Raw genomic sequence first — 57671 nt, 5'->3', positions numbered from 1 at the left:
CCTGGTGAAAAACTTGGGATCAAAGCACTCCTTCGCTATAGAGTTTTTAGACAGCAGGTGACGAGGCTGAAAATAGCAGAAATTGGTGTGGTCCCCGAATACCAGGGAAGTGGTGTACTACTCGGTCTTTTCCATCACTGTTTCCGCCTTGCACGGGACAAATTTTCCACCTGCGAAACCGGCTGGATTTTCGATTCGAATGATAAGTCAAAAAACATCTGCCAGCGATGGCAACCAACGCCATCAAAAAATTACGCAGTCTTCTCCATGGATGTGTAATGGGTCTCTTCACTTGTGCGACGAACATCCGGCAACTACCAGAGGACTGGGACGCCATTTCTAGCGACCATCCGTTTCTCAGCCGCTCCTTTCTACAACACCTTGAGGTGGTCAATCCATGTGGCCAACAATATTATTATTCTATCGGTCCACAGGGTATTTCCCTGTTCGTAACGTATCAGCATCGTCTCAACATATTAACTTATGGGATTGGACACCTGGCACTTAATCTCACCGTTGTAGGCATACCCTGCTCCGTTTCCAGCCCTGGTTTCTTAATAAAAAACGACACATTGGAGGATTTTAAAAATGAATTAGGCAGAATTCAAGGTGGTGTATTGATTTTAAATTCCGGCTTTCATGATCTTGCCCCTCATTGTGTATGCGGTCAAACCTTACCAACATGTATTTTAAAAACGAATGGCCTGAATTTCCGTACATATCTTGATTCAATGAGGAGTCATTACCGCTACAAGATTATGAAATCTATGCAACGTTTTGCTGAAGTACAGATAACCAAGCTGGATGACAACTCGTGCTTTTCTCCTGATTTTTATCGTTTGTATGAACAAGTTTTCGACCGCTCCGATTTTAAATTGGAAAAACTGCCCATCTCTTTTTTTCAGCAATCCAAAAGCCAGCTAACTCTTTTCGAAAAAGATAATGAACCATTAGCCTTTTGCCAGACCAAACTTTCAGAGAGGAACTATTACTTTCTTTTCGGCGGGATCGATTACAACAATAATCATCGATTCGACACCTACTTCAACATGTTGATTCACATAGTCAAGAGTGGTTTTGAACATAGGGTTGAAACAATTGATCTCGGTCAAACTGCAGAGTGGGTCAAAATGCGGTTAGGCTGCACGCTTGATCCACGCTACCTTTTCGCCCGCCATTCAAATCCTCTTATACACTTTGGTATAAAGAAAGGTATTCACCTGCTGGGATATAGAAATCAACCTACCAAGCCCCACGTCTTTAAAGGGCGCCGGAAATGACGGATACGACTCCTTCCCGGGTGCTGCTCGTGCGCCCCAGATATCACTGCGTCGCTGAACGAATGGCCTTGTTGCCAACTGAACCCCTTGAACTCGAGTATCTGGCCAGGGCTGTTCGCGATTTTGGTGGATTGTATAAAATATGGGACGGCGGTTTTGATCAGGACCTTGGGGCAGCCTGCAAGGATTTTAAACCCACTCACGTGGCGCTGACCGGTTATTATGCCGCCCGCAATCAAATGCTTGACTATGCAAAGATCATCAAAGGATATTGCCCCCACGTCATTGTCATTGCAGGTGGAGTACACGCAGAGTTGAACCCTGCCGATTTTTGCCAGGAAAACATCGACCTTATTGTATCTTCTGGCGGATATTTTACATTCCTGAACATTCTTTCCTCAGGTGATCGACCGTACGATTCATTAAAAGGGATCTGGTATCGCCGTACTAACGGTGATTGGCACGAGAATGCCAGAGCACCGTTTCCGGTCGATGAACTTCCGGACCCAGATCGATCCTATTTCCTCGCCCATAAAGACCGATTCCATTATCTGCATCTTGGTACGGTGGCGCTGGTAAAAACCGGATTTGGTTGCCCTTTTGACTGCTCGTTCTGCTACTGCCGTCTGCTTAACGACGGGAACTATACTGCCCGACCGGTCCACCGGGTAGTGCAGGAAATAGCAGCCATAGACTGTGAACTCATCTGGCTCGTTGACGACACCTTTCTCCTTGATGAAGAGAGAATCAAGGAATTCGCATTCACCATTCATCAACAAGGTATAAAGAAAAATTTTATCATCTACGGTCGTGCCTCTTTCATCTGTGACCACAAAGACTTGTTACCCAAACTCAAGGAAATGGGGGTCATTGAGGTAATTGTCGGATTAGAGGCTATAGAAGAAGAAATGCTACACTCCTACAATAAACACGTTACGGCTTGGCAAAACAGCCGGTGTATCAAGCTATTGCATGAGCATGATATTAATTGTACCGGCCTTTTCATCATGACCCAGCAGGCTACGGCAGCTGATTTCCGCAACCTCGACAGGTGGATTGGCAGACATAAACTATCTAGCTACACCATATCTGTCTACACCCCCTTTCCTGGCACAAAAGAATTTGAACGGTATGCCAAACAGCTTCTTTCCGATGATCCCGTTAAATGGAATTTATTCTCACTGGTTTTAGCCCCAGAGCAGTTGAGCCGGTTTGGTTTTATGATCAGACTTTATTGGCTGCAGGCCAAAATACTTTTCCGGAACCAACGCCTTGCTGCTTATCTCGTAAAACGACTCCTGGTGTGGTCATGACCGTGTGGAATTTCTGGGCTCGCTATTATGACAGACTATGGGTTCAGCACGTCTCGCTCGCTCCCACCCGTGCCCTGATAACGGCACATATCGGTGACATTCTGTCTGGTAATGAAGGCCTTGCAATCCTGGACATGGGGTGTGGCACCGGTCAGCAGTATGGGGAAATATACTCTGAATTTGGCCCGAATCGGTCGCAGTATCTTGGCGTTGACCTGTCACCTCTCATGATAGCCAGAGCCGTGGAAAAATATCCCAATGTTCATTTCCAGATTGGTGATGCTTCTACTTTCCAAAGTGACTCTAACTTCGATGTTATCATCTGCAGCCATTCTTTTCCTTATTACAAAAACGCCAGGGAGACCCTTGCCATAATGGCAGACCTATTGAATCCAGGCGGGACATTGCTCCTGTCCCAGGCCTGCAGGAACAGTCTGTTTGACAAGATAGTATTGACCGGAGTGGGACTCACCACAGGCCCGGCAAATTACCGTACTGTCATCGAGATGCAAGAACTCGGCAACAACCTGTTTCAGACCTTAAAGACTACTCGAATCAGCAATCGTTTTTTCATGCCCTCCCTTTACCTTTTCAGGTGGCAACGATGAGGATACTCCTGGTACGCCCTCCATCCTCCCCTGAAACCATTGGGCTGCAACACGTGATGATCTGCGAGCCTCTTGAGCTCGAATACCTGGCCGCGATGATTCCGGAGCATCAGGTCACTATCATTGATCTCATTCTCGAAAAGAAATCATTTACAGATTTACTTGCAACATACAAACCCGAGCTGATCGGTTTCACAGGTTATATCACCCACGTAAACATAATAAAGAATCTCGCCTCCCAGGCAAAGAAATGGTCGGTGAACAGTTGCGTTACTGTTGTGGGCGGTGTCCACGCTGAGGTGGTTCCTGAAGATTTTACTGACATTAACCTCGATTATGTGGTCTGTGCCAATGGTCTGGAAACCTTCCAGGAGATTGTCAGGGCCGAATCACAAGGTGAACCACTCCCAACGGATACAGGCATTTACCGCAAAGGCAAACCAAAGCCTTTAAAAAAGAAGACATTTATCGCTCCCCATCCGGATCGAGACAAAGTTGCACGCTACAAGAAACACTATTACTATCTCTTTCATAATCCATGCACGTTATTGAAGACCTCTTTTGGCTGTCCTTTTGACTGTAGTTTCTGCTTTTGTCGTGAGATTACGGATCACGCATATTTTTGTCGCCCACTTGATGATGTGATGGTCGAGCTCGAAACAATATCCGACCAGGAGATCTACATTGTTGACGATAATTTTCTGGTAAATCGCGAGCGTGTCCTGTCCTTTTGTGACGAACTTGAACGACGAAACCTTAAAAAGCGCTTCCTCATCTACGGCAGAGCCGATTTTATTGCTCAAAACAGAGATGTAATTAAACGTTTCGCGACTCTTGGTCTGCGGGCAGTCATCGTTGGTCTCGAGTCCTGCCGGTCAAAAGATCTCAAACAGTATCATAAAGGGAACCTCCCCAGTATTAATGAAGAGGCAGTTGCAACTTTGGCAGATTGCGGGGTTGATTGTTACGCGACCCTCATTCTCGGCATTGACTGGGGAATCGCCGAGTTTAAAGAGCTGAAAAAATGGCTTCTGAACCTCAACCTTGTGTTTATTAATCTCCAGCCATTTACCCCTTTACCTGGCACATTGATGGGTACAATTCATAATGAGCAATTGCGGGTACCCCGAGCAGCATATGAGAAATGGGACCTGGCCCACCTGGTCATGCAACCGACCAGGCTGTCGGTTGCCAGCTATTATTGGCAGATTATTACACTCTATTATTCTATCACCCTCAGGCCATCTGCCATCTGGTCGCTGATTCGACGATTCGGTTTGTATGAAAACCTGCAACTGTCTGTGGGGTCGAGCCGGGTAACCTGGCAATACCTGAAAAAGGTGCTGCGTAATCTGGTGAAAACAGCATGAAGCTACTCCTCATCCAACCTTCTCCATATGGCTGTAAGGGCATGCCGATAAAGAAAAAGAAACTGTATTTTGTCGGTCTTGCCCTGCCCCTTCTGGCCGCACTGACCCCCAAGGAATGGGAGGTGGAAATATGTATCGAAACCCTGGAGGATGTGCCATTTGATACAGATGCTGATCTTATAGCTCTTTCAAGTATGGGTCATGGAGTACTCCGCTCCATTGATCTGGCTCAAAAATTCAAAAGTCTCGGTAAAACAGTTATCATGGGTGGGTATATGGTGAGCCTCATGCCGGAAGAAGCGTCATTATACTGTGACGCTCTTGTTGTCGGTGATGCGGAACCCGTATGGAGTAAACTCCTTGATGACTATAAAAATAACTGTCTACAACCTGTTTACCATGAAATGTTACAGGATTTAGACCCACCGCTGCCTCGCTATGATCTCCTGCTGTCTAAAAATATTGGGGATTTCCTGCCTGTGCAGGCAGGCCGAGGTTGCCCGAAGTCATGTTCTTTTTGCTCCGTCCACTGTTTATACAGGAATCGTTATTTCAGGCGGCCTGTCCAGTCAGTTATTCGGGATATTAAAGCCGTTAAGGATCTTGGTTTTACAAAATTCCTGCTGCTGGACGACAATATCCTGGCCAATACCTCGTATCTTTTCGAGCTTTGCAGCGAGATAAAAAAGCTCGACATGGTATGGTATTCCCAGTGTTCAATAGAGATAGCCAGACACAAAAAACTCCTTGCTGCAGTTGCTGATTCCGGTTGTCGAGTGCTCAGTTTCGGACTCGAATCCATCTCCCGGAAGAGCCTGGCGGCTATGGGCAAGGAATGGAGTAATCCTGTCGAATACCCTCAACTTATAAGGACAATACAAGATTCCGGCATCGACGTGTCCACCGAAATGGTGGTTGGCGCAGACGGTGACACCTTGTCCTCTATTGCCCACACTGCAGCGTTTATACGAGATAATAAGATTGTTGTACCAAGGTTTTATATACTCACTCCGATACCGGGTACCGATTTCTATAATCAACTCCTTCATGAAAGCAGGATCTGCAATGACGATATCTACTCTTACAATGGTGCGGAAGCCGTTCATATCCCTAAAAACATGACACCTCAAGAGCTGACGGACGCCTATTGGCAACTCTACAGGCGGGTGTTCAGTATTCCGTCAATTCTCGCCAGAACTCTTTTCCGAAAAGAATTCTGGAAACGACCAAAGGATTTTCTCCTCTACCTGGTGGTGAATCTCTATTACCGGCACCATATCAACAGGAAAATACCGCCGAATATTTACTAGGTTTTGGACAGATAGCATGGATATTCTTCTCATCAGACCACCAAGACCGCCGAAAGCTATTACCATCGGTGAATTCATGTTTTCGGAACCCCTTGGTCTTGAGGCTGTTTACAGAGTGCTCAAACAGGACCATGAACTTTTGCTGATCGACATGATGGTTGAGAGGTCTGATATTGAAAAGGTCCTCAAGAAATACCAGCCAAGATGTGTCGGGATCACTTCTCTTTGTATAGACGTCGAGACAATACTTACGCTAGCTTCACGCATAAAGGCGGTCAATCCAGGTATTCAGATAGTTGTTGGGGGGACACAGGCTCAGCTGAGACCGCACTCCTTTACTTCTCCAAACATAGACTATGTCATGACCCGATCAACCGCTGCAGGTATCAGTGAACTTTTTTCTGACCTGGTTGCCGGAAAAACACCAGGAGCCATCGATGGTGTACAGAGCAAAAAAGAGGGTTTTGCTGTCCCCAAACAATTACAATTTAACGAATACCTGATCCCCGACCGCAGTTCGACCCAAAGATATCGACATCACTACAGTTATTTCGGATACAAACCAAGTGCACTCCTGCAGACATCCCAGGGATGCAGTAAATGTTGCAGCTTTTGCCTACGCTGGCGCATTGAGGGAGCTGTGGAAAGGCATCAGGACATGTCCGCTATCTGTCGACAGATAGCGGACATCGATGAAGAAACGATCATGATTGTCGATAACGATTTCCTTTGTGACGGGGGAAGACTTGAGACGCTTTGCGATTACTTAAAGGAGAAGAGAATCCGTAAAAATTTCATCTGTTACAGCTCGGTGCATTCTGTACTGGCCAATAAGGACAGTGTAGAACGTTTCGCTCGTTACGGCTTAAAGGCAGCCTTAGTGGGGTACGAGTCACATAACTCCAAAGAGCTTTCTGCTTACAATAAAAAATGTACTGTAACTGACAGCAAGAGGGCCAGCGAGATTCTTCGTGGGTGCGGTATTGATGTGTGGGCCTCATTTATTATGCATCCGGACTGGAGTCATGAAGACTTTCATTCCTTAAGAAAATATATTCGCATATTGCAACCTGAAGTTTCATCACTCACCCCCTTGACCCCGTTTCCCGGCCTCCCATATTTTGATACCTTCAGGGACAGGCTGCTGGTTGATGAGCAGGAGTATACAAAATGGAGTTTCGGCCAGGTTACGATCCGGCCTGGCAAGATGACCCTGCAGGCTTATTACCTCGAGATACTGAAAACGAACCTGTATATCAATTTGTTCATGAATAATGCAATGTACCTTGTTCGCAAATTCGGCTGGAAAGCCCTCTTCCGTATAGCCCATGGTTCATTGAAGCTAACCTATCGCTACCTCACACTGCTTATAGAAGAAAAGGGAACGGGCTGATGAGATAAGTAAAAAAAACCGATCAGACCTGGTAAAGCGTTCCCATTTATACTGCTTGATACTACTCATTGGAAAACCTTCTTAATCTGAACGGAAATGAAATCACTGACCATAACCAGCCTGGTTATAGGAGGTACCGGTCGAGGCGGCAATGTCACGGATGACCTTCCAGTCTTTAAGGTAGGTCACAGGAAAAAAACCTGTCTGCTTTGCCGAATGTTTCCTGCATATCCGCGGTACATCGATACTCGTAAAAAGCATCGACTATTTTCTTGACCAGATCGGGATGAAGATTATGCGCATAACCAAACGAAGAGGTGGGGAATTTCGGGCTGGTAAACACGATGTTGAAATCATCGGCGTTGATCCTTCCCGCTTCCGCCATCCTGTTGAAAACATCTGAGGCGACCGGTGCTGCATCATAGTCACCATGAGCTACACCAAGGATAGACTGATCGTTCTTACCGGAATACACAACGGTATAGTCCTTATCGGGAACGATACCATGTTGCTCTGGGAGCCAGGTTGCCGGAATTTGAAGAGGCTGATGTGTGGGCAATCTTCTTTCCCTTGATATCTTCTAATGACTTAATACCGCTATCTTTTTTGGTGACCAGGATAAGGTTATACCCCTGGAAGCTATCCGGGTATCCCTTTACAGCGATGGGTGCATAACCTGCGAGATTCACAGCAAAGCCGGTCGGGCCGGTTGAAAAACCAGCAATATGGAGTCTGCCTGAGCGCATAGCCTCAACCTCGGCAGCATTTGACTGGACAGTATAGTAAATAACTTTCTTGCCTGTAGCCTTTTCCAGGTATTTCTGGAAATCAGCGAAGGCATCTTTGTAAACGGCAGGATCTTCAATAGGTGTGTAGGTGAATACAAGAGTATTGGGATCTTTCCAATCCTTAGGATCTTTCGGGGGGGGGCACAAGATCCATATTCTCACAATACATCAAAACACACATCTCCAACGCTACCTTTTACGCAAAAGCAAATCCGTGAATAAGTCCTCCTTCAATCACCAGAGTCACTGCTCAAAACAAAACCCGTTCATTTCCACTTACCCGACGATCCTCTGTTAACGATATCGAAGCTGATCTTTTATGTTTTTTCAACGTGTTAGCCATGTGTCAACCACCTCTTCAAGCTGGTCCGGCAGAACTCCCGTCAGCATGGCAAGATCAAGGATGGTAAACCGCGACCTCATCTGATTGGCGTTTATGACCACATTGATAAAATCCTTTCTGGAAAGCGGCTGACCGTTTGCCCGTATCTGTTGATAGCAATGAGCTCCCCCCGCCTTGGCCAAACAGTTTTTCAACTGGCTTGCGGCTACCAGACCAGGCTGTATATCTTCTCTAAGAGTTTGCCACTTGGCAGGATCTTCGATAAACGTGGCCACCTCCACCACCCGTTCCAGTTTCTTTCCATACTCCCCTTCAACAACAGGCGACAGGGAACCCCAGAAACCTGAATTGATCGTTGTGGGAAGAGCCCGAAAGACAGGTTTGTCCAGTTCCAGCACTTTTTCATAAAGAGCTGCGCACAATATAGAACCTACCCCAACCTGCCTGCCGTGGAAATCGTGACTCCTCCCGTCCCGGTTGGCAATCATGTCCAGAGTGTGTGAGATAAGATGTTCCCCTCCTGAAGCGGGCGATGAGGTTCCGGTTATGGTCATGGCGATACTGGAATAGAGCAGCGCCTCAAACAGGGCCTTCAGTGCCTCTGGATCCTTCCGTCTGACCCCTCCAGGATTATTGAGGTAGACGGGTTCGAGATCCTTCAGCAGGTCAACCGAGTACTGGCAGTAATAATCGTCAAACAGAATCTTGTTGAGTTTCCAGTCCGCTGAGCTGACCGACTTGGCGAGCACATCACCAAGTCCGGAGGCGGTCAGCTCCTCCGGGGCGTTGTTAATTATGGTAGGAACCGCAAAAAGAGCCTGGCAGGCATCAGCATGAAACAACACCTTCAGACCATCGACAGTTGCAGCCACATTGGCAGACCCATAGCCATTCATCGATGCCGCGGTCGGTATGGTGAAATACGGTTTTTTTCTTAAATAGGAGACCCACTTGACAAGGTCGTTGATAACACCACTGCCTACAGCCAGGTAGATATCGGCCTGGGGCGCTCTTCGGAGGAGATCTTCCTTGGTTATATCATCGGCGACGGGCGACTCCCCATCCCTGTCTTCAAGGATAAACCCAGTTACATCGACTCCAGCTGACTCAAGTAATTGAAAGACCTTCTCTCCGGCAGCCTCCCAGGTTCTGGTATCAGCAATGAGCAGACAGTTTTTGCCCGAACTCAGCTCGGCAGTAACCTCAGCCAGTTTGACCAGGGCATTTTCTCCATAATGGAGATACCTGGTAGGGATATGATGACTCTTGCCACATTCACACTCAAAGGTTGTACCGAGAAGTGGTGTCAGATCCATTGTGAAGTCTGAAAGATAGAATTTTTCATTTTTATCCTGCTTCGTTTGACAGGCAGATGAGTAAAGAGAAATATCAAAAGGTAACATTCAACTCCAGTAGAGATTATGTATCAAGATATTTCCGATAATTCCGATCTTCTTTCAGGGTATGGTTCACAAGCCAATCTAGCAGGAAAATCTGAGCCTTGAACATTCTGAATGTTTTACTGAGGGAGGGATTGTTAAGTTCTTCAATGATAGATGAAAATGAGGCAAGAAAGGCCTCATGCTGCATTTTGTGATAATCAAACAAAGGATAATCTGTGGAATCGAGAATTTCCTCTTCGGTCATAAAATGTATTCGAGCGCTCTCTTCAATTTCCCGGATCAAACCGTTAATCTCAAATGATTCCTTTTCATTCTCAATATATTCAATAAGTTTTATAGATGCATCTACCAGTTCCTGGTGTTGGGAATCAATAATATCATGGTTGAGGATGAATCGATCTCCCCAGGTTATCCGATCCGACAATTCACTTGAACCTTCGTACGTGCCATTTTCCAGATAGTTCTCACACCTCTCTAAATAAATACGGGCCGGCAGATCCTCTTTGTTGGCAGCCAGGCAGGTGGTGAGAAGTATTCGGGCCGTTTCGATGTTCTTGTAATGGAAATGAGCCAGCGCTTCTTCAAACTTTCCCTTGGTTTTCAACTTACCCTTTCTGACAGACTCCTTGTCACCGGCAAAAACCTCGTAAATCGATTGTGGTTTGTATTTCCCCTTTACCAACACCCTGTCAATAAAACGTGCATATTTTTTATACTCATCGCTTAAGCTGTGATAGGTTGATTCACCGATCATCAGCTTCAATCCATATACCTTGGTCAGTGATTCGATCCGGGCACAGAGGTTCACCGAATCACTGATGACCGTCCCGTCCATCCGGTTGTAGCCACCCACCGTGCCGATCATGGCAAGACCGGTATTGAGGCCTATACCTATATCAATCTGCTGATACCCCGCCCTCGCCCGGCCCTCATTATAATGTTGGAGTTGTTTAAGCATCTGCAGTGAACATGCCAGGGCACTATCAGGTGATTCCGGAAAAATCGCCATGATGGCATCGCCGATATATTTGTCAATAATACCATCGTTCACACTGATTATCGGCTCCATCTGGCTCAGGTACGAGTTGATGAAATTAAAATTCTCCTGAGGCGTAAGTTCTTCCGACAAAGTCGTGAACCCACGGATATCCGTAAACAGGATGGTCAACATCTGCTCAACCTGATCCCCGAGTTTGATCTCGGTTATATCCTTTTTATTTAGAAGATCGAGTAACTTATGAGGAACAAATCGATCATATGAACTGATTAGTTTTCTGATATCTCTCATCTCTGGCGGGTAACCCCTCTCTGAGCTTTTTAATAACCTCTCTTTTTTCACCACAGCACAAGTCTATATTTTCCTCACCCATTGTTCAAGGATGAGCAATCCTCCCGCTCTATTAACCTATTAAATTCAACATGCCTGTCGAACTATTTGCATGAGTCTTTTGAATTGCCCCAGGCAAAATGATAGTATTCACATGCACCAGTATTCATTATTCATTCTCAGGAGCCTGCTCGAGAATGGTTTTTTCTCAAACTCTTCGGAATTTTCAAATAATAATGCTTGCAATATCGGTTACATGGCTGTGCTAAATTTTTGAAAATGTCTCGATTTTGACCAAAACCATTCCCGGACAGCCTCCTAACATATAGCAATAACAGGGGGAAAAACGTGCGGCCTTGGTTCACATTAATAAACACCGGTACCTATCTTACTGTTTTCATGACTTTAGTCATTTTCACTGCATGCTCAGATACAGAACCATATAAAATAGGCTTTATCGGCAGCTTCACAGGTCAGTTTGCCGATATTGGGATTGCCGGGCGTGACGGCGTCATCCTGGGTATTGAAGAGTTCAATAAAAACGGCGGGATTAAAGGCAAACAGGTCCACCTCATCATTAAAAACCACCACCATGACCCCAAAACTGCCGTGCAGGCAATGCAGGAATTTGCCCAGGAAGGTGTCAGCGGTATTATAGGCCCAATGACCAGCACCATGGCGCTGATACTTGCTCCCCTGGCTGATGAGCTTGCTATACCGATGATCAGCCCGACAGCCTCATCCTCAGAATTGTCAGGTAAAAAAGATTTTTTCCTCCGGGTATACCCTTCAAACGCCCATGTTGCGAAAAACGTTGCTGAATATGCCGCAACCCTTAAAGGATATACCAGGATTGCCGTAATTTATGACACCAGCAATGCCGGCTACTCAGCGACCCTCTCCAGACACTTTGAAACGTTTTTTACCGGTTACGGAGGCACAATATCTGTCTTAACATCCTATAGCACGAAGGATCATCCGGATTTCCTGCAACTTACCGACCAACTCCTGGCATCTGCCCCGGACGCCATATATATCATAGCCGGTGCCCGGGATACGGCCATGATCTGCCAACAACTTGCCAAAAGGAATGAAAGGATTCCGGTACTGACAAGTGAATGGTCGATTACTCCTGAAATTTTTAATTACGGGGGGGACACAATCAACGGAGTCGAGTTTTTCCAACTCTTCAACCCTCAGGATAACTCACCGAAATATATTGATTTTAAGAAAAATTACACACACAGGTTTTCTCATGATCCCGGTTTTGCTCCGATCCACTCCTATGAAGCCACCCAGGTCCTTCTTGCGGCGCTCAGGAAAAGTACCGACCCAAGCACCATACCCGAGACTATCACCGGGATTGGCACCTTCCACGGACTGCAAAATGACTTCATCATTAATGCATTTGGTGATGCCCTGAGGCCTTACTATTTGAAAGCTATCTCAGACGGGACCGTTATAACCCTGAAACGATGAAAGCCTATTTCTCCTCATACGCCGGGTTTCTCATTGTACGGTCAATTGCTCTGGCAATACTACCCTTAATAATTCTCAGCAGTTTTACCTACTGGTATCTCTCCCACAGTTTTGTGCTGTCCCTCTCGGCCAGGAACGAGCTCCTGGCCCAGCGGTTAGCCGGTGAGATCTCAGCTCTTATCGGACAACACCTCGTCATCCTGCAACAGATAAAATATTTTATAGAAACCGATGTGACTGACAACTCGAAAATCACAGCTCACATGGAAACAATTGTTCGGAATTCAGAAACCTTCGAGACCATTTATCTCCTTGATGCAGAAAACAGGATAGACGCTATAGGCCTACCGGCAGAACTGACTAATCATAACGTGGAGTACCTCGACCTGGACATGTCCGGGATGGCCCGGCTGGAACTCGATAAAGGGCAGACAGACACCCACTGGTCGGATCTGTTCCTTTCCAGATTTTCCGGAGTACAGTCCATGTTTATCGCTTTGGACACCGGGCAGGGAAAACTTATCGGCGTTTTCACCATCGCTCACATTCGTGATCTTATCCGCACTATACAAACTACACAAGGCATCTCCCTGATGGTGACAGACCATCGTGGTGATTTGATCTTTGCCGATAAGGAATCCCTTGTTGAAGAGCATTACAATTTCTCACATATCGAACCTGTACGGCAGGCTACATCTGGTGTATTTGGTACATTTCAATACCGTCACCCGAAACATGAGCCACAGATCGGTTCCACGGCCGGTCTTCCTCATACCAAATGGGTTGTAGTTGTTTCCCAGAACCAGCTGGAGGCTCAACGTTCCGTTGCAGAAATGAGCCGACTTATCCTGCTTATAGCCCTGTTGCTGGTCCCGCTTATAATTTTCCTCGCTGTTTTGACAGCCAGAAAACTGCACCGCCCCCTCAAGCTGTTTGAAACAAAGGTAAAAGCTATTGCCTCAGGTGATTACACCAGGGATCTCGAGCACCAGAGTTTTCCCGAGGTCGAGTCGCTGGCCAGCCACATCAGGGTTATGGCCTCCGCTATCTCTCAGAGAGAGCAAGACCTTGTTGAAAGCGAAGAGAGATATCGGCTGATGGCGGAACGTACCGGACAGGTTATATACGATTATGATGTTCAGACCGGAAACATTGACTGGTATGGTTCAATCTTTGAAGTTACAGGCTACACAGCCAATGAGATGGGGAAATATGGTATCCAGGACTGGAGGAAGTTTATCCACAAGGACGATGCTGAACATACCTCAACCCTGTTGGCCCTATCACTGAAAGATGGGACACCCTTCAAGTCAGAATACAGGTACCGGCGAAAAAACGGTTCTTTTGCCTATCTTGAGGACCATGGCACCTGTTTAACCGATGATGCCGGGAAGGTCTTTCGCATGCTCGGGAACATGAAGGATATTTCAGAGAGAAAACAAATTGAAGAAGCACTTCTTGAGAGCGAAGAACGTTTCCGCATGATGATGCACCAGGCACCCTCGGTCATAGAACTCTATGACGCTGACGGGTTGCTGGTTGATGTAAACCAGGCCTATGAGGAGTTATGGGGATTTCCGGCAGAAACAACTGTCAACACATTCAACATCCTCAAGAGTAAGGAAATTGAGGAAATCGGTCTGGCTCCATTTGTTAAAAAGGCATACGAAGGAGAAATTGCCTGGGTACCGGAATACAGATTTGATCCAAGGGGACACACCGAGGCCCGGGGAGCAGGACGGGTCCGGTGGTTAAGTAGCCGCATCTACCCCCTCAAAAACAGTGGTGGCGAGGTAAAGCATATCGTCATCACCCACGAAGATATCACCGAGGTACGGTTGGCAGCCGAAGAACGAAAAATGCTGGAAACACAGATGCGCCAGACCCAGAAAATGGAGGCGATTGGTACCCTCGCTGGCGGAATCGCCCATGACTTCAATAACATTCTGTCGGCCATATTCGGCTATACTCAGCTGGCCCGCATGACCAAGGAAAAACCGGATAGACTGGACAAGGCACTCGACGGAATTTATCTGGCAACCGATCGTGCCAAAAAACTAGTCAAGCAAATCCTGGCATTCAGCCGGCAGGATACAAAGAGCAAAAACAATATATCGCTCTCCCCTCTTGGCAAAGAAGTCGCCAAGCTGGTTCGACAGGCCATCCCCTCTACCATCGATATTCATTGTGAGACAACCAGCGTTTTAACAGTTCATTGCGACCCGACCCAGTTACACCAGGTGATTATGAATCTGTGCACCAATGCCTATCAGGCGATGAGGGATTCGAAAGGCATACTGGAATTGAAAATTGAGGATACGGAACTGACCCAGCCGTTAACCAATCAGGACATCATTGTCGTGCCGGTCGGGACATACGTGGCCATCACCGTCCGCGACACCGGCTACGGCATGGATAAGGATATGATAAAAAAGATATTTGAACCGTATTTCACTACCAAGGAGATTGGTGAAGGAACCGGACTCGGCCTCGCAGTTGTACATGGGATAGTTAATGACCATAACGGATATGTTAACGTCTCGAGCATACCCGGTAAAGGGAGTGAGTTCACTGTCTACCTTCCGGCATCAAAATCTGCGCCAACAGAAATCAGGAGGGTGACAACCAAACCATCAAATTTGGCGGGTACAGAAAACGTCCTGTTCATAGATGATGAGTCCCCCATTACCAGTATCGTCGGCAAAGTTCTTCCTCGATATGGATACCGTGTCACCACGTATGAAGATCCTCAGGAGGCGCTCGATCATTTCCTGAGCTTTTCTGCAAACTATGATATCCTGATAACGGATATGACCATGCCCAAACTGACTGGAATGGAAATCATCAACTCGATTCGTAAAAAAAGGCCGGAATTGCCGGTTATTCTCTGTACAGGCTACAGCGAAAAAATCAGTGAGAACGAGGCCAGATATCTCGGGGTAGACGAATACCTTGAAAAACCATTTCCCATGACGGTATTGCTTAAAGCAATCAGGAACATACTCGATTCAACCACCCAATAAAATACATGAAATCCATTCTCTGTATAGATGACGACCCAATGATCCTCGATGTGCTCCGTGAATATTTTGAGGAAAAAGGAAACACGGTTTTAGTAGCTGAAAATGGTAAAGAAGGCTTAAAAGCATATTATCACTTTCAACCCAATGTTGTTCTGGTCGACCTTAAAATGCCGGTTATGGACGGTTTTCAGGTTCTTCAGGAGGTGACGACTGATAATCCCGATACACCCATTATCGTGATCTCGGGTGAGGGTGAAATGGCCGATGTCATCCAGGCCCTGCATCTGGGTGCATGGCATTACATGACGAAACCGGTTGAGAATTATGACATTCTTCATCACGCCGTAGAACAGGCCTTGGAAAAAGCGGAACTCATCAAACAAAACAAATCCTACCAGGCGGGACTGGAGCAAAAACTCGGAGGTGTAATTGCCCAGTATCCAGGATTTATTTTCGCCTGCGATAAGAATTTCATCATCACCCAGGTCAATAATCAGTTACAGGAGCATTTCAGCAGTTCCCTGCTGGGGGAGTATTGTTATACAGCAATTTTCGGTAAAAAATCAGCCGAAGAATGGTGTGCAAGACCCATCTCCGACTTCTCTCAGCCTTTCACGCATGAGTTATTCAACCCCATGGACCAGCGGTGGTATGACATGACCGTGCTCCCAATCCTCGATCAGGGTCAGGAAATTACCGAGTACCAGATTGTGCTTCATGACATCACGAAACAAAAACAGGAACTCCTTGAGGCCGAGGAACGTGAAAACCAGCTTCGTGAAGAAAACAGACTCTTACTTTCATCACTCAAGGATCGCTTCAGGTTCGGTAACATTATCGGAAAAAGCAAACCCATGCAGGAGGTCTATCGAACCATTATTGATGCCGCCGCATCGGATGCCAGTGTTATTATTTACGGGGAATCAGGCACCGGTAAGGAACTTGTTGCTCAAGCGATCCACGAGAACAGTCCACGAAACGGTCCATTTATCTGTGTTAACTGCGGGGCAATCCCTGAAAATCTGATTGAAAGTGAATTCTTCGGCTACAAACAGGGTGCATTTTCCGGAGCCGTCAGAGACAAACATGGTTTTCTTGATATCGCAGATGGAGGCACCCTCTTTCTCGATGAAATCGGGGATATTCCCCTGCAGATGCAGGTCAAGTTTCTACGGGCCATCGAAGGGGGCGGCTTCACACCTCTTGGTGGAACGGAGAGTAAGAATCCTGATGTGAGAATAATCGCCGCGACCAATAAAGAACTGACTGAACTTGTTAAAAAGGGGGAAATGAGACAGGATTTTCTCTACCGCATCCACGTCATACCAATCAACCTGCCACCGTTAAGAGAACGGCAGGACGACATACGACTGCTCATTGATCACTTCTTCGAGATGTATGATCAGGATGGTACGAAAGAACTACCAACGCAGATACGAAAAATGCTTCATACTCACAGCTGGCCTGGCAACGTCAGGGAATTACAAAACACCATCCAGCGTTATATAACTTTAGGCAAACTTGACTTTATCGACATCTCATCTGAGGAAAATCGGGGCGGAAATCTGCTCGACCTGGTCGATGTTCCCGAGGAGATCAGTTCTCTGTCTGCTCTGCTCGAAGAAGTAGAACGGCAAATCCTGACCAGAAGTTTCGAGTTGTATGAGTGGCACCAGGGAAAAACTGCCCAGGCCCTGAAGATTGATCGCAAAACATTGTACCGAAAAATGAAGAGTCTTGACATCGTCAAACCCTAGGAATAGGGCAGGAATGCCCCATCCTGTCGCATTTGTGCCCCACACATCATTTTCCATTTAATTTTAGATCACTACACACACTCCTCTCAACCCAGAGGGCAATTCTGTCCCAAAGATGCCCTCCCCATCACTCGTTCCATGCAGGCCTTACCAGTCTCATTTATTGCATAATAGTAAGCTCTTGCCAACTACTCTTCGTCTTGGCACCTAACTTGCTCTATCATTCATGTAAAGTGATGATGACAGTTCACACCGATTTCAGCCAGGTTTAACATAATTCGATGGAGGTATTATGAAGGTACCCATCTCACAACACAGACCGAACCATCAACTTCCGGATCAAGGATTCCGGATTCTGGTTATAGAAGACGACGAGCAGATTGCCCAATTGATAATCCTGGCACTCAAACAGATACAACTGAGTGCAGATCATGCAGCCAACAGAGAAGAAGCACTGGCACTGGTGCAGCAAAACAACTACCAACTCGCACTTCTCGACATTCACCTGGGTAATGATAACGGACTGGATCTCCTGGAGATTATCAGACTCCACCTGCCCTCCATCGAATTCATTACCATGACCGGAGACAACCCCCGTACGGTCGAAACAAAAGTCCGTGAGCTAAAGGTCCTCTACCATCTCGTCAAGCCATTCAGCATCCGCGAACTCAACCAGTTGCTCGAGCACATCGTTCATCGTCATACGACTTTGCCACAAGAAAACAGCTCATCAGTTTACATATAAATTTACAGGCCCATCCAGACCTATCCTGAGGAGGAGAACATAATGAAAATGGCAACATACACATCAGCAGGGGAACTTAATGTAGAATCATCAGAGCTCAGAGATTCAAGTATGCGGCAGAACACCAGCATTGCAGAAAGAGCAACAGTCCAAACCCAGCAACAAAGGAAAAAAGGAATCACAATCAAGGCCAAGCTGATACTTATCGGCACTCTTTTCCTCATCAGTATGTTGGCCAGTGAAATCTTCTCAACGTATTCAGACCACAATGTTGGTGTGGCTGTTGACAAAGTGGACCTGCGTGATGAACAAGTTACGCTACTGGCTGAGATGGAAGTATCACTGGTTGAATTCATTCTGGCCGGCATGGATGCAATCATTGACAAGGAAGACGGACAGATCGCCCCAGAAATCATGGAGGAAATGAAAAGTGCTGCTGCCTTCTGGCAGAAAAACCTCCACCAACTGGAAGGACTTACTGATACTGCTGAGGAGAAGCAAATGGCCGCTGAGGTTTTATCTTTATATCCTCAACTGGAGTCAGCTCTACTGACCGACCTGCCAAAACTTATCATCACACGCGCCGACACGGCAGGCTTTGATGAAATCGATGATCGTATCGATAACCTGGGAGGACGTATCGATCGACCGCTGATGGCACTCATCTCATCTGTTGAAGCCGAAAGTCATGAGGCTATTGAGAGTATGCATCAACAGCTGGCACAATCCAAACTCATCCGACGGATCTTTTCAGCAATCATGCTCACCATAATCGGTGTATTCATCTTCTTTGTCGGACGCTCCATTCTCATCCCGGTCCTGTCAGCCAAGGCGATGATCCAGGACGTGGCAGAAGGTGAGGGTGACCTGACCAAGCGTCTTGAGGTCAGCAGTGACGAGGTGGGTGAACTCGCCCAGTGGTTCAATATATTTATGGACAAACTGCATGCAATCATCTGTAATGTGAACACAAATGTGGACTCATTGTCCAGTTCATCAACCAATCTTTCCACCCTTTCCGGTACCCTTGCAGACGGTTCAGAGGAAGTATCCTCCCAATCCAATACAGTTGCTGCAGCAGCCGAGCAGATGAGTTCCAACATGAACGCCGTCGCAGCGGCCAGCGAACAGGCTTCTGTTAATGTAAACATGGTTGCCTCCGCAGCCGAGGAATTGAACGCCACCGTTAATGAAATAGCAGGTAATACCGCAAGAGCACGTCAAATCACCGAACAGGCAGTTGAAAAAACCGGCCATGCTTCACAGCGTGTAAACGAGTTGGGCGGTGCTGCAAACGAAATCAGTAAAGTTACCGAAGTTATAACTGAAATATCTGAACAGACCAACCTGTTAGCACTCAATGCCACTATTGAGGCAGCGCGTGCCGGCGACGCTGGAAAAGGATTTGCGGTTGTGGCCAATGAAATCAAGGAACTTGCCAAACAAACCGCAGAAGCGACACTTGAAATCAAACAGAAGATTGAGGCAATCCAGTCGTCTACAGGAATGACCGTAACCGAGATCAGTGAAATCAACAGAACCATAAACGATGTCAGCGACATCGTATCCACCATCGCCACGGCAGTTGAGGAACAATCCGCATCCACCAATGAAATTGCCTCAAATGTATCCCAGGCAGCTCTTGGCATTAACGAAGTAAATGAGAATGTGACGCAGAGTTCCACCGTCTCGGCAGAGATCTCCGACTCTATCCGTGGGGTCAGTCGGATTTCAGAGCAGCTTGGCGGTGACAGCAATAATGTCAACAAACAGTCCCTCGACCTGAAGGCACTGTCAGACCAACTGGCCGGTATTGTCAATCAGTTCAAATTATAACCAGAGTTGAACGGCATAAGGGATTCCGGCATCCCCACCCAACCAGGGAGGCATTCATGAATGAATGTAAAACTACTGGTAAAGTAACCGACGATGCCTCCATGAGTGTAAGTGTCAGGTTGCTTGTTTCCCTTATGCACCATGCGGGAGAGCTGTTTTTGGATCGAGAAATGCCTCTTCAACCATCAGCTCAAAGCATTTTCCCACCATAGACGGTGTTGCCCAGCAGATAGACAGGAAGCCAGTCCTGCGATAACTGATAATGCTGCCTGTCACGGAAATTTATTCCAACAATTTTTCTGTAACGTGAAAGCCTCCTCTCTTCATTCAGTTCCCCTCACAATTTCATTATCTTACCACCACCAGCAACCTGTTTTTATCACCAGCCTAAAAGAAAGTTTACAGATTATCTCTCGAGATGATTATTTTGTATCGTGTATTCTTTTGAGCTTCTGACCTCATTTATAAACAGTCGTCCCTCTATCTTGACATGCAAAACTTTCTTGATGACATACGTTACAATTGCGATATCTCAGATGCACGGGACCATGGTGTCTACTCGATGTGTACCATGGTGCTCAAGCTCAGGAATTTCTACAAATGGGAGAAAGGTATTGAGCCCTGGGATGAACCTGAACCGGCAGAATTGCTCGACTGGATTGAGGCCAAAGAAAATTACTGGGAGACACTTGCAGGTGGAGAGTATCGTGAACTTCGAGTTGGTGAAACATCAATCGAGCCCTTTGAGCTGGAAAAAGTAAACACATTTTTTCAGGAAGAAGGTTGGTACTACGGGGCAGGATTTGGCAGATCCATGAAGACGATCTTTTTCCTGGCTGAAATTATCGAACACCGTGAAGTAGAGGGATGCCCCGTTATCATACTGGGAAAGGAGCATGTGCGTGAGATGGCAGCACCTCCGGCTATGGTGCAGGACCAGATGATTATCATTAAAAGAGACGCCATTCGTTTTTTCTTCTGGGACCAGATTGAGGAATTCCGCTCCAGCTGCCGAAACCCGCTCCAACGTGCCCTGGAAACATACGGACTCTATAGAAAGAACAAACTCGACCGAGATCTTCTGTGCGGGCAACTCGAAACCATCGTTGACCACGAGCTGAATCTCTTTGTCTATCATGAAGTCGGCGAGATTTTACAGAAGGGTATAAGCTCATCAACACTCCAGAAAATAACCGGGCATTTTCCCGGCTCGATCCCGGAATTTATCTGCAGGGGCATAAAAGATCTGCTGGCGGATACCCACCCTCAAGGTCCTCTCGCATACGCAATACGAGAACAGCGCCTCTCCACCCTCGGTTTCTATCTCACCTTTCTTGACGGTTTGCGCGAAAAGATCTTTCCCGAACTGGCAGAAGGCTGGAAGCGGTTTAACAACGACCATGACTGGTCGACCATTGAATCGGCCCGTGGGCAATGCTACGAAAAGATGCTATCGATTGCCTCAAAAATTGAATCAATAGCAGAGGAAATCGGTCACAAAAGTGATGCAGATCTCTTGAAAATGTTTGAAAACCACATTCTCCAACCTCTTTATATACCTGGCAGGTAGATATTTTTTTACCTTCTTTTTCAGCTTTCCTCGTATCCGCTCCTCTATCACTTGCAGTTATCCGACTATTTTCGTATATTTTTTTGATTCCCATCTGCAATGTGTTTTTAATCACTTTGAATCCCAACCAGACTTTACATCATTTACAATATCATGAACCACGCAACTCCACTCTCCGTAGTTATCCTTGCCGCCGGCAAGGGAACCAGGATGAAATCCGGCAAGGCCAAGGTCCTGCACGAAGTGTTTTATTCTCCCATGGTCCACCACGTTATCTGGAGCGTCCTGCCGCTTGAGCCGACCAGAATTGCTGTTATTATCGGCCACCAAAAGGAAGCGGTTCAACAGTCCCTGAAATCGTTCGATGTGGAATTTGTTGTTCAGAAGGAACAACTGGGCACCGGCCATGCGGTCCTTACCGCCGAAAGGGCGATTGAACAGGGTTCCGGCACAGTTATGATTCTTTGTGGCGACACTCCTTTACTGCAATCAGCAACACTGCAAGAGATGTACAACGCACACCATGCAAGCGGTGCAGACCTGACGCTGATGACAACTACTCTTGACAATCCAACCAATTACGGTCGTATCCTCACGGCAAACGACGGTTCACTTCGAGGTATCGTTGAGCAAAAAGATGCCAGTAAAGAAGAACTAGCTATCTGTGAAATCAATGCCGGAATTTATTGTGTGGAACGCGATTTTCTCTTTTCCGCACTCAAGCAAGTCGGCACGAACAACAGTCAGGGAGAGGTCTACCTGACGGATATTGTATCCATCGCCGTCGAGCAAGGAAAATCAGCGCAGAAGTATATCACTCCCCACTCCATGGATGTGCTCGGCGTCAACTCCCGCCTCGAACTCTCCCTGGCTCACAGCGAACTTCAAAAAAGACGGAACGAAGAGTTAATGTTTTGCGGTATCACCATGCACAATCCCGAGACCATCTCCGTTTCTTCAGGGGTCACGCTTGGCAAAGACTGTTTGCTCAAAAGCGGTGTCTCTATTGGCGGCATAAGCATGCTCGGGGAGAATTGCATTGTAGGAAACGGTTCCGTTATAGAGGACTGCAATATCGGTGATAATGTCGAAATCGGCCCATACTGTGTGCTAAAGGGTTTGACAATCCCTGAAAATTCTGTGTTGCCGCCACACCAGACAACATTTTGAAAAGTAGCACTTGTGGCCGACAACCAGATACCTATACAATAACAGCAGCCATAAACCATCCAGGACCTACGACCATCCCATTACAAAAAACATTAAGTTCAACCGGAGCAACCTATGAGCGACCTAAAAAAAATGTACAGTACAATTCTCGGTGACCAGTTCCCCATGGACATGACTATATCGTTTGGCGACCAGAAACTCGTTTACAGAAAGAGGACATGGAGCATTGTCCAGGATGATGGGTCTGCCGATGAACGAGGAATACGTTACGGCGAAAATCCTGACCAGGAGGCGGCACTCTATGAACTGGTCAACGGTAACCTGACTCTAGGCGATTGCAAATATATTGAACCAGGCAATGGACTTGTGTCAGGGATCGATGTTTCCGACATGCTGCAGGTAGGAAAACATCCCGGTAAAATTAACCTCACTGATATCGACAACGGCCTGAACATTCTCAAATACCTTGTTGACCGGCCCGCCGCCGTCATCCTTAAACACAACAACCCCTGTGGTGCCGCATATGGATCTACGCTTGCGGATGCATTCAATAAAGCCAACCGAGCCGACCGTATCGCTGCCTTCGGAGGAGCTGTTGTTATGAGCAGAAGCTGTGATGTCGATACTGCCAGCCTCCTTGCCGATAACTACCTTGAAGTTGTCTGCGCTCCTGATTTTGAGGATGGCACACTGGATATACTCAGTAAACGCAAGAACCTGCGCATTATCAGAATAAACCGCATAGATCGGCTGGCCGAGTTTGAAAAATTTCGTTTTGTAGATTTCAAGAGCCTTATTGACGGTGGCATTATTGCCCAACAGTCCGCTGTTAACTCCATCCGCTCCATAGATGACCTGCAACCTGCAGTTTCAACCTGGAAGGAGAAGGAATACCGATGCGATCGTCAACCGACTGAACAGGAAATCGACGACATGATTTTTGGCTGGGCCATAGAGCACGGAGTCACTTCCAACTCAGTGCTTTACGTAAAGGACGGATGTACCGTCGGGATCGGAACTGGTGAGCAGGATCGTGTAGGTGTTGCGGAAATTGCAGTCCACAAGGCGTATATCAAATACGCCGATATCCTTTGCTACGATAAGCACAAACTCCCCTATGCGGACCTGGAACTGGCTATTGCCAAAGGTGAGAGGGATAAGAGCGAAATAGAGGAAATCGATAATCAGGTTCAACAGGACCGGGGCAACCTGCCAGGCTGCACCATGATCTCCGATGCCTTCTTCCCATTCAGGGATGGTGCCGACGTAGGAATTCGTCAGGGTATTACCGCCATTTTACAGGCCGGAGGATCCATGCGGGATTTCGAGACAATCGAAGCATGCAACGAGGCCGATCCCAAAGTGGCCATGATGTATACAGGTCAGAGATCATTCAAACACTGATCCGGTTTTCCCTTGAAACAATGAGAAACCAGCGTTAAAAAACACCTATCGGCAATAAGTACTTACAAGGCGGATTTACCTGAAAATGTAAATCCGCCCTTTTCTCTTAAGGGAATACAGGAACAGCAATGAAGCCAGCAAAACGGGGTATATCCCGCATAATTGCAGCATTTTTCTATTCACTTCAGGGAATCAAATCATGCCTGAAGCATGAGGAGGCATTCCGGCAGGAGGCGGCTCTTGTCCTGCTGCTGCTGCCAGTCATCCTCTTCCTGCCGGTTGCAACAACTACGAAGCTGTCACTTTTCCTGGTCAATATGCTGATCCTTATTGTCGAGATGCTCAACTCGGCTATTGAGGCAATTGTCGATATGACGTCTCCAGAGTATCACGACCTGGCCAAGCGGGCCAAGGATGTGGGAAGCGGTGCTGTCTTTCTTGCCATTCTCACAGCCTCAGTCTTCTGGCTGCACGCTCTCTTTGGTATTTATTCCAAATAGTACTGAAGGTTCCAGGTTAAACTGGAATTTTCATATTACACTTCTACCCATTCCCCTGCCTCCGCCGATTGCAGTGCCGCAGAGCAGACCTGTACGGCATACAGTCCCTCCCGACTACATATCGGATTTTCACCAGAACCGTCGAGAAAGGCAAGCCAGTCAGTAAGCAACGGCAGTATCGTTGGAAACGGCTCAAAATCACGATGGTCTGTCACCCTGTTCTGCTCGACGATTTCTAAAAAGCCATGAATCTGCTCACCTACCAGTTGACCTTTCTGGCAAATAAACTCGAACCTGCCGCTCCTGGCGTGTCCGACTTTGCTGACATCCACCGTGCCGAATACGTTGTTTTCACATTCGACCAGCATGACGACAAGATCTTCCAGTCTGCTCGAGTGTACACATTTCATAGTCGCCATGACACGTAGTATACGCAGGCCGGTTATAACCTTTAAGGCATCGAACACATGAACAGCGGTATGCATCATCACACCGGCACCCGCCGCTTCAGGGTCGTCATGCCAAGCCAGTGTCGACGGTTCGATCCGCTGGTCGACAGCAAATGAGTGAAGCCGACCCATCTCCGGCAGTCTCTCGCCCAAGGCAGCTATGACAGGGTTATATCTCAGAGTCTGTCCGACAGTAAGCGGACAGTTGGCGCTCTCCATAGTAGAAACAAGAGCAGATGCTTCCCTGCTGTCACGCGCCAATGGCTTTTCTATAAGCAGGGGCTTGCTGTGGGCAGCACAGAGTTGTGCTATTTCCAGGTTTAAACCAGGAGGAGTGACAGCGATGAGGGCATCGACCTGCGGGTCGGCAATCAACGCCTGCCAATCTTTAAAATAGTTACAGCCCCACACCTTGGCCTGTTCGATACCGTCGGGTGAACGTCGGCTTATGCCAGCCAACTTTGCTCCGGCAAGATCGTTGACAACATGATTGGCATACCTGCTGCCGTGTTTCCCGGTTCCGATAATGCCAATACGTCTCATGGACTCACCTCATCGGGTTTAAGATTCGAGCAATGCTTATCCTGCCAGCCGCTATTTGCCAGATTAGACGAGTACCGTCCTGAAAAATATCACATAACCAACAGCACCAATTGACACGGCCAGCAACAGGAATAAACTGATAACAGTCACCAGTTTTGCAACATTTATCGTACGCTTCTTTCTGGCGGGCCTTTTCTTGCGCTGGCTTGTCTTTTTCTTCGCTGCAGTCTTTCGGGTTGTCGCTCGTACCATTCCTGTCTACTTCTCCCTCTCGAGCACATACCCCGCCAATCCGGTCAGAATCTCCTTTGCCTCAAAACCTTCCGGTGCTGAAAACGTTTCGAGCTGCAGTAACGCCTCAGTCACATGCTGCCGCGCCCTGGCCCGCGTTTCCGTAAAGGCCCCATATTTGTCAAGGATACCATATACCGTGCTGAATTCACTTTTACGCAATGATTCATCTGACAGGATCTGCTCCAAACAAGCACGATCAGTTGAATCAGCCTGCTCCCAACCGAGAATCAACGGCAATGTCATCTTGCCCTCAATCAGATCATTGCCTACCGCTTTACCTGTTTTTTGTTCATCCCCAGTATAATCAAGCAGATCATCAATCATCTGGAAAGCACATCCCAACCCGACACCGTATTGATGAAGGCGTTCCTGTTGTTCCGGATTCCCGCCGCCATATAAAGCACCTACCCGGCAGGCAGCTGCTATGAGCAAACCGGTCTTACCCATAATTGTCTCATAATACCCAGATTCCGATGTAGAAAAGCTGTCACTGTTTCTCAGCTGCATGAACTCGCCATCCACCATCCCGGCGGTTGCCATACAAAAAATGGCCAGCCCTTCCTTACCCGCAATATTACCAACAATATGCATAGACCTGGCGTGCAGGTAATCTCCAGCCAGGATGGCAGCAATGAGACCGAACTTGATATTAACAGCAGGCTTTCCCCGCCTTGACATTGCCCCGTCTATCACATCATCATGAAACAGGGTGGCGGCATGAAGGTATTCAAAAGCCGTGGCCAGTTGATACACGCGCTGATCATTGCTGCCGCACAGTCGTGAGGAGAGGACAACCAGTAAAGGGCGGATCCGTTTCCCCCCATTGAATAAACCGTAATCCAATACCTCCAGGAGGAGATCATCCACTTTGCCCCGGATCGCATCAAGATCCTCATGCATGTATCTATCAACCAGAACGGCACGATCGATAATCGCATTTTTCAATTTATGCTGGTCAGTCATCTCCACCTTTCGTCATCAATCTTTTAATGGGTGCCTTTTAAATTCAGGCTAAATCTCTCAAATAGTTCTTCAACCGGCTCAAGTGTACGAACGATCGGCGAAGGAGGCAAACTTTTTCTGAAAATCGAGCCATATCCCTTCTTAAATAGACGGACGTCCAACACAGCGATAACCCCCCAATCAGTAGTGGTCCGCATCAACCGACCGACGCCCTGACGCAGGCTGAGTATGGCCCGGGGTACCTGGAAATCGAAAAACGGGTTTCCGCCTCTATCCGTAATTGCCTTGACCCTCGCCTGAATCACCGGATCTGAAGGAACCTCAAAAGGGAGTTTATCGATGATAACACAGCTCAACGATTCTCCCGGCACATCGACCCCCTCCCAGAAACTGGCAACAGCCACCAAGACGGTCTCTCTGGAAGTCCGAAATTTTTCCAGCAACGCATTTCGGGAACCATCTCCCTGTACCAATAGCGGATATGGGAGATGCTCACTGAGATATTCCGCCATATTCTCCATCCCCCTGAAACTTGTACATAAAACCAGGCCCCTGCCCTTACTGGCCACAAGCAGTTCACATGCAAGTCTGCTGGCCTGCTCCGCATGAGCAGGAGATGAAGGTTCGGGGAAACTGTTCCCGGGAATATAAAGAAGTGTTCTATTCTTATAATCAAAAGGAGACTGCAGTCGTAATGTGTCGACATCCGCATCCAGCCCCAGTCGTTCCCGTACGTACCCGAAATCACCACCACTGGTCAGGGTCGCAGAGGTCATAACACACCAGCTAACTGCACTATACAGGGTATCCTGCAGGTGATGAGCAATATCCACAGGGGTTGCAGACAAGCTGACCGATCGTTCACGCCGCTCATACCAGTGGACAAATGAGCCGTTTGCAACACCTTCACCTGGCAGACTAATTTCAAACAGATGCTCCCGAAGCTCCCTCGTGCGGCTCTCCAGGCTGTTCCAGCCATCCCCATACGCCAGGCATCCCTGCAACTCATCTGCCAGACGCTTCAGCCCAGTTGCCATATGCTCTATCTCGGTCTGCCAGACAGCCGGAGTCATGTCCTGTATCAGCCCATCAAGATGATATTTTCCGTACCGGGCAGGAAACAGTGAAGCAAACTCCTCGGCCCTCTGCCGCACACCTTGTGCAGCGCCGATAATCCGGTCATACATATCCGGATCGAGTTCAGCCTCAGCCTGGCGACGAATATCGGAAAAGAGATCCAGGAGTTGATATTGACTAAACGTTCTACCGAAAAAAGTCGTCGCCACATTCTCAAGATGGTGGGCCTCATCGAAAACCACTCCCTCATAACGAGGAAGTACCTCTCCATACCCTCCTCTCCTGACAGCAAGGTCTGAAAAAAAGAGATGGTGGTTGACCACTATGATAGAGGCACGGGCAGCTTTCTTCCTGGCAGCGTTAACAAAACAGTCGGCAGACTCCGGACAATCACCTCCAAGACACTGGTTTGATTTTGCCGATATTTTGTACCAAAGCGATGATTGATCTGACAGCCATTCCAATTCGGCACGATCCCCTATCTCGGTCTCCTGCAACCACTCTCCGATACGGCTACAGTCATCATCTTCAACCAGGGACATCTGGGCGGCGGAATGGTGTTGATACCACCGATACCTGCATAAGTAATTTTGCCTACCTTTCAGACAGACAACGTTTAATTCGCTGCCGAATACTTTTGTGAGAAGCGGCACCTCCTTGTTCATGATCTGATCCTGGAGGTTCAGTGTTGCCGTCGACACCACCACCCGCCTGCCGGAGAGAAGGACAGGAACAAGATACGCCAGGGTCTTCCCGATGCCTGTCTCAGCCTCAACCAGCAGGAGATTTGCCCGCAGGCACTCCCCATCAGGTTCAGCATGCTCTATAACCTGACAAACCGCTTCGGCCATGGTGCGTTGCACGTCCCTCGGCTCGAACCCTGGAATATATTGTGATAGTAAGCCGTTTTCGGAAAAAAATTCTTCTGGTTGCATCAGCTACAGGTGAAAGGTAAAAATAAAGTGAGGAAGATATTTAAAAAAATCGTATGTGAGTATACAATAGAAATGTGTATACGAGTACACGTTTCTGACTATTCCTTTTTACTTCTTCAGCTATGGATACCTTGCCGACATAACTATGGTAGAACTCCTTAGAGGATACGAAGAGCATTACGAACTTGATCTTTCCCAACTACTGAATCATGGCGAATCGGTGGTTATAGTAGACGACTCACCTGAGATCGTCCTGATCCTCAAACATTACCTCGACAAGCAGGGACTGCCTGTTCTCCAGGCAGGGTCGGCAGCTGAATTCTACCAGTTACTTCAATCAAGTCCCATTGCCCTGATCCTTCTTGATATTGGCCTGCCTGATAAAAGCGGTATCGAGATACTACAGGATATCGTCCCCAAGTATCCTGATCTTGGAATAGTGATGGTAACCGGAACGACCAATCTCGATACCGCACTTGAATGCCTGCGTCTGGGAGCTGACGATTACCTGACCAAACCTGTCGGTGGTGAAAAACTTACACATACGTTGGTGTCAACGCTGAAAAAACGCAAACTGGCCATCGAAAACCGTCACATCCAGCAGGAACTTGAAGCCGCCCACAACAGGACCAGGTTCCTGCATCAGTTGAACCTGCAGATGAACAGTGTCTACTTGAGCAATGTGGAACTCAAGGCGATACTCAGGGCTATTCTGGTCGGAATCACCTCAGAGGAAGGACTGAAATTTAACAGGGCCTTTCTGGCCCTCTTTTCCGATGACGGACAAATTCTTGAAGGAAAGCTGGCTATCGGCACCACTTGTCGGGCCGAAGCGGGAAGGGTCTGGGACTCGATAAAGCAAAAAAACCTTCAGTTACAGGATATTATTACTGACGATAACGGTGGGAACGAAGAAGGCGATGTGGAGGTAAACAGAATCATCAGCCAGTTACGTGTCCCTGTTACAGATTTGTCACATATACTTATAAGTGCTGCAATCAATCGTCAGACCATTGTGGTTACTAATGGTTCAGCTATCGGCTGCAATGTCCCGTATGAACTTCTGCATATTCTTGATCACAGCTCTTTTGTGGTTGTTCCTCTCTATTCACCTTCCAAATCACTTGGCGTACTTATTGTCGACAACTTCGTGACCCACAAGCAAATTACCCTGGAGGAAATACATTCCCTCGAGATCTTCGCCAGTCAGGCCAGTCTTGCGATTGAGCATAGTCATCTATACGAAGATATGCGAATTAAAATTGAGGAGCTTGAAATGGTCAACCAGGAACTCGACAAGAGCAAAGATCTTCTCGTCGCGGCTGAACGATATTCTGCAGTGGGACATATGTCGGCCCAGTTGGTCCATGTCATCCGTAATCCTATTACCTCAATAGGTGGAACGGCCCGCCTCCTTGTCAAAAGGACCGAAGACCCTTACATTGCGAAGTTCCTCAAGGTTATTTCAAAAGAAGCGGCAAAGATTGAGGCAACCCTTGAAGATCTTTTTAATTTTGTTGAGGAACGCCAACTTCAATTGGCACCGCATCAACTGTATTCCTTGTTGCGCCGATGCGTCATGGTTTTTTATACTACTATGAAAAACGGAAATATTACGTATCAATTCGACTTACCGGGTATAAGCCCTGTTGTGCAGGTTGACGGCGATCGTTTCAGGCAGGTATTCCTGCATTTGATAAAAAACGGGATAGAGGCAATGACGGGTGGAGGGGTTTTATTCGTTGGCTGTACATATACCGAAAATAGGGAAGATGGTATCGAGGTTATTATACGCGACAGCGGTACCGGGATCGCAGATAACCATTTGCAACTCGTTACTGATCCATTTTTCACCACAAAAACATATGGAACGGGGATGGGTCTAACCCTGGTAGAAAAAATCACAGCCATGCATGGGGCAACATTTCATCTCAAGCAACATGAAAAAGGAGGTATGGTAGCAAAAGTACACCTGCCGGCGAAGATGATCGTGTAAATGAAATAGGGAGCCGAATCACATCTGCACATTTTCCATGAGTATCCCCGCTAAACCTGCTCTTGGCGCATGATCGACAATCCACACCCGATGGCAAGAAGCAGCAGAGCGACAATAAAGAGAAAATGTGTCGCACCGATAAAATTCTCTGGCTGCACATCAACAGCTGAATATTCTTTACCATGCCCGATAGTACGATAGGCCAGTGTAAAGCCAGCCCCGGCAATTGCCGCCCCACTCATCATCCCGAAATTCCTCGCCGTAGCCAAAATTCCTGCGCTGATCCCTGCAAATCTTTGCTGTACCCGAGTCAGAACCGAAGCACTGTTTGGCGTGAGAAATATAGAAACCCCGCATCCAAGCAGGCCGAGGCAAAAAGCAATGTAGGCTTGAGACGTCTGGTCACCAAAACGAAGCATCATGCAGACAGCAATTGCTCCGAGGAATAAACCTGTAGAAGAAACATACCTGGCAGACCCGGTAGTATCAAATATCCAACCGGACAACGGTGAAAACAGAACAAGACTTACCGGCAGGGCCATCATAGTGAGTCCTATGGCATCCGGTGTATAGTTGAGAATTATTTTCAGAAAAAACGGGAGCAGGATAATAACAATAAAAAGTGCCGAAAAGGCAAGGGATGCAGCAATTGTTGCCGTCCAGAAATACCGGTTTGATACCAACTGCAAAGGCAGAATTGGCCTGTCAGCATGTCTTTCAACCCTGATAAAAACAACGACCAGCACAGCAATAAGAAGGGTAACCAGCAGGGTTCCAATAATGCTTATTCCCACCACTTTAAAAAAACAAACAGAACAGATAACCAATAACATCCAGACTATTCCCCCTTTCCAGTCAAACGGAAAAGGATGACGTTTCTCAAAAGCGGTCAGTTTCGGTAACACCCCAAAAATCGCCAATAAGGCAAGCAACAAACTTACCGGCAATGATACAAAAAAAATGGCCCGCCAACTATAATGTGTCAATAAATAGCCACTGATAACAGGACCGCAAGTCAACCCAGCGGACGTGGCAATACCTACCAGGCCAAGCATTTTACCCAGGTTTTCAACAGGGGTGACAAGTTTTATCAAGGCAGGTCCGGTTGCCATCATCATGCCAGCCCCACATGCCTGTATCGACCGAGTCAATACCAACTGCCAGAGGTTCTGAGACAGGCTGCATAATAGAGCTCCCATCCCAAACAAACATATCCCGCCTGCGTAAATTTTACCCTTCCCAACGGTATCCCCAAGTCTTCCCCAAAAAACCAGTGTAATACTGATGACCATCAGGTACGCGACAACAATGAGATCGACCCTCTTCAACTCCTCCTGAAAATCATGCATGATTTCGGGTAGAGCAACATTAATCATGCTGCTGTCCAGAGTGGAAAGAAATACACCAAACGCAACCATCAGGAAACATTGCAAACTGTTGCGATCAGAAAAATGAGCCATACATATTTTACAAGGCAAAGAAAAAGGCGGGTTCCCGCAGAGGGAACCCGCCTTCATAAAGACTCTGCTAATTGATTAAATAATCAAATTAGTAGGAGATCTCCAGAGACAGACCGAAACCAAGTGGATTATTATCAGCTTCGTCGAAATCAACATAACCGAAGATAGCATTCAGAGACGCGCCATCGGTAACTGCGTAGCTAGCGTCGAGACCAATCTCAAAAGCTGAATCTACATCGCCATCATAGTAACCCAGGTTTGCACCGAGGGTCAGGCTCTCAGTAGCTTTGAACTTCGGAGCTACAACAACCCAGGTGGTATCGCCAAAATCGGATCCACCGATGGCGAAGGATGAAATCTGGGAGAAGTTACCCATTACGTTACCCTGTCCGGCGAAGTCATCATCAACCACAAAACCGTCCTGAGCAACACCGACAATACCATAAATGGATGCAGGTCCTACAGGAACGGTAGCCTCAATGTAAGCGCCTATACCATCGTCATCGCTACCAAGAAGGTCAGATTCTTGGTAAGCAACCTCAGCAGCCGTGGTAATACCACCAAATGCACCGCTTACCTTCAAACCAGCCAGGGTACCGCTTTCGTCTGTAAACTGCTGGTCATCCTGATATGCTGCGTATGCAACCAGACCCCAACCGCCTGCGAACTTCTGGTCGAGCCGAACACCGTACATCATGATGTCGTTATCATTATCGGCATCGTTGGCTGCTTGAACGACGTTACCGTCTGCATCTACAACATCTTCCTCGTATTCATCTTCTACCTGGATGAAAGCACGAACGTTGGTGTTCTCACCTTTGTAGATGAAATCAACAGCGTCAGCACCACGCCATGCAAATGCGAAATCGGTCAGGTTACGATAGGTCAGACCAGCTTCAACGGTGATCGGTCCAAAAGGAACACCGATGTACGCTTTATCAACCCAGAGGTTACCAGCGTCAGAACCTTTACGGTTAGACTGGGTACCATTCCAGGTAGCATCCGCCAGACGAAAACGACCTACTGCGTACGCACCACCTTTAGAGGTAGCAGTCCACTGCAGACGTACACGGGAGTTCCAGTGGGTATCCTCGGAATCAGAACTCGCGTACTCATTCTGCAGGTAGTAACGGGCACGGGCATCACCTTTAAATTTAACACCAGCCTCAGCGGCAACCGCAGCAGAAGCCAGGGTGCCAGCCAGCATAAGGCCGGCAGCGGCAGCAATTACTTTTTTCATCTCATTTCTCCTTAGTAACTAAATTGTCCCCACTTCGGGGTGTCTGTAACTCCCTTTCGTCTCAAGATGAAAAGGAATATTAGAATCTAAAAGACACTTTATACTACATAACTACTGCACTTTTATACCCGGACACTCCCAATGTCAAGTATTTTTTACCTTGGTTTAAATTTTTATACTAGCTTGCAACCCTGTGATTACAGGTAGAAACAACAAGCAGAAATGAATATATTTGGAATCCTCCAAATCTAATCAGCAGCCTCAACAACCAGATCATAGCGTAACAATTTGCTTTCACTACTCATTAAGAATCCAAAAAACATTTTCTCAGGAATCTGTGCCACGTAAAGACCTGCACTTGCATCCTCTTCACTGCCCAGTGAACGGCCGTTTTGTACATAATTGTAATCTGCAATATAACCGTTTATTTTATTGGTCTTCCACAACTGGCGTAACCCATTTTCCTGCCAGCCAAGGCAAACAACAGCCCCCCCGTCATACTCCCGACTATTGCTCAGCCACTTACCAAACAACCTTTTGTTCTGGCCTATGACAATCTCCTGCCTGCCATCCCCGTCCACATCTACCGGCAGAATCCTGGTCGGCAGAAAAACCATCTCACGCTCAAATTCACTGTCATCATCGAAGGCCATCAAGCTCCTGACCCTTGAACTCTTGGGAGGTCCAAAAAAGTTCCGGCTGCCGCCATAATCCTCTTCGCTTACCCACATAAGACTGTTCTGGCTGTCATATATCAGGAGCTTTTCACGATGGTCCACCGCGATCAACTCATATTTGTTATCATTATCCAGGTCTACCCATTCGAAATCAAACAACCGTACGTTCCTGGGAAGGGGTAATTTTTTATCCTCTCTTACACCATTGAAATTCGCGTAGAGTTTAAGTTGGGATACTCCCTGGCGAACATACCCATCTTTTGGGTCCTGGCTCGCACGTTGTCCGGCAAGGATAACACCTTCTCCAGGCTTATTCAGGGGTCGTATATACCATTCAATCTCTTCAAGTACTGGTACAAGCGACGAGCCATCCAGTTTAACAATAGCCGAAGCTGCCCTTCCGTCACGGTCGGCGCTGACAAATATTTCCTGACGCCCGTCACGGTCAACATCCGCGATGTTCACAGCATGGATTTTGAACGCACCGGAGAATCTATGCTCAGCTACTGCCTCGAAACGTGTTTCATTAAACCTATATATAGATAAGGTTGATCTGGAAGCCGAGGCGATTTCCAGCCTCCCATCACCATTAAGGTCTCCTGTCGCCATGGTTACGAGCATGGACGGAATAACCGAACTCCGTCGTACCGCAGTAGACGCCACCTTCACGCCGCCACCTTCTTCTACCACGATAGAGCCACTGAAAATGCCCTTCTTGTACACCTTTTCCGGATGTTCAGTGGCAAATCCGGCAAGCCCTTCCTCTGCACCCTCAGCTTTTCCCGCCACAGAGGCAGGGCCTGCAGTTTGGAGCCCCATTCCCTTTCCGGCGATATCCCCTGCCAACATTTCAACCTGGGGTATAATTGCATCTTCATTTACAGCCAAGACCTGAAGACGTACCGGCGGTGCCTCCTCATCCTTGCCTTTTACTGAAACCTGGATTTTCAATCCAGTCTGCAAGGCGTAAAGACCACCGGTTACAACATAGTCCGTCTGGAACCTGGTAAAGAGTGACTCACCATCCTCAAGTGTAGCCGCACCATTATTGAGCATCCTGATTTCGTCCTGCTGCACTGCATAATCCACAAGTTCAACATCCTTGTTGGCAGCAAGACGGCTTAAAACCATAGCCCGTATAGAATCTGTCAAATAGGCAAAATCGCCACTGGCCGTACCATCAAAAGGAAGAACCATGACCCGTGCAGTTTTCTCCTCGCCAGCGACCCCATTTTGAACGGGGCAAGCGAAAAGAAACAGGCAACACATGATTACTAATGTCCTGTACATCATAACCACTCCTGTAACTGATTTATTTGTATATGCAGCACTTGAATTTTACAGAAACTCAGCAGCTACCTATATCCCACTTTCCAGACCGCTGCAAGGTTCCTATTCGTTAGAACCAATATCGTTTTTTGTACCAGACAGCTCCAGAAGCCACTCCATATGCCCGTTATATACTGTAAGGATTGCACGCATCTGGATGAAATTACCCCTTGACTTTTCAACAATAAAAACACATCATGTCATAAAGGGTTTAATTTTTTGTACCAGCCTGCCAAGCACAGGATGAAAGCCCGGATAAATTTATTATGTTCTAACTATATGATGAAAAAGATATTTTTATACCTTACGCCACTGCTGGTCATGTACGGTGCTGTACAGAATGCTACAGCCGAAGAGTTTGAGAGACTCAGTGCTTACAAGGTGACAACCTATAACCTGGGCGCCCTTATGGATTTCCAGGAAACAGCTGATATCCGGTTGCAGAATTACGAGCCACTCCTGATTACCTCAACTAAGGCTGATATCCTCAACCATCAGTCCTTTACTGAGTCATCCCTGAGGACTACTCCCGATCTGGGGACGTCAACCGGGTTCGCCATCTCAGCAGAATACAAACCCACAGAGCAGTTCTCTGTACAGGGAACATTTGGTATGGCCCAAAACAACTGGGATCCCAGCCTTGATGAACACGAGTCCAGTTGGGAGGCCAATCTGGGACTTGTCTATAAATTACTGGACAACCTGAATTACGAGGTACATTTCGGCTACATGGAAACGGGAGATGTCTTCAAGGAGCGGAGCACCTACAGTGATGTTGAATCCATTATAATGGTGAGCAACAAACTCTCCATGAGTTTCTGATCACCCTCTCGACTCCTTCGATAATACAAATTCACAAAAGGCCTTCATTCTCAAATGGATGAAGGCCTTTTTATTTGAACCCACGTCATCCGCTTGACATTACCTTTCCTGTAGAATAAACCTTTTCTTGAATTATGATTTGCCTGTATTTTAAACATCGACACAAGTGCATTATCTCATCAGAACATCACCAGATACTACAATGAGCGTCTCACCCAACTACAACATTCTCATGTACTCGCATGACACCTATGGCCTGGGACATATCAGACGCTCAATGGCCATTGCCAACCATCTGCGTGATGCAAACACAAATGTCCTGATCATTACCGGATCACCCATCGCAGGCCGGTTTCCTTTTCCGGAACAAGTCGATTTCGTCCGAATCCCGGGCATGATCAAGAAAACCAATGAGGATTACCAGTCTCTTTCAATGCGTATCGGCCAGGAACATGCCCTCAGCATCCGCACCAATATTATCCTTGCCACTGCCCAGGAATTGAAACCGGATCTCTTTATCGTCGACAAGGAACCCCATGGCCTTAAAAGAGAAGTTTTACCAACCCTTGAGTGGTTAAAAGAGAATAGCCCTCAAACGACTTCAGTTCTGGGATTACGTGACATACTCGACGAAAGCACCGTCATACAAAAAGACTGGCAGGAAAAAGGAGTGTACCAATCCCTGGACAACCTCTATGACGAGATCTGGGTGTACGGCGAGCAGAGTATCTATGACCCCACCGTGCACTATTCCTTTCCAGTACCAGCCAGGCAAAAAACTACATTTACCGGGTACATTCCCAGAAAAACTTTGTCACCCCGTATCCGTAACAAGGTAAGGAATCAATACCGGATCCTTGATGACGATATTTTTGTACTCGTGACTACAGGCGGGGGGGGAGACGGTTGCGAGGTCGTCGAGCAGTATCTTGCCATGCACGAGTACTATCCCACCTCACTCCCCATCAAATCAGTAATTATTACCGGTCCGTTTATGCCCAAACGCAAAAGGGAGAGGTTGAAAAAGAGGGCCAAACTGCACGGTATAAAAACGCTTCCGTTCCACCCCAGACTGGAAGAGTTGATGAAAGGAGCCGACCTGGTAATCTCAATGGGCGGGTATAACACTATTTGCGAGATCCTCACCCAGGAGACGCCGGCACTCATCATTCCAAGAGAAACCCCACGTAGGGAACAACTTATCCGGGCAATCTGTTTGAAAGAACGAGGACTCCTTGATTACATTTCCTGGACTGATGTCACGCCCCAATTGTTACGGGAAAAGATTTTCACCATGATACGCGAACGGGACAAATACGTTGACACCATACGTTCTTTTGAATTAACCGGCCTCGACGTCATGCTGCAACAATTACAGAATCTTAAGAGCAATAAGCATACTCCTGCCCCGGTAGCATTAGCCGCTGGCCACCCATAAAAACCAAGACCGCCATGTCCCCACGCACGACTATCGGGTATATCCTGAAGGGGTATCCCCGAATCTCGGAAACATTTATTTCTAATGAAATCCTGCTGCTCGAAGAGCTCGGTTTCTCAATACGTCTCTTCTCCATGCGCCACCCACGTGAGACGTTTTGCCACGATTCAGTTAAACAGATCCGGGCCGCCGTTGACTATTTGCCGACAGAACTCCTGCTGGAGTTTCACAGACTGCTTCTCCCCAACCTCTTCCTGGCGGCCAAGAATCCGCCACGATACAGGAAAGCTATGGCACTTGCCGGAGAGCGTTTTCGTCGCAACAGAAAACTTGCGACCCTTAAACACCTCTTGCAGGCCGGATATATGACCAACCGTTTCCTGCTCAACGAGCCGGATATCGGACACCTTCACGGCCACTTTGCTCACTCACCAACTTCAGTGACGATGTTTGCCTCAATGCTTTCTGGTCTGCCCTTTAGTTTTACCGCCCACGCCAAGGATATCTACACTTCAAATCCTGCCCAGCTAAAAGAGAAGATAGAAAAAGCAGGTTTTGTCGTCACCTGTACCCGTCACAACAGTGAATTCCTCGAACAACTTGCCGGTTCTCATTCAACTCCAATCCATTGCGTCTACCACGGTATTGATCTGCAACTCTTTAACCAGCAGGTACGCAGCACCAGGTCACAGCCCCCATACAAGCTCCTGACAATAGCCAGAATGACGGAAAAGAAAGGGTTGCCCGATCTGTATCGGGCACTTTCCCTGCTAAAGAAGAGGGGCCTCGAATTCAAACATACCCTCATTGGTGATGGTGACGACCGGGAAAAGATACTTGCATTGATTGAAGAGTTAGATCTTCAAAACGAGTGCATATGCCTTGGCACCAGGACCCACACCGAGGTTCTCGACCAGTTCCGGCAAACTGACCTTTTTGTGCTCGCCTGCAGAATTGCCAAGAGCGGAGACCGTGACGGAATCCCCAATGTGTTAGTAGAAAGCCTGGCCATGGGTGTTCCCGCACTCTCAACCAATGTTTCCGCCATTCCTGAAATCCTGAAACACGGAGAGACAGGTTACACCATCGAACCTGACAACCCGGAACTTATGGCTGAATCGATAGAAAAAATACTACTGGACAATGACCTTCGCAATCGAATTTCTGAACAAGGCAGGGACTGGGTTCATAATCAATTTGATAATCGCCGCTGGGTCCGTAACCTGGCTGACATCTTCCAGGCCCAACCCCACCTCCAGCTGGCGTAACGCTTGATAACAACTCAACCGAGGGTACATATGGATACGACAGCAACATGTGCACCAACCACCTTTGGGCTGTTACGTCATGGAAAAACCGTCTGGAATGAGGAAAAACGAGTTCAGGGGCGAGGCAATTCTCCATTGACAGAAGAAGGCATCAGCCAAACGGAGCAATGGGCAAAAAGGTGCCACGTGATGGCGTGGGACCGGATTATTGCCAGCGACCTGGGACGAGTTCAACAGACCGTCACCCTGCTCAATGAACAGCTCAGGCTGCCGGTCACTTTTGACCACAGGTTGCGTGAACAGGATTGGGGAACCTGGGAAGGAATGAGGGTCACCGATGTTCGCCAGCAATACCCAGAGGTTCTGGCCGAACAAATTGCAGCCGGCTGGGATTTCACACCGCCAGATGGAGAGAGTCGCGCACAAGCCAGGGCCAGGGCCTTTGAGGCTCTTAACGATGCTCATGCCACCCACGCCGGACAAAACATCCTGATCGTATGTCATCTCGGTATCATAAAATGCCTGGTATATGCCGTCGCAGGGCGTTCATTTTTGCCACACGAGCCCTCTCTTCTTGAAAAGGACCGATTACATCGTATCAGTTGCAACGATAATGGATACGCTATTACAGAACTCAACATTCATCCTAGCGAAGAGACAGGAAACAGCCGGTGAAAATTGCGTATTACTGCCAGCACGTCCTGGGGATAGGGCATTTCCACCGAAGCCTTGAGATCTGCAGGGTGTTGGCAGAATTCCATCAGGTCACACTCATCCTGGGTGGCCCGGAAGTGTCCGTTGACAATCCGGACATCTCGATCTGCCAACTTCCCGGCCTGAAGATGGATGCCCGGTTCAACAATCTCTCCCCCTGCGACGCTACACTCTCCCTTGAGGAAGTTAAAGCACAACGGGCTGAGCTTCTTCTCACCTGGTTTCAACAAAATAGTCCGGATGTTTTTCTGGTCGAACTTTACCCGTTTGGGCGCAAGGCTTTTCGATTTGAACTCGACCCGGTTCTAAAAGGCATAAACGAACGAACTATTCCACCATGCCGCTGTTTCGTCAGCCTGCGTGATATCCTGGTCGAACGCCCGAACGACCAGGAGAAATTTGAAGCACGGATCATCAAGACCCTGAACAACTATTTTGATGGCCTCCTGCTTCATGCGGATGAAAAGGTGATAACTTTAGGCGAAACATTCTCCAGGATAAACGATATCAACATCCCTACCGTCTATACCGGCTTTATCACCAGAGAAAGCAGTAAGAAAGACCGCCACGAGCTGCGGCAAAGTCTGGCGGTTCAGGATGATGACAAGCTCATCGTCGTCAGCATTGGGGGGGGGAACGTCGGCCACGAACTCGTCAAAGCAGCTATTCAGGCGTTTACCCTCCTGACTGATATCCGATGCCGCATGCAACTTTTTACCGGCCCATACTTCCCTGAAGAAACATTTACCAACCTGCAGGTCTCTTTGCCAGAGAATGTTTGTCTCAGCAGGTTTACCGACCATTTCCCCGACTGGCTTCTGGCTGCAGACCTTTCAATATCAATGGCCGGTTACAACACCTGTATGAATCTGCTTGCTGCCGGTATCCCCGCGTTGGTGTATCCATTTTCCCAAAACAGGGAACAGCGTTACCGGGTCAAAAAACTTCAACAATTCGGCACATTCAGGATACTTGAGGAGCATGACCTTACCGCCGCCCTGCTTGCAAAGACAATTGAACAGCACGTATCCATGCCTAGATATCGGTGTACTATCAAGCTGGATGGTGCCCAACAGACCAGAACCTGGATAGAAAATATCTTTCACGACCAACCCACCGCGACAATATGAATTATCGCCCCTCCACACTCTACAGGCAGAAACTCCCAAACACTATTAAAGAGCAAATTTACGATGCCATTGGAAAAGGTATCGCCAGCGCAGGCAACACCCCCATACAGCTCTTTTTCAGGGCGGATGATATTGGGGTTCCCTCCGCTTCTTTTACAGAAATGATACACCTTTTCCAAAAGCACCAAACACCTCTTTGCCTCGCAACGGTCCCATCCTGGCTCACCTCTTCACGTTTCAGACAGTTAGAAGCCATAACCGGTCATGAACCAAACCAATGGTGCTGGCACCAACATGGCCGGCTGCACAAAAATTTTGAACCCGAAGGAAAAAAACAGGAGTTCGGTCCCGCCAGGGATTATCAACAACTGATGGAACAGCTGGATAAAGGAAAAACACGACTCCAATCGATCCTGGATGATCGGTTTATACCCTTCTTCACCCCACCGTGGAACAGGTGCAGTGAGGATACCATCCGGGCCCTTAAACGTCTTGAGTTTAAGGGGTTATCCAGGAGTGCCGGGGCACAACCTGACTCAACCCCCCTCCTGCCTGATATTCAGGTCAACGTGGATTTACATACCCGTAAGGAGACAGACCCGGCAAAAGTGCTGAACGATATCCTTAATGAACTCGAACAGACTCTGGCCAACGGCCGCACCGGTATCATGCTGCATCACCAGCGAATGAATACAACGGCTCTTCTCTTTCTCGATCTCATCCTGGCTTGTCTGACACAATATACAAACATCCGCCCCATGCTCCTTCAGGATTTCATCCAACCATGAAATAATTGCCACTCATACTTTGGAGCATTGACAAGAGCAGCCTGTAAAATTAAGCTATTAATAATAGATCTCAGATTTTCTTATAAACCTCGCCTATTAACCCGGGTTATTCATGAGACGTCTAGTTGCTCTGCCGTTGCGCAAGTCCATAGAGATGGCATACCAGTCCATCAGGGTGCGTTTCTTCCGTTCCCTGGTCACGACCATGAGCCTGGTACTTGCCGTTGCCTTCCTCTGCTACATCCGAGTGGGTAACGATCTGGCGCAAGGATTGCTGCTCTCTGGCGAACCCGTCCTTGAACAAAAACTGGTCCATGCCGGATTTGATATTATCCCCGGTTCAGACCATATTGGTGCGTCTGCCAAACAGCGGTGGATAGTTTTTCTGTCACTGCTGGTATGTGTGGTTGGTATTATCAATGCCCAGTTGATGTCCGTCACAGAACGTTTCAGGGAAATCGGGACCCTGAAATGCCTGGGTGCACTCGATCGCTATATTGTCCGGCTCTTCGTACTCGAAGCGACGATGCAGGGGCTGGCAGGTTCGTTGGCTGGAGCGATGCTAGGTGTGATTACCGCAACCATGACCTCGTTGCTTCGATTTGGTTTTTCGGCCCTGGCCTACTACCCGTTTACAGAGATACTCTACTCCGGGGGAATAGCCATTCTGACCGGCACGGTCCTCAGTTTCCTGGGTGTTCTTTATCCGGCCCTGCTGGCGGCTCGTATGCAACCTGTCGAGGCCATGCGGGTAGAACAATAAACAAACAATCAGTCAACACCCTCTGCGAGGAGATGCTTGATGAGTGATACAAAAAGTATAGTCAGGGTTTCTGAGGTCACCAAGAATTTCGACCTGGGAAAGCTTGTAGTTGAAGTCCTTAAAGGTATCGATCTTGAAATTGAGACCGGTAAATATGTTTCAATAATGGGGCCTTCCGGCTCGGGAAAATCGACCCTTTTCAATATGATCGGCGGGCTTGATAAACCTACCTCCGGCAAGGTTTTTATTGACGAAGTCGACATCGCCCAGCTCGACGCTTATGAACTCGCCTGGCTTCGATGCAGAAAAATTGGCTACATATTCCAAACATTCAACCTTATCCCGGTGATGACGGCTCTTGAAAATGTCACTATACCTATGACATTTGCCGGCATGTCAGGCGACGACTCTCTGGAAAGGGGAATGGAGTTACTTGAACTGGTAGGTTTGGAAGGGCGGCATTCGCACCGGCCTTCTGAACTCTCTGGTGGCCAGCAACAACGAGTGGCTGTTGCCAGGGCACTTGCCAATAACCCCTCAATTATCCTGGCAGACGAACCCACTGGCAACCTCGACCTCAAAACCGGAGAGGATATAATCCAACTGCTTAAAGAACTAAGTGTTGAATATCAGGTGACTATTATCTCCGCCACCCACGATTACAAGATGCTTAATGTCTCCGACCAGGTTGTCTGGATTCGCGACGGCAGGATCGACAAGATCCAGGAACGTTCTGAACTTGAAATAAGAACTGGTGGCCTTGAAAGTGCAGAGAGCTGAATACCTGTCTATAAACGTATTTCCTGCAGACTTCTCCAGTCGCATAACGTCAGTTGTTTTCGTCCTGCTGTTGCTGGTGTTCTCCGCTCCTGCCACCGCCACCGATACCTCCAACACCGACCTCTTTAAGACAGTCTCTGCCCTGAGCAAGTATGACAGCCGCAGAACCGGATCAGCTGGCTATGAAGAAGCGGTGTCTTATATCGAAGAGTTCTTCAACGGGTTAGGTCTTGAAACATCCTACCATTACTACACAGTTCCTGTCCGCAAGACCAAGAGTGCAGAACTGAAAATCGGCAGCAAGACATATCCGTTGCGTCCATTTCTGTATAATGCCATTACACCGGGCGCAACCAACGGTGTCCTGACCGGCCCACTCTATTACGTAGGCACAGGAAGTTTTGACGAACTTGACGGCAAGGACATCGACGGTGCCATCGTTGTCATGGAATTTGAATCGGGTCGAAACTGGCAGACTCTCGCCAGCCTCGGTGCCAGGGGACTCATCTACCTTGACAGGGGCCACACCCGCAGCAACTTTTTCTTCAGGGAAAAGCAGGAACTCTCCCCGGTTCAGTTCCCATGTTTCTGGCTGGAGGCTGAATCTACCGAACTTACATCGGCAATTTCTGGTGAAAACGGTCTTGTAACAAAAAAAGCAGAGCTGGAGGCTGAAGTCACGTGGCAGGACGTCACAGCCAAAAACGTATACACCGTAATCCCGGGCAGTGATGAAAACCTCAAAGATGAGCTGCTCATCCTTGAGGCCTTTTTCGACAATGAAGAACTGGTTGCCGGTATGGCACCCGGAGCAGATGGTGCAGTCTCCATCGCCACCCTGTTATATATCGCCGACCAGCTGGTAAAACAGCCACCCAAAAGATCGGTCATGCTCATAGCCAGCAGTGGTCATGCCCAGACCCTCGCCGGTATGCGGGAGTTGATGTGGAGTATTAATACCCGGTCAAGGGAACTGAGAAGCCTGAGGAGCGAACTTAAAAGCGAACTCAAGACAGATAAGGCCCGCTTAAAGCTTGTCAAGAACCTCGAATTTCCACTCACCGAAGACCACGACAGGGACAGGGTCCTGCGGGAAGCGATAAGTCAGCATCTCAAGTTTGAGATCGATATCCTATCCAGACGGCTCATGCAGTTGCGGCTTGAAAACAGCACGACGCACCAGGAAGAAATTGACAAAACCGCGGCAACCCGTTTTACCCTTCGCCAGTTGGGGTGGGCCGAACAATTCCACAACCTGCCTGCAAAACAAACCGAAATTTTGCAGCAATTACTACCTAAAACCATCGTCGAAAACAATCTGCGCATCAAGGAATTAGATGCTCAGCTAAAAGAGATCAAGAGTGCCAGCAGTTTCAGGTCCAGCGTCCAGGAGTTCGACAAAATAGCTGCCATTGTCAGCCTGCATCTCTCAAGCCATGGTGACGGTGTCGGCGGTTTCCACCGCGGCTTCCTGTACAACCTGAAACCGACGATCAACAGGACCGGTATCTATTCAAAGATCGCCGAGGTTCTGGAAGCAAGCGGGGAAACGTCCCAGAGCAGTGTTCCCTACAGGGATACACTGCGTCCAAGCAGGATGCGCAGCTGGCAATCCTGGTTTCTTGATAAACCGGTATTGGGTGGTGAGATAAGCTCACTGGCCGGCAACATCGGTATCAGCCTTGTCACAACCGGTGACGCCCGTGCATTATGGGGAACCCCCTGGGATACCGCTGATCGTATCAACGAGGGTTATCTTCGCCAACAGGCAAACCTGGTGACCGACCTCGTCTATGGTATGACATCCGCCTCCCGGCTGGACAGTAACAAGTTTCCACGAAATGGCTTATCCTCCGCAACAGTCCGAACAAACCTGCTGCTCCAGGGAGAACTCTTTGCCGACTACCCGGCCCAGGGCACCACCATTCTCGCCTATCAGGGATTGAACAAGTTTTACACAACTGTTGACAGACGCGGGAATTTCCATATAAGGGGTATATCCGACAAGAAAAACGTACTCGATAAGTTGATCATTGAAGGGTACCGTTTTGACGAGAAAACAGGTCAGGTGCTCTGGGCTATCGATAAAAAGGAAACCGGCAAGAAGAACTATCGGTTGAAAATGCTCAGGAAATCGATGAAAACGGACCTGACCATGTTTTCCTGCAAGGAAACGACGGTCTACGATCTCCTTGAGCCTCGCAGTTTCAAATACATGACCAAGCTCCACCTGTTAGACGGGCGGAGGGATGCACCACCGCAACATTTCTGGTACAGCCGGATTGACACCAGAAAGTCCGATATTTCTTCAATTTATCTTGAAGCCGGATCCATGCTGAAGATGACGCTTTCGGACACGGTTCTCACCCGCAAGATGCTGCTGACCAACAGCTCCCAGGAAAAGCCTTTCGGCACAGGTTTTCCGGTAAACGAATACGATGCCATTCACAACACCGTTTACCAGGCCGCCAAGGATGCCTGGACTTTGATCACACCTCGCATTGACAATCTCGAGTCCCACGGCATATTTGATGAGAAGATAAATGAACTCAAAAACAGGGGACTGCAGTCGCTGGCTGAAGCAAAACAAAATTTCGCAGACCTCCACTTTTCAACTGCCAAGGAAGCTTCGGCGGAAGCCCTTGCACTGGCCTCACGGGTGTATGTACAGATCGAAAAAACTCAGAAAGACGTCCTCTTTGGCGTACTGTTTTATATTGCCCTTTTTGTGCCCTTTGCCTTCTGCATGGAACGTTTCCTGTTCAACTTTGCCACCATTTATAAAAGGATTGTCGGTTTCTGCATAATACTGGTGGTGCTGATAGCCGTGATCTACCAGGTACACCCTGCTTTCCAGCTTACATACAGCCCGATGGTCGTCATCCTTGCCTTTTTTATTATCGGCTTGTCCCTCATGGTCACCCTTATTATCTTCTTACGCTTCGAGGAGGAGATGGCCATGCTGCAGAGGCGGTCCGCCCACCAGAAGCCTGAAGAGATAAGTCGCTGGAAGGCTTTTGTTGCCGCCTTCCTGCTCGGGGTATCAAACCTGAGACGTAGAAGGATCAGGACGGTGTTGACATGCTCGACGCTCATCATCCTCACCTTTACCATCATGAGTTTTACGACGATCAAGTCGAACAGGCAACAGACCAGACTCCTCTTCCAACCCGAGGCCCCATATCACGGCCTGCTACTGAAACAGTTGAACTGGCAGAGCCTGCCACGCCAGGCCACCGAAATTCTGGTGAATTCCATGGCGGCATTAAACAGACCTGCCCCACGGGTCTGGATGGAGACGGCCGACCCGACCCAGACCATCCAGGCACCGTTACGAAATGGCCAGAAGAAGGAGACTCTGCAAGGTCTGGTTGGCCTTAGCCCGAATGAAAAATATGTAACAGGTCTCGATACCATTCTCTCCTCGGGTCGCTGGTTCGATGCAGAAGACCGGCAGGCGATCATCCTCGAGGAAGAAACGGCAAAGAGGCTTGGTGTCACTGGAAACGGAACGGATACGGTCAGCCTCTGGGGCGGATCTTTCACAGTTATCGGGACTTATCCAGCCGAGCAAATGGAAAAAACCATCGATCTCGATGGAGAACCTTTAACGCCTGTTATCTTCCCGGAAGAAACCGATTCCGACATTACCGAAGCGGAACAGGAAGCAATCGAATCAGGAGACGATATTCGCTCCTTCCAGTCCAGGTATCAGCACATCAACGCCTCCCAGATTGCTATAGTGCCCGCCGCAACCCTGCTTGCTGCCGGTGGAAGTCTTAAAAATATCGCGGTACGACCGGAAAACCCTGATCAACTTGAAGATATCGCCTCGCACCTCACTGACCGGTTCAGCCTGGTGATCTTCAGTGGCGAGAAGAGTGGCGTCTGGCTCTACAATATCAGTGACACCCTCAATTACAGCGGTGTCCCTAATATCATAATTCCTTTACTCATCTCCATGCTGATTGTCCTTAACACTATGATCAGCTCCGTCTATGAGCGGAAAAACGAAATTGGTGTGTACACCTCGGTGGGACTCGCGCCATCTCACGTCTCATTTCTGTTTATTGCCGAAGCAATGGCACTTGCAGTCATCTCCGTGGTGCTCGGCTATGTTATTGCCCAGGTATCGGCCGCCTTATTCTCTTCTACCCAGCTTTGGCAGGGAATTACGGTCAACTACTCATCTCTCGCCGGTGTTGCAGCCATGGTACTGGTTATCGCCGTTGTCTTGATATCGGTTATATATCCATCGAAAGTGGCAGCCAGCATCGCTATTCCTGATGTGAACCGAACCTTCACCCTGCCAAAGCCGCAAAATGATACCATCAGCGTCACGCTTCCATTCCTGATGCGGTATGATGAGCATGAATCGATAGGTGGTTTTATCTACGACTACTTTGCAGGGCACAAGGACGTATCCCACGGTATTTTCTCCACCGGACCGATTGATATTATTTTCAGTTGCTCAACCACTGACGAAATACGCGAACTTTTTCAGGACGGAAACGGCTACGACCAGCACTGCCTGCACTTGAGAGCCAACGTCTGGCTCGCCCCTTTCGATTTCGGTATCATGCAGGCGGTTGATGTACAGTTTTGCCCGGCTGCGGAAGGTCAGGATTATCTCTCTATCCGGATAACACTGAAACGAAAATCAGGTGAGGCTGGCATCTGGCACAGAATCAACAGTGTTTTCCTGCACGATATACGTAAACAGCTGCTTGTCTGGCGTTCTCTCAGCATTGAAGCCCATACCGAACTCCAACTTTCATTCCAGCAAATAGTGGCCGATAAACTTTCTCCGGAGGCAGACGAATGAGTACTTTTGAATCCGGACCCAAATATGCCCCTGTTCGTATCAGGGCTATACTGATCGGCCTGCTGTTTGCCATTGGAATCTGCATTCTCACCCCCTACAACAACATCTACCTGCAGGCGACGCCTCTTGGCGGCGGTCATTTCCCGCTGGCACCCTTTTTTGTTTTCCTGCTGCTGGCCGTCATAGTCTCTATCCTGAACCGATTGTTCAAATCCTGGAAGATCTTCACCGGGCTTGAGCTCCTTATCATATGGCTGGAGATGGTAATAGGGTCAGGTATCGCCTACACAGGACTGGCCCGAACCTTTCTGGTCAATCTTACAGCCCCGATCCATTACGCAACCGTTGGCAACCAGTGGCAGGATGTGTTACACCCGCTTCTCCCGCCTCCTCTTGTGCCAACGAAACCGGAGGCTATTGAATTCCTCTACAACGGTCTCACCGGCGGACGAACCATGGAATGGACAGAAGTATTTGTAAAAATTCCCTGGTCGGCATGGCTGCAGCCCCTCTTTTTCTGGGGTATTTTTCTGCTGCTCAGTTATCTGGTCATGTTGTTTCTCATCAACCTCATCTCACGGCAGTGGATTCATAACGAGCGGATGAACATGCCGCTGTTAAAAGTTCCTCAGATGATCGGCCAGGCCGTCGACGAAGGTAAAAGTGGAGCTTTTTTCTTTAACAAGTTCCTTTTGGCCGGGCTTTTTGTCCCTGTCTTCCTGCACCTGGTCAACGGCTTAAATCTTTATTATCCTTCCATTCCTTCTATCCCCACCCTCCTCTTGGCCGGTCCCTATGTGGCTGACCAGGGATTACTGGTCGGTTTCAAGAAGTTAAAACTCTATATCTACCCGGCATTTATCGGCTTCGCATTCCTGACTTCCCGCCAGATTTCCTTTTCTTTCTGGTTTTTCTTCCTGGCTGGAGGGCTGCTCTATGGTTTGCTTAATCTCATGGGTTACTCGATACCTGCCTCCGAGCTGGGTATCACCTTTGGCCCAACTCTTACGCGGCCTGAAGAGATGCAGATGATCGGTGCCTACGGCATTTTCTTCCTGTTCCTGACCTGGCTGGCCCGTCAACACCTGATAATGGTCGCAAAGCAGTCGTTGTTTCTTGCTCCCCACACTGGCAGCCGATCTGAGTGGTTTGATGTCAGGATCTCTTTCTGGGGGGCCGCCTTCGGTATGGCCGCCATTATTGCCTGGTACCTCTACATGGGTATGACCCTTCTAACGGCCACCTTGGTAACCGGTGCATTTTTTATGATAATGCTGGTTGCCACCCGCATTATCTGCCAGGGCGGACTTGCTTATTTCACGCTCACTGCCGCCCCGACTGACGGCATCATCGCCCTGCTTGGAACCAAGATGTTCGCCGGAGCCAACGGTCTTCTTGCTGGCATGAGCCAGAAAGCCCTTTTTGTCGACTTGCGTGAATCCCTTATGCCTACGCTGGTACACGGAAGGCGCCTCCACCAGGGCAGGAATCCAGCCTTGCTGCTTTTCAGCGGGCTGGCGATTACGATAATCGCCAGTGTTACTGCCTCTATCGTTTCAATGATGGTTCTCTGTTACCGTTTCGGTATTCGAGAACTCCAGTTAGAATGGACCAACCGTACCACTCTCACCATGTTTGAAAACGTCTACCGGCTCGCGACCAATCCCACAGGTACCGGGGACTGGGTCTACACATTTGCACTTTTCGGCGCTCTCGTAATGTTATTGCTCGTCGTCTGCTATCACCGCCTTTACTGGTGGCCGATCCACCCGATCGGTTACTTGACAGCCTACAGTTCGGCGATGAGGATTCTCTGGGTCAGCTTTTTTATCGGCTGGGCCTGCAACGCACTGTGCATGCGTTATGGAGGAATCCACCTGTTCAAAAAACTGCAGTTCTTTTTTATTGGTCTTATTATCGGTGACTTCCTGATGGGAGGGGGTTGGGCCATCGTCGGCCTCTTTACCGGAACCAGTTATCAGGTATTACCCGATTAGGAGATTCCACCATGTACGATGACAAGGAATTAAAGGAATACAGGGATCTCCTGCCGCCACCCGACCACTTTGAGGAAGGGTTCGACTGGAAAACTATTATCGGGGCCATCTTCATCGGTTTCCTGATGATGCCGGGGTCCATGTACCTCCAGCTTGTCATCGGCCAGGGAATCGGTCCTGCTGCCCGCTGGGTAACCATTATCCTCTTTGCCGAGATTGCCAAACGAGCCCACTCCGATCTCAAGCAGCAGGAGATTTTCCTGCTCTATTACATGGCCGGTGCCGCCCTCGCCTCACCTTTTTCCGGTCTACTCTGGAATCAATATCTTGTTCAGTCTGATGCGGCCCGGATGCTTGGCGTGACAGAATTCATTCCATCCTGGGTGGCGCCAGGTCCCGACTCCCTCTCCATGGTGGAACGAACCTTTTTTCACCGGGACTGGATGATACCGATCCTCCTGCTGGTCGGCTCACAGATCATACAGCGAATTGACCATTTTGGCCTTGGCTATGCCCTGTACCGAATCACCTCAGATGTTGAAAAGTTACCTTTCCCCATGGCCCCGGTCGCCGCACTCGGGACAATGGCTCTGGCAGAATCGGCAGAAGAAAAAGAGAAAAGCTGGAAGTGGCGAGTTTTCTCAATTGGTGGCGTTATCGGTCTCGCTTTCGGGGCGGTATATGTACTGCTGCCAATTGTCTCAGGCCTCATCTTTACAGAACAGATCCGACTTATCCCCATCCCCTGGATTGAGCTTACCGGCTATACCGAGGAAATATTACCGGCAGTCGCCACTGGGCTGCAATTTGACCTGGGCCTGGTTTTCGTTGGTATGGTACTTCCCTTCTGGGCGGTTATAGGGGGCTTTATCGGACTTATCATAACCATCATCCTCAACCCATTGCTCTACTCATGGGGAGTACTTACCCGCTGGCATCCCGGCATGGCCACTGTGGATACCGTTTTTGCCAATAATTTCGATTTTTACATGAGTTTTGGTATCGGGCTCGGTCTGGCTATCGGTGCGCTCGGTGTCTGGTCAGTCGTCCGGTCATTTCGAAGCAGTGGGGCCGAACGGGGCACACTGCAGGATCTTTTTAATCCACCAGCAGGAAGGGGCGACTTCAACTTCTGGATATCCATCGGCATTTATCTTTTCTCCACCCTTGCCTACGTAGGTCTCTGCGTCTGGCTGGTTCCCTCTTTCCCCTGGATATTCTTTCTGGCCTACGGATTTATCTACACCCCGATTATTTCTTATATCACGGCCAGAATGGAAGGTATTGCCGGACAGTTTGTGAGCCTGCCGCTGGTACGGGAAGCGAGTTTTATTGCGGGTGCCCGATTCTTCGGTTACCAGGGGATCGAGATATGGTATGCGCCCATTCCGATACACAATTACGGTGAGGCCACAGTCCAGTTTCGCCAGATCGAGTTGACCGGAACCTCGCTCCGAGGGATTATCAAAGCGGAATTCCTGGTATTCCCCATCGTCATGATTGCCAGCCTGCTCTTCTCCCAGTTCATCTGGAGACTCGCGCCAATACCTTCGGCAAGCTATCCATTTGCCCAAGAACTTTGGCACCTCCAGGCACTCAACACCCTGCTCATGCAGACCTCCACCCTGGAGGGTAACTCCATGTTCTATCAGGCTCTGGATGGCACCACTGTGCTCTCCGGACTCGGCTTCGGGGTGCTCATGTATTTTGTACTGTCCATCTTCGGCTTACCGGTCCTCCTTATCTACGGTGTTGTTCGCGGTCTGGGCCAGTCGACCCCGCACGGCCTTATCCTCGAAGTTGCAGGAGCACTCATCGGCCGTTATTTCTTTTTTAAGAAATATGGGCCGATGTGGCGCCAATACGCCCCGGTATTACTTGCGGGTTTCTCCTGCGGCATGGGTTTAAGCGGCATGTTTGCCATGGGGTTTGCGCTTATCATGAAATCCCTTGGGTATATGGCCTATTAGGGAGTACAATCAGGTCTGCTGCAAACCATTACTGCTCTCCGGCTTCTTGACATCATTTTCAGCCATGACAATATTGAAATGATAGCAGACAAGAATTTTATGGTAACCAGAAAATAACCGAACAAAACGACAGTAAAATTTAACTCTTTCACGATCATGCCCCTGCAGAAATACCAACCTTATAAACAACACAAAAGCCGACTGATAGTACCAATTTCCTTATTAGCCATGGTGGTTATTTCAGCTCTTTCCGTTACGGCCCTCAACGCTAATGATCAAGTTCCTCATGAGGTTGGTGGCTTTAGCCTTGGCTCTGATATCAACGAGTATCCCGAGGTAGTGGCTTCAAACTTCCTCCAGGAAACGGTCGTAACCGACAGATATGGGTTCCGTAAAGGTATTATTTCTACCGGGGTCTGCAAATATCCAGATAAGATACTCAAAATGCGTCTGAAGTATGAAGACTCGGATAAAAAATTCTTCCAGAAGCTGCTGAAAGAGTACAAAAAGAAATATGGGGCACCTCACGAGTGGAAAGGAGACTCGTTCGGTATAGTGCACATCTGGAAGTGGCACTTCACAGACAGTGAGAACAGGAAGGTCAGCCTCTCCCTCCAGCATAACCTGAAAAACATCAACGAGAACATCGGTAACCTGGTTAAACTCTCCTACCCTGAACTGGTGGAAGAGGAGCGTGCCTGTTTCAACCAGATGTGTGAAGAGAAGAAAAAAGATCAGGATGTTAAAAAGCGCGAAGAGTTGAAACAACCAGACTGGGATTACATGATTCCCAAATGACCAGACAACGAGGCTGGAATGGCCTGCATTTTACCTTGCCAGAAGATTGTGAGGATATCGTCTCAGGTGAACGTCATCTGCTCATCGAAAAGGATTTTCTACCGGTAATGGAAATTCGCTGGGAACTACCGGCAGAAAAAAAACAGACAGCCACCATCGATTCTGTTGTCCGTCAGTTCAAGAAATCAACCTCCAATGAATGCCGGGAAGTCCCACCACCTCGACACCTTGCGAAATTCGCCAAAGAGAACGCAATATGTTGTCTCCAAACGGATAATGCAAATGAAGGTATAAGCCTCATCTGGCAATACAGAAAATGCAGGACTCTGATTCTATGCCGAATATATACCCATCCTGCTGTCTTCAACGATGATATTTCCAAGACCCTCCAATCCATCTCCTGTCACCATCAGAGCGATCAACCAACGCTCTGGAGTGTCCAGGATTTCCAGTTGCAGATTCCAGCAATTTATCGTCTTGCCGGTTACAGTTTTCAGGCAGGTCTGACCAGACTTCTCTTTGAGGATAAGGCAACGCGGCTTCTGTTCTGCAGAATGGCACCTGCCTCCGACAGGCTGGCCGACAAGTCCCTTGACGAACTCCTGTTTTCACTCGACGACAGACTCTCAAAAGACAACATCGAAGAAAACAATGCCCAAACTGCCAGTGCAGGAACATCACCTTCTCTCATGGGCCAGATTCTTTTACGGTTGAAAAGGAAAAAGGCATTCTGCCAGGGCATAATCCGCCATGACCATTCAATGAACAGGATTCTGGCCATTATCTGTGAAAGCAACCATCCGATCGAACCGGACTCCATTCAATCTCTTTTTTCGCATTATGAAATTATTTCGTAACAAGAGACCGGCATACCAGATCAGTCGCGAGGAAGCACTGAACTGTATCCCGGAAATTATTCCGTCTGTTCATTGGCAGCATCTCGAAAACGGCGATGTGCTGATAGAATACCAGCTTGCCATTAAGCCCATGTTGCAGGCAATTTTTAAACGATTCAACCAGGGTAAAAACGAAGAAATCAAAAAGAAACTGCAACTTGATAGTCACGGTAGCAGGGTCTTCAGTTTCATTAACGGAGAAAAGACCGTCCGGGAAATCATTGAAGAGTTCGCCCGCGCAACAACCATCACAAGACAGGAAGCTGAACTATCAGTCACCACCTTTCTCCGCGAGCTTGGAAAACGAGGAATTATTATTCTACGCTAAAGTATGGTTCTATCTCACGCTAGATTCAGTTGTCTTGCAACCAACTTCAGATCTTCCCAGGTCGCCCGCTTCATCCCTTCATTTTGCATGAGAAACGTCGGATGGTAGGTGGCAACAAGGGGGATCTTCCTGCCGTCTGTACACTTGTAGGAATGGAAGCGACCCCTTAACCTCGATAGGGAGTCAGAGCGGCTGAGCATCATCCTCGCAGGAATCATGCCCATTGCAAGGATCATCTCAGGACGCAATACAGCAACCTGTTTCTGCAGATACGAATAACAGGCGTTAACATGCTCGGCCTGCGGTTGTCTGGCAAGAGGGACTGCGCACTTAATAACATTGGTCACAAAAACATCGGACCTCGGAAGCTTTATTGCGTCCAGCATACGAGCGAGCATACGGTCCTGTTCTATTCCGAAGACACATGTTTGCGGAAGCCTTGTGCCCTTGTCTGCCGGCAATCGGTCCCCGACGATTAAAAGTCGTGCCCTCTCCCCTCCATTTCCTGCCACAGGTAGAATCCTGAACTCTGCCAAAGCGCAGGCGGTACAGGCCGCAATCTCGTTCCCAAGCTCTTGAAGAGAACCTGAAGGCACCGTATCCAAGGGAGAATCGTCTTTCTTGACCTCCGACTTGGCAGCTCTCCTGGCAAGAGGAGTATCTACCGACACAGCGGCTTTCACCTTTCGGAGCGTACCTTCTTGCGGTTGGTGGTTCAACAGCGCAAAAGTCCCCTCATTGGCAGGATACTTCTCAATCCCAACCGACTTATGATAAGCAAGCTGCGAGCCGATATCCTTCAATATGTCACGTGCTGTTGTTTTCACACACCCTCATTCTGATTTTCCGTAACAGACAACTTCTATACCCCTAAGCCTATTTTCTCAACAGTTCAGGCGGATAAAATACCATATCCACCATACCATTACCATGTTTTCACTTCTCTACGTACCCCACGTACAAACTTCAATCCATATCTTGCAGGAAAGTCAAAATTGTTTTGAAGTACCACAAAAAGAGAAAGCATTTTTTTTGGGCATATGCTAACGTGATATAGCACATTGTGGTTATTATTGATGCCGGCCAGATTAATTTCTTCCCGGCATAAATCCGTTACATGGACATGGATTGCCTTGGTCGTTATCGTCATTAAAATCGACTTGGGCGGGCTACAGACGATTTCGCTACTGGTAGGATAGGGTATATGGAAAAGCTTGAATTCAGGACCTCACGGAAAAAACTTGGGAAAACCCAGAAACAACTGGCCGAACTACTCGGAATGTCGCTCAAGACAATCCACAGCTACGAACAGGGCTGGCGATCGATTCCCAATCATATTGAACGGCAGATTTATTTCCTGCTCATCCATCAGCGAAACCGCAATAAAATCCTGACGCCGTGTTGGGACAAAAAACAATGTGCCATCAAAGAAGATTGCCCTGCCTGGGAATTTCAGTCCGGACATCTCTGCTGGTTCCTTTGCGGCACCCTGTGCGAATGCACTCAGGATACAGACCGCAAAGACAAGCTTAAAATCTGCAGGGATTGCGAGATATTCACTGAATTACTCGATTGATACGACAAAATGCAAGCGATTTGACGCGAATAAGGCTTGCCACCTATTAAAGTAATATCTATAATAGGTGTACATATATGGCGTAACCGTATAACTACATGGACTTATAGCAGGAGACGTATCAATGCCAATCTATGAATATGAATGTTCTGAATGTAAAACTGTTTTTGAAACGCTTGTCACTTCAGCGTCAACAGAAACTGAAGTTGCCTGTACCAAGTGCAGCAGCACCAAGGTACAGAAAATAATGAGCGCGGGAAGCCTCCGGGTAGGTTCCGGAGGAGGATTGCCGATAGCACCGCCGCACGGAGGCGGCTGTGGCGGCGGCTCCGGATTTTCCTGAGCGACCTGATACGATTCCGGGCGAATCGTCTATAACAGCAATAGCGTATGTCGGTTGAGTAGCAGCAGATATACGCTATTTTTGTTCTTTCTTTTCCGGTTTGGAAAAATCATAGATTCTCTCATTCTTTTTAAGCAGGCCAAAATCCTTCCGGGCTATCTCTTCCAGGTATTCAGGGTCATTCCGGAGTTGTTCCAACTCCGCTGTCAATTTCTCGTTCTCCAATCGTAGTCTTTCTTTCTCAGCTTGCAGTTCCTTCAACTCGGAGCGCTGTCTCAAAAGGGAAACAACACCCTGATTCGGTGCGAACAGCACCCAGAGGACCCCCAGACAGGTCAGTGCAATACAGACCTTGCGCAGCCTGTTCTTCTGTATCGGGGAAGGTTTCTGTACCGGTCTTCTTTTTTTAGCCAAAGTTACACCGCTATTCAATCCGCATAATAAACAAAATCAGGATTCCCACTTCATACAGCAGGTACAGAGGTCCACCCATGAGCAACATGTTGACAATATCGGGCGTAGGCGTAAGTAGGGCCGCGACAATTGCAATAAGAAGCACTGCATAACGCCTATGCTTGCTGAAAAATCGCCGGGACGAAATACCCACCTTTGCCAGAAAGACCATGAATATAGGCAACTCGAATATCACCCCGAAGGCAAGTATGAAGAGGGTGACGAAATTAACAAAACGGCCGATGGAAATAACAGGTTTCAACTCCTCTGAACCAAAACCGAGCAGGAATTTTATGCCAAACGGTAACGTAACGTAATAACAAAACAGAGTTCCACCATAAAACAATAGGGAGGTAAAAAAAACGAAGAGTATAAGTTGCTTACGAGAAACGGCGAAGGGTGCCGCCATAGCCCGCCACAGTACAAAGATGATCCATGGCATCAGGAGATACAAGGCACCAAAGAGCGACATCTTGACATGAGCCAGGAAAGGCCCTGCCACAGAAAAGAAGTAGAGTTTTTCAGCCAGGTGCTCCTGGATATATCTCAGCATCTGCGGGGAGAGAAAGAACACGGTTGCAGTTGCCAGGATAAGCGATAAACCGAGACTGCGAATCGACTTACGCAGTTCAGTAATAAAAATGATAAGTGATGATTGGGCGGCCATATCTGGTTGGCAAGGTAACGAGGTCAGTCCGAAAGGGAACAGTGAAATAAGAAAAACGGGGGGCACCCGTAACATAACGCTGGCAGGATAGCAGAAGCAGTGGGGAATTGCAATTTGATTGAGGTTGCGTTCGACAAGAAGAGATGATAAACAGGAAATAGTAACAGTACATTCATGTATATCTGGAATCATGCATACTTACCTGTTCCGTCAACATACCAGCTGAGATTATCAGCCAAAAACAAGTAAGAATGTGTGCTTTATTACATCCAATTTTCACCGACAACAACTATTATGCTGGAATTACGATTCATCCGGGAAAACCTGGAGCTGGTAAAGGAAAAGAGCGCGAAGCGGGGAATGGACACCGCCCCCCTGGATACCTTCTATGAGATCGACCAGAGAAGACTGGCCATCCTTGGCGAAGTGGAAGCACTGAAGAACAACAGAAATACTGCCTCCCGCGAAATTGCCATACTCAAACAAGGCTCAGATGAAGACAAGGCCAAAGCGGAACCGATGATCATTGAGAT

The 57671-nt window shown here is 48.1% G+C and carries 47 protein-coding genes and 1 pseudogene (2 of these 48 cut by a window edge); 35 read left to right on the top strand and 13 right to left on the bottom strand.

Annotation, left to right across the window (positions count from 1 at the left end):
- The 7 genes in view from GA520_RS02030 to GA520_RS02000 are tightly spaced (at most 16 nt apart) and all read left to right on the top strand, a layout consistent with a single transcriptional unit that may run on beyond the window.
- Positions 1 to 279, top strand: partial view of a GNAT family N-acetyltransferase gene (locus tag GA520_RS02030; RefSeq protein WP_163340251.1) — the 3' portion only. The gene continues 801 nt to the left of window position 1, outside the view; only the last 279 of its 1080 coding nucleotides appear in the window; the start codon falls outside the window, past its left edge; the stop codon is at positions 277 to 279.
- Positions 279 to 1280 carry a GNAT family N-acetyltransferase gene (locus tag GA520_RS02025; protein WP_163340252.1) on the top strand — a complete coding sequence of 334 codons (1002 nt, stop codon included), beginning with the start codon at positions 279 to 281 and terminating at the stop codon, positions 1278 to 1280. The genes GA520_RS02030 and GA520_RS02025 overlap by 1 nt, the downstream gene beginning before the upstream one ends.
- Positions 1277 to 2593 carry a B12-binding domain-containing radical SAM protein gene (locus tag GA520_RS02020; RefSeq protein WP_163340253.1) on the top strand — a complete coding sequence of 439 codons (1317 nt, stop codon included), beginning with the start codon at positions 1277 to 1279 and terminating at the stop codon, positions 2591 to 2593. Before GA520_RS02025 ends, GA520_RS02020 begins: the two co-directional genes overlap by 4 nt.
- Complete coding sequence (locus GA520_RS02015; RefSeq protein ID WP_163340254.1) at positions 2590 to 3201, top strand: trans-aconitate 2-methyltransferase; 612 nt, start codon at positions 2590 to 2592, stop codon at positions 3199 to 3201. The genes GA520_RS02020 and GA520_RS02015 overlap by 4 nt, the downstream gene beginning before the upstream one ends.
- Positions 3198 to 4571 (top strand): B12-binding domain-containing radical SAM protein, encoded by a 1374-nt coding sequence (locus tag GA520_RS02010; RefSeq protein ID WP_163340255.1) that lies wholly within the window; start codon positions 3198 to 3200, stop codon positions 4569 to 4571. Before GA520_RS02015 ends, GA520_RS02010 begins: the two co-directional genes overlap by 4 nt.
- Positions 4568 to 5881 carry a radical SAM protein gene (locus tag GA520_RS02005; RefSeq protein ID WP_163340256.1) on the top strand — a complete coding sequence of 438 codons (1314 nt, stop codon included), beginning with the start codon at positions 4568 to 4570 and terminating at the stop codon, positions 5879 to 5881. The genes GA520_RS02010 and GA520_RS02005 overlap by 4 nt, the downstream gene beginning before the upstream one ends.
- A 16-nt stretch (positions 5882 to 5897) precedes the next feature.
- Entirely contained in the window at positions 5898 to 7274 is a 1377-nt protein-coding gene (locus GA520_RS02000; RefSeq protein WP_163340257.1) for a B12-binding domain-containing radical SAM protein, read from the top strand.
- A 175-nt stretch (positions 7275 to 7449) separates the two neighbouring features.
- Here GA520_RS02000 and phnD read toward each other — a convergent pair.
- The 3 genes and pseudogenes from phnD to GA520_RS01985 all read right to left on the bottom strand — a co-directional run bounded on the left by phnD (position 7450) and on the right by GA520_RS01985 (position 11096).
- A pseudogene (gene phnD / locus GA520_RS01995) lies at positions 7450 to 8224 on the bottom strand (phosphate/phosphite/phosphonate ABC transporter substrate-binding protein).
- Positions 8225 to 8389: 165 nt separating this feature from the next.
- Complete coding sequence (locus tag GA520_RS01990) at positions 8390 to 9808, bottom strand: sn-glycerol-1-phosphate dehydrogenase (RefSeq protein WP_163340258.1); 1419 nt, start codon at positions 9806 to 9808, stop codon at positions 8390 to 8392.
- 16 nt (positions 9809 to 9824) lie between these two features.
- Positions 9825 to 11096, bottom strand: a complete 1272-nt coding sequence (locus GA520_RS01985) for an adenylate/guanylate cyclase domain-containing protein (protein ID WP_163340259.1) — start codon at positions 11094 to 11096, stop codon at positions 9825 to 9827.
- A gap of 387 nt (positions 11097 to 11483) precedes the next feature.
- On the opposite strand from GA520_RS01985, the gene GA520_RS01980 reads away from it, so the two are divergent.
- The 10 genes from GA520_RS01980 to GA520_RS01935 all read left to right on the top strand — a co-directional run bounded on the left by GA520_RS01980 (position 11484) and on the right by GA520_RS01935 (position 24619).
- Complete coding sequence (locus GA520_RS01980; RefSeq protein ID WP_163340260.1) at positions 11484 to 12614, top strand: ABC transporter substrate-binding protein; 1131 nt, start codon at positions 11484 to 11486, stop codon at positions 12612 to 12614.
- The gene (locus GA520_RS01975) at positions 12611 to 15637 is read left to right on the top strand and encodes a PAS domain S-box protein (RefSeq protein ID WP_163340261.1); all 3027 of its coding nucleotides are present in this window, start codon (positions 12611 to 12613) and stop codon (positions 15635 to 15637) included. Before GA520_RS01980 ends, GA520_RS01975 begins: the two co-directional genes overlap by 4 nt.
- Before the next feature lie 5 nt (positions 15638 to 15642).
- Complete coding sequence (locus GA520_RS01970) at positions 15643 to 17394, top strand: sigma-54-dependent Fis family transcriptional regulator (RefSeq protein WP_163340262.1); 1752 nt, start codon at positions 15643 to 15645, stop codon at positions 17392 to 17394.
- Between the two features lie 292 nt (positions 17395 to 17686).
- A complete protein-coding gene (locus tag GA520_RS01965) occupies positions 17687 to 18139 on the top strand; it encodes a response regulator (RefSeq protein ID WP_163340263.1) in 453 nt (150 codons plus the stop codon).
- Between the two features lie 42 nt (positions 18140 to 18181).
- Positions 18182 to 19975 (top strand): methyl-accepting chemotaxis protein, encoded by a 1794-nt coding sequence (locus GA520_RS01960; RefSeq protein WP_163340264.1) that lies wholly within the window; start codon positions 18182 to 18184, stop codon positions 19973 to 19975.
- 56 nt (positions 19976 to 20031) lie between these two features.
- Positions 20032 to 20187, top strand: a complete 156-nt coding sequence (locus GA520_RS01955; protein WP_163340265.1) for a hypothetical protein — start codon at positions 20032 to 20034, stop codon at positions 20185 to 20187.
- A 278-nt stretch (positions 20188 to 20465) separates the two neighbouring features.
- Positions 20466 to 21545, top strand: coding sequence for an Sfum_1244 family protein (locus GA520_RS01950; RefSeq protein ID WP_163340266.1), 1080 nt, complete (start codon positions 20466 to 20468; stop codon positions 21543 to 21545).
- A gap of 153 nt (positions 21546 to 21698) precedes the next feature.
- On the top strand, positions 21699 to 22715 hold the full coding sequence (locus GA520_RS01945; RefSeq protein ID WP_163340267.1) for a bifunctional N-acetylglucosamine-1-phosphate uridyltransferase/glucosamine-1-phosphate acetyltransferase: 1017 nt from the start codon (positions 21699 to 21701) through the stop codon (positions 22713 to 22715).
- A 114-nt stretch (positions 22716 to 22829) separates the two neighbouring features.
- Entirely contained in the window at positions 22830 to 24119 is a 1290-nt protein-coding gene (locus GA520_RS01940; RefSeq protein WP_163340268.1) for an IMP cyclohydrolase, read from the top strand.
- A gap of 128 nt (positions 24120 to 24247) precedes the next feature.
- The gene (locus tag GA520_RS01935) at positions 24248 to 24619 is read left to right on the top strand and encodes a diacylglycerol kinase (protein WP_163340269.1); all 372 of its coding nucleotides are present in this window, start codon (positions 24248 to 24250) and stop codon (positions 24617 to 24619) included.
- A 35-nt stretch (positions 24620 to 24654) separates the two neighbouring features.
- Here GA520_RS01935 and GA520_RS01930 read toward each other — a convergent pair whose 3' ends face one another.
- The 4 genes from GA520_RS01930 to GA520_RS01915 form a co-directional block, all read right to left on the bottom strand.
- On the bottom strand, positions 24655 to 25611 hold the full coding sequence (locus GA520_RS01930) for a Gfo/Idh/MocA family protein (protein ID WP_163340270.1): 957 nt from the start codon (positions 25609 to 25611) through the stop codon (positions 24655 to 24657).
- Positions 25612 to 25674: 63 nt separating this feature from the next.
- Positions 25675 to 25863, bottom strand: a complete 189-nt coding sequence (locus GA520_RS01925; RefSeq protein WP_163340271.1) for a hypothetical protein — start codon at positions 25861 to 25863, stop codon at positions 25675 to 25677.
- A 6-nt stretch (positions 25864 to 25869) separates the two neighbouring features.
- Positions 25870 to 26868, bottom strand: coding sequence for a polyprenyl synthetase family protein (locus GA520_RS01920; RefSeq protein ID WP_163340272.1), 999 nt, complete (start codon positions 26866 to 26868; stop codon positions 25870 to 25872).
- A gap of 23 nt (positions 26869 to 26891) precedes the next feature.
- On the bottom strand, positions 26892 to 28880 hold the full coding sequence (locus GA520_RS01915; protein ID WP_163340273.1) for an ATP-dependent DNA helicase: 1989 nt from the start codon (positions 28878 to 28880) through the stop codon (positions 26892 to 26894).
- Positions 28881 to 29025: 145 nt separating this feature from the next.
- On the opposite strand from GA520_RS01915, the gene GA520_RS01910 reads away from it, so the two are divergent.
- Positions 29026 to 30876 carry a response regulator gene (locus GA520_RS01910; RefSeq protein WP_163340274.1) on the top strand — a complete coding sequence of 617 codons (1851 nt, stop codon included), beginning with the start codon at positions 29026 to 29028 and terminating at the stop codon, positions 30874 to 30876.
- Between the two features lie 50 nt (positions 30877 to 30926).
- On the opposite strand, the gene GA520_RS01905 is transcribed toward GA520_RS01910, so the two are convergent.
- The 3 genes from GA520_RS01905 to GA520_RS01895 form a co-directional block, all read right to left on the bottom strand.
- Complete coding sequence (locus GA520_RS01905; protein ID WP_163340275.1) at positions 30927 to 32252, bottom strand: MFS transporter; 1326 nt, start codon at positions 32250 to 32252, stop codon at positions 30927 to 30929.
- Positions 32253 to 32424: 172 nt separating this feature from the next.
- The gene (locus GA520_RS01900; protein ID WP_163340276.1) at positions 32425 to 33576 is read right to left on the bottom strand and encodes a porin; all 1152 of its coding nucleotides are present in this window, start codon (positions 33574 to 33576) and stop codon (positions 32425 to 32427) included.
- Between the two features lie 248 nt (positions 33577 to 33824).
- Positions 33825 to 35546: a VCBS repeat-containing protein gene (locus GA520_RS01895; protein ID WP_163340277.1), complete on the bottom strand. Its 1722-nt coding sequence runs from the start codon at positions 35544 to 35546 to the stop codon at positions 33825 to 33827.
- A 315-nt stretch (positions 35547 to 35861) separates the two neighbouring features.
- Here GA520_RS01895 and GA520_RS01890 point away from each other — a divergent pair, with 315 nt between their 5' ends.
- From GA520_RS01890 to GA520_RS01825, 14 genes are all read left to right on the top strand, one after another.
- Positions 35862 to 36404 (top strand): hypothetical protein, encoded by a 543-nt coding sequence (locus tag GA520_RS01890; RefSeq protein ID WP_163340278.1) that lies wholly within the window; start codon positions 35862 to 35864, stop codon positions 36402 to 36404.
- A 202-nt stretch (positions 36405 to 36606) separates the two neighbouring features.
- Positions 36607 to 37842 (top strand): glycosyltransferase family protein, encoded by a 1236-nt coding sequence (locus GA520_RS01885; RefSeq protein ID WP_163340279.1) that lies wholly within the window; start codon positions 36607 to 36609, stop codon positions 37840 to 37842.
- 14 nt (positions 37843 to 37856) lie between these two features.
- Positions 37857 to 39110 carry a glycosyltransferase family 4 protein gene (locus GA520_RS01880; RefSeq protein ID WP_163340280.1) on the top strand — a complete coding sequence of 418 codons (1254 nt, stop codon included), beginning with the start codon at positions 37857 to 37859 and terminating at the stop codon, positions 39108 to 39110.
- Between the two features lie 30 nt (positions 39111 to 39140).
- A complete protein-coding gene (locus GA520_RS01875; RefSeq protein WP_163340281.1) occupies positions 39141 to 39785 on the top strand; it encodes a histidine phosphatase family protein in 645 nt (214 codons plus the stop codon).
- A complete protein-coding gene (locus GA520_RS01870) occupies positions 39782 to 40954 on the top strand; it encodes a glycosyltransferase family protein (RefSeq protein ID WP_163340282.1) in 1173 nt (390 codons plus the stop codon). Before GA520_RS01875 ends, GA520_RS01870 begins: the two co-directional genes overlap by 4 nt.
- The gene (locus GA520_RS01865) at positions 40951 to 41742 is read left to right on the top strand and encodes a polysaccharide deacetylase family protein (protein ID WP_163340283.1); all 792 of its coding nucleotides are present in this window, start codon (positions 40951 to 40953) and stop codon (positions 41740 to 41742) included. Before GA520_RS01870 ends, GA520_RS01865 begins: the two co-directional genes overlap by 4 nt.
- 112 nt (positions 41743 to 41854) lie before the next feature.
- Entirely contained in the window at positions 41855 to 42505 is a 651-nt protein-coding gene (locus tag GA520_RS01860) for an ABC transporter permease (RefSeq protein ID WP_163340284.1), read from the top strand.
- 39 nt (positions 42506 to 42544) lie between these two features.
- Positions 42545 to 43285: an ABC transporter ATP-binding protein gene (locus tag GA520_RS01855; protein ID WP_163340285.1), complete on the top strand. Its 741-nt coding sequence runs from the start codon at positions 42545 to 42547 to the stop codon at positions 43283 to 43285.
- Positions 43272 to 48110: an FtsX-like permease family protein gene (locus GA520_RS01850; RefSeq protein WP_163340286.1), complete on the top strand. Its 4839-nt coding sequence runs from the start codon at positions 43272 to 43274 to the stop codon at positions 48108 to 48110. The genes GA520_RS01855 and GA520_RS01850 overlap by 14 nt, the downstream gene beginning before the upstream one ends.
- The gene (locus GA520_RS01845) at positions 48107 to 50107 is read left to right on the top strand and encodes a DUF6785 family protein (RefSeq protein ID WP_163340287.1); all 2001 of its coding nucleotides are present in this window, start codon (positions 48107 to 48109) and stop codon (positions 50105 to 50107) included. Before GA520_RS01850 ends, GA520_RS01845 begins: the two co-directional genes overlap by 4 nt.
- Before the next feature lie 11 nt (positions 50108 to 50118).
- Entirely contained in the window at positions 50119 to 52077 is a 1959-nt protein-coding gene (locus tag GA520_RS01840) for a peptide transporter (protein WP_163340288.1), read from the top strand.
- Between the two features lie 156 nt (positions 52078 to 52233).
- A complete protein-coding gene (locus tag GA520_RS01835) occupies positions 52234 to 52875 on the top strand; it encodes a hypothetical protein (RefSeq protein ID WP_163340289.1) in 642 nt (213 codons plus the stop codon).
- Positions 52872 to 53732: a hypothetical protein gene (locus GA520_RS01830; RefSeq protein WP_163340290.1), complete on the top strand. Its 861-nt coding sequence runs from the start codon at positions 52872 to 52874 to the stop codon at positions 53730 to 53732. Before GA520_RS01835 ends, GA520_RS01830 begins: the two co-directional genes overlap by 4 nt.
- Positions 53716 to 54099, top strand: coding sequence for a PqqD family protein (locus tag GA520_RS01825; RefSeq protein ID WP_163340291.1), 384 nt, complete (start codon positions 53716 to 53718; stop codon positions 54097 to 54099). Before GA520_RS01830 ends, GA520_RS01825 begins: the two co-directional genes overlap by 17 nt.
- A 14-nt stretch (positions 54100 to 54113) precedes the next feature.
- Here GA520_RS01825 and GA520_RS01820 read toward each other — a convergent pair whose 3' ends face one another.
- Positions 54114 to 54926 (bottom strand): uracil-DNA glycosylase, encoded by an 813-nt coding sequence (locus tag GA520_RS01820; RefSeq protein WP_163340292.1) that lies wholly within the window; start codon positions 54924 to 54926, stop codon positions 54114 to 54116.
- A 377-nt stretch (positions 54927 to 55303) separates the two neighbouring features.
- Between GA520_RS01820 and GA520_RS01815 the strand changes: the two genes are divergently transcribed.
- The gene (locus GA520_RS01815) at positions 55304 to 55675 is read left to right on the top strand and encodes a DNA-binding transcriptional regulator (RefSeq protein WP_163340293.1); all 372 of its coding nucleotides are present in this window, start codon (positions 55304 to 55306) and stop codon (positions 55673 to 55675) included.
- A gap of 124 nt (positions 55676 to 55799) precedes the next feature.
- Positions 55800 to 56018: a zinc ribbon domain-containing protein gene (locus GA520_RS01810; RefSeq protein ID WP_163340294.1), complete on the top strand. Its 219-nt coding sequence runs from the start codon at positions 55800 to 55802 to the stop codon at positions 56016 to 56018.
- A gap of 75 nt (positions 56019 to 56093) precedes the next feature.
- Here GA520_RS01810 and GA520_RS01805 read toward each other — a convergent pair whose 3' ends face one another.
- Positions 56094 to 56432 (bottom strand): septum formation initiator family protein, encoded by a 339-nt coding sequence (locus GA520_RS01805; protein WP_163340295.1) that lies wholly within the window; start codon positions 56430 to 56432, stop codon positions 56094 to 56096.
- A 10-nt stretch (positions 56433 to 56442) separates the two neighbouring features.
- Positions 56443 to 57330: a twin-arginine translocase subunit TatC gene (locus GA520_RS01800; RefSeq protein WP_240910256.1), complete on the bottom strand. Its 888-nt coding sequence runs from the start codon at positions 57328 to 57330 to the stop codon at positions 56443 to 56445.
- A 102-nt stretch (positions 57331 to 57432) separates the two neighbouring features.
- Between GA520_RS01800 and serS the strand changes: the two genes are divergently transcribed.
- On the top strand, positions 57433 to 57671 hold the beginning of the coding sequence (serS, locus tag GA520_RS01795) for a serine--tRNA ligase (RefSeq protein WP_163340328.1). Its footprint extends 1039 nt past the window's final position; 239 of the gene's 1278 nt are visible here — the first part of the coding sequence; its start codon is at positions 57433 to 57435; its stop codon lies beyond the right edge, outside the window.

Source organism: Desulfopila sp. IMCC35008, from assembly GCF_010646885.2.
Classification (GTDB): domain Bacteria; phylum Desulfobacterota; class Desulfobulbia; order Desulfobulbales; family Desulfocapsaceae; genus Desulfopila.
The sequence above is the reverse complement of the archived record's forward strand: the minus strand, read 5'-3'. Positions and strand labels throughout refer to the sequence as shown.

Bases quoted from the DNA above. Each gene is read 5' to 3' on its own strand.
- GA520_RS01925 (WP_163340271.1), bottom strand. From the start codon at position 25,863: ATGGTACGAGCGACAACCCGAAAGACTGCAGCGAAGAAAAAGACAAGC.
- GA520_RS01960 (WP_163340264.1), top strand. From the start codon at position 18,182: ATGAAAATGGCAACATACACATCAGCAGGGGAACTTAATGTAGAATCA.
- GA520_RS01915 (WP_163340273.1), bottom strand. From the start codon at position 28,880: ATGCAACCAGAAGAATTTTTTTCCGAAAACGGCTTACTATCACAATAT.
- GA520_RS01965 (WP_163340263.1), top strand. From the start codon at position 17,687: ATGAAGGTACCCATCTCACAACACAGACCGAACCATCAACTTCCGGAT.
- GA520_RS01860 (WP_163340284.1), top strand. From the start codon at position 41,855: ATGAGACGTCTAGTTGCTCTGCCGTTGCGCAAGTCCATAGAGATGGCA.
- GA520_RS02005 (WP_163340256.1), top strand. From the start codon at position 4,568: ATGAAGCTACTCCTCATCCAACCTTCTCCATATGGCTGTAAGGGCATG.
- GA520_RS01900 (WP_163340276.1), bottom strand. From the start codon at position 33,576: ATGAAAAAAGTAATTGCTGCCGCTGCCGGCCTTATGCTGGCTGGCACC.
- GA520_RS01985 (WP_163340259.1), bottom strand. From the start codon at position 11,096: ATGAGAGATATCAGAAAACTAATCAGTTCATATGATCGATTTGTTCCT.
- GA520_RS02020 (WP_163340253.1), top strand. From the start codon at position 1,277: ATGACGGATACGACTCCTTCCCGGGTGCTGCTCGTGCGCCCCAGATAT.
- GA520_RS01990 (WP_163340258.1), bottom strand. From the start codon at position 9,808: ATGTTACCTTTTGATATTTCTCTTTACTCATCTGCCTGTCAAACGAAG.
- GA520_RS01845 (WP_163340287.1), top strand. From the start codon at position 48,107: ATGAGTACTTTTGAATCCGGACCCAAATATGCCCCTGTTCGTATCAGG.
- GA520_RS01880 (WP_163340280.1), top strand. From the start codon at position 37,857: ATGTCCCCACGCACGACTATCGGGTATATCCTGAAGGGGTATCCCCGA.
- GA520_RS01800 (WP_240910256.1), bottom strand. From the start codon at position 57,330: ATGATTCCAGATATACATGAATGTACTGTTACTATTTCCTGTTTATCA.
- GA520_RS01945 (WP_163340267.1), top strand. From the start codon at position 21,699: ATGAACCACGCAACTCCACTCTCCGTAGTTATCCTTGCCGCCGGCAAG.
- GA520_RS01940 (WP_163340268.1), top strand. From the start codon at position 22,830: ATGAGCGACCTAAAAAAAATGTACAGTACAATTCTCGGTGACCAGTTC.
- GA520_RS01920 (WP_163340272.1), bottom strand. From the start codon at position 26,868: ATGACTGACCAGCATAAATTGAAAAATGCGATTATCGATCGTGCCGTT.
- GA520_RS01890 (WP_163340278.1), top strand. From the start codon at position 35,862: ATGATGAAAAAGATATTTTTATACCTTACGCCACTGCTGGTCATGTAC.
- GA520_RS01930 (WP_163340270.1), bottom strand. From the start codon at position 25,611: ATGAGACGTATTGGCATTATCGGAACCGGGAAACACGGCAGCAGGTAT.
- GA520_RS01910 (WP_163340274.1), top strand. From the start codon at position 29,026: ATGGTAGAACTCCTTAGAGGATACGAAGAGCATTACGAACTTGATCTT.
- GA520_RS01810 (WP_163340294.1), top strand. From the start codon at position 55,800: ATGCCAATCTATGAATATGAATGTTCTGAATGTAAAACTGTTTTTGAA.
- GA520_RS01975 (WP_163340261.1), top strand. From the start codon at position 12,611: ATGAAAGCCTATTTCTCCTCATACGCCGGGTTTCTCATTGTACGGTCA.
- GA520_RS01955 (WP_163340265.1), top strand. From the start codon at position 20,032: ATGAATGAATGTAAAACTACTGGTAAAGTAACCGACGATGCCTCCATG.
- GA520_RS01865 (WP_163340283.1), top strand. From the start codon at position 40,951: ATGAATTATCGCCCCTCCACACTCTACAGGCAGAAACTCCCAAACACT.
- GA520_RS01970 (WP_163340262.1), top strand. From the start codon at position 15,643: ATGAAATCCATTCTCTGTATAGATGACGACCCAATGATCCTCGATGTG.
- GA520_RS01950 (WP_163340266.1), top strand. From the start codon at position 20,466: ATGCAAAACTTTCTTGATGACATACGTTACAATTGCGATATCTCAGAT.
- GA520_RS01830 (WP_163340290.1), top strand. From the start codon at position 52,872: ATGACCAGACAACGAGGCTGGAATGGCCTGCATTTTACCTTGCCAGAA.
- GA520_RS01895 (WP_163340277.1), bottom strand. From the start codon at position 35,546: ATGATGTACAGGACATTAGTAATCATGTGTTGCCTGTTTCTTTTCGCT.
- GA520_RS01855 (WP_163340285.1), top strand. From the start codon at position 42,545: ATGAGTGATACAAAAAGTATAGTCAGGGTTTCTGAGGTCACCAAGAAT.
- GA520_RS01825 (WP_163340291.1), top strand. From the start codon at position 53,716: ATGAAATTATTTCGTAACAAGAGACCGGCATACCAGATCAGTCGCGAG.
- GA520_RS01835 (WP_163340289.1), top strand. From the start codon at position 52,234: ATGCCCCTGCAGAAATACCAACCTTATAAACAACACAAAAGCCGACTG.
- GA520_RS02010 (WP_163340255.1), top strand. From the start codon at position 3,198: ATGAGGATACTCCTGGTACGCCCTCCATCCTCCCCTGAAACCATTGGG.
- GA520_RS02015 (WP_163340254.1), top strand. From the start codon at position 2,590: ATGACCGTGTGGAATTTCTGGGCTCGCTATTATGACAGACTATGGGTT.
- GA520_RS02000 (WP_163340257.1), top strand. From the start codon at position 5,898: ATGGATATTCTTCTCATCAGACCACCAAGACCGCCGAAAGCTATTACC.
- GA520_RS01875 (WP_163340281.1), top strand. From the start codon at position 39,141: ATGGATACGACAGCAACATGTGCACCAACCACCTTTGGGCTGTTACGT.
- GA520_RS02025 (WP_163340252.1), top strand. From the start codon at position 279: ATGGGTCTCTTCACTTGTGCGACGAACATCCGGCAACTACCAGAGGAC.
- GA520_RS01905 (WP_163340275.1), bottom strand. From the start codon at position 32,252: ATGATTAATGTTGCTCTACCCGAAATCATGCATGATTTTCAGGAGGAG.
- GA520_RS01885 (WP_163340279.1), top strand. From the start codon at position 36,607: ATGAGCGTCTCACCCAACTACAACATTCTCATGTACTCGCATGACACC.
- GA520_RS01935 (WP_163340269.1), top strand. From the start codon at position 24,248: ATGAAGCCAGCAAAACGGGGTATATCCCGCATAATTGCAGCATTTTTC.
- GA520_RS01840 (WP_163340288.1), top strand. From the start codon at position 50,119: ATGTACGATGACAAGGAATTAAAGGAATACAGGGATCTCCTGCCGCCA.
- GA520_RS01815 (WP_163340293.1), top strand. From the start codon at position 55,304: ATGGAAAAGCTTGAATTCAGGACCTCACGGAAAAAACTTGGGAAAACC.